The 57,671-nt window shown below is 44.7% G+C and carries 52 protein-coding genes and 1 riboswitch (2 of these 53 running past the window's edge); of the genes, 17 read left to right on the top strand and 35 right to left on the bottom strand.

Annotated elements, in window-relative coordinates:
* Positions 1-1,027 carry the 3' portion of a molecular chaperone HtpG gene (htpG, locus tag AC1DLM_RS08335; RefSeq protein ID WP_236285892.1) on the top strand. It extends 854 nt beyond the left edge of the window, so the window shows 1,027 of its 1,881 coding nt (coding positions 855-1,881); its start codon lies off the left edge, out of view; it ends in the stop codon at positions 1,025-1,027.
* Between the two features lie 53 nt (positions 1,028-1,080).
* Here htpG and AC1DLM_RS08330 read toward each other — a convergent pair whose 3' ends face one another.
* Entirely contained in the window at positions 1,081-1,254 is a 174-nt protein-coding gene (locus tag AC1DLM_RS08330) for a hypothetical protein (protein ID WP_441987992.1), read from the bottom strand.
* Between the two features lie 84 nt (positions 1,255-1,338).
* Positions 1,339-1,436, top strand: a riboswitch (cyclic di-GMP riboswitch).
* A 42-nt stretch (positions 1,437-1,478) separates the two neighbouring features.
* On the opposite strand from AC1DLM_RS08330, the gene AC1DLM_RS08325 reads away from it, so the two are divergent.
* Positions 1,479-1,667 (top strand): hypothetical protein, encoded by a 189-nt coding sequence (locus AC1DLM_RS08325; protein ID WP_441987991.1) that lies wholly within the window; start codon positions 1,479-1,481, stop codon positions 1,665-1,667.
* A gap of 365 nt (positions 1,668-2,032) precedes the next feature.
* Here the strand turns inward: AC1DLM_RS08325 and nrdR are convergent, their stop codons facing one another.
* On the bottom strand, positions 2,033-2,512 hold the full coding sequence (gene nrdR / locus AC1DLM_RS08320; protein ID WP_477569695.1) for a transcriptional regulator NrdR: 480 nt from the start codon (positions 2,510-2,512) through the stop codon (positions 2,033-2,035).
* A 111-nt stretch (positions 2,513-2,623) separates the two neighbouring features.
* On the opposite strand from nrdR, the gene AC1DLM_RS08315 reads away from it, so the two are divergent.
* The gene (locus tag AC1DLM_RS08315) at positions 2,624-2,842 is read left to right on the top strand and encodes an alpha/beta-type small acid-soluble spore protein (protein ID WP_057310565.1); all 219 of its coding nucleotides are present in this window, start codon (positions 2,624-2,626) and stop codon (positions 2,840-2,842) included.
* Here AC1DLM_RS08315 and AC1DLM_RS08310 read toward each other — a convergent pair.
* From AC1DLM_RS08310 to polA, 5 genes are all read right to left on the bottom strand, one after another.
* The gene (locus AC1DLM_RS08310; RefSeq protein ID WP_477569694.1) at positions 2,835-3,530 is read right to left on the bottom strand and encodes a lytic transglycosylase domain-containing protein; all 696 of its coding nucleotides are present in this window, start codon (positions 3,528-3,530) and stop codon (positions 2,835-2,837) included. The two genes, AC1DLM_RS08315 and AC1DLM_RS08310, sit on opposite strands and share 8 nt — an antisense overlap.
* Positions 3,527-4,123: a dephospho-CoA kinase gene (coaE, locus tag AC1DLM_RS08305; RefSeq protein WP_477569693.1), complete on the bottom strand. Its 597-nt coding sequence runs from the start codon at positions 4,121-4,123 to the stop codon at positions 3,527-3,529. Before coaE ends, AC1DLM_RS08310 begins: the two co-directional genes overlap by 4 nt.
* A 35-nt stretch (positions 4,124-4,158) precedes the next feature.
* Entirely contained in the window at positions 4,159-4,899 is a 741-nt protein-coding gene (locus AC1DLM_RS08300) for an MntP/YtaF family protein (protein ID WP_477569692.1), read from the bottom strand.
* 98 nt (positions 4,900-4,997) lie between these two features.
* Positions 4,998-5,858, bottom strand: coding sequence for a DNA-formamidopyrimidine glycosylase (mutM, locus tag AC1DLM_RS08295; RefSeq protein WP_441987987.1), 861 nt, complete (start codon positions 5,856-5,858; stop codon positions 4,998-5,000).
* A gap of 56 nt (positions 5,859-5,914) precedes the next feature.
* Positions 5,915-8,578, bottom strand: coding sequence for a DNA polymerase I (gene polA / locus AC1DLM_RS08290; protein WP_477569691.1), 2,664 nt, complete (start codon positions 8,576-8,578; stop codon positions 5,915-5,917).
* Positions 8,579-8,719: 141 nt separating this feature from the next.
* Between polA and AC1DLM_RS08285 the strand changes: the two genes are divergently transcribed.
* Complete coding sequence (locus AC1DLM_RS08285) at positions 8,720-9,469, top strand: HAD family hydrolase (protein WP_477569690.1); 750 nt, start codon at positions 8,720-8,722, stop codon at positions 9,467-9,469.
* Between the two features lie 18 nt (positions 9,470-9,487).
* On the opposite strand, the gene AC1DLM_RS08280 is transcribed toward AC1DLM_RS08285, so the two are convergent.
* Entirely contained in the window at positions 9,488-11,230 is a 1,743-nt protein-coding gene (locus AC1DLM_RS08280) for an EAL domain-containing protein (RefSeq protein ID WP_477569689.1), read from the bottom strand.
* 187 nt (positions 11,231-11,417) lie between these two features.
* On the opposite strand from AC1DLM_RS08280, the gene AC1DLM_RS08275 reads away from it, so the two are divergent.
* On the top strand, positions 11,418-12,989 hold the full coding sequence (locus AC1DLM_RS08275) for a response regulator (RefSeq protein ID WP_441987983.1): 1,572 nt from the start codon (positions 11,418-11,420) through the stop codon (positions 12,987-12,989).
* 63 nt (positions 12,990-13,052) lie between these two features.
* Here the strand turns inward: AC1DLM_RS08275 and phoU are convergent, their stop codons facing one another.
* The 5 genes from phoU to AC1DLM_RS08250 form a co-directional block, all read right to left on the bottom strand.
* Entirely contained in the window at positions 13,053-13,712 is a 660-nt protein-coding gene (gene phoU / locus AC1DLM_RS08270) for a phosphate signaling complex protein PhoU (protein WP_441987982.1), read from the bottom strand.
* Positions 13,713-13,735: 23 nt separating this feature from the next.
* Positions 13,736-14,503: a phosphate ABC transporter ATP-binding protein PstB gene (pstB, locus tag AC1DLM_RS08265; protein ID WP_441987981.1), complete on the bottom strand. Its 768-nt coding sequence runs from the start codon at positions 14,501-14,503 to the stop codon at positions 13,736-13,738.
* Positions 14,504-14,506: 3 nt separating this feature from the next.
* The gene (pstA, locus tag AC1DLM_RS08260; protein ID WP_171633932.1) at positions 14,507-15,364 is read right to left on the bottom strand and encodes a phosphate ABC transporter permease PstA; all 858 of its coding nucleotides are present in this window, start codon (positions 15,362-15,364) and stop codon (positions 14,507-14,509) included.
* On the bottom strand, positions 15,361-16,299 hold the full coding sequence (pstC, locus tag AC1DLM_RS08255) for a phosphate ABC transporter permease subunit PstC (protein ID WP_477569688.1): 939 nt from the start codon (positions 16,297-16,299) through the stop codon (positions 15,361-15,363). Before pstC ends, pstA begins: the two co-directional genes overlap by 4 nt.
* Before the next feature lie 170 nt (positions 16,300-16,469).
* Positions 16,470-17,387, bottom strand: coding sequence for a phosphate ABC transporter substrate-binding protein (locus AC1DLM_RS08250; RefSeq protein ID WP_477569687.1), 918 nt, complete (start codon positions 17,385-17,387; stop codon positions 16,470-16,472).
* 254 nt (positions 17,388-17,641) lie between these two features.
* Here AC1DLM_RS08250 and AC1DLM_RS08245 point away from each other — a divergent pair, with 254 nt between their 5' ends.
* Positions 17,642-19,564, top strand: coding sequence for a methyl-accepting chemotaxis protein (locus AC1DLM_RS08245; protein WP_477569686.1), 1,923 nt, complete (start codon positions 17,642-17,644; stop codon positions 19,562-19,564).
* Positions 19,565-19,723: 159 nt separating this feature from the next.
* Here the strand turns inward: AC1DLM_RS08245 and motB are convergent, their stop codons facing one another.
* Together motB and motA are read right to left on the bottom strand one after the other, a co-directional pair.
* Positions 19,724-20,530 (bottom strand): flagellar motor protein MotB, encoded by an 807-nt coding sequence (gene motB / locus AC1DLM_RS08240; protein WP_477569685.1) that lies wholly within the window; start codon positions 20,528-20,530, stop codon positions 19,724-19,726.
* Complete coding sequence (gene motA / locus AC1DLM_RS08235; RefSeq protein WP_477569684.1) at positions 20,527-21,324, bottom strand: flagellar motor stator protein MotA; 798 nt, start codon at positions 21,322-21,324, stop codon at positions 20,527-20,529. Before motA ends, motB begins: the two co-directional genes overlap by 4 nt.
* Positions 21,325-21,666: 342 nt before the next feature.
* Between motA and AC1DLM_RS08230 the strand changes: the two genes are divergently transcribed.
* On the top strand, positions 21,667-22,539 hold the full coding sequence (locus AC1DLM_RS08230; RefSeq protein ID WP_441987975.1) for an aldo/keto reductase: 873 nt from the start codon (positions 21,667-21,669) through the stop codon (positions 22,537-22,539).
* A gap of 425 nt (positions 22,540-22,964) precedes the next feature.
* On the opposite strand, the gene AC1DLM_RS08225 is transcribed toward AC1DLM_RS08230, so the two are convergent.
* The 7 genes from AC1DLM_RS08225 to AC1DLM_RS08195 form a co-directional block, all read right to left on the bottom strand.
* Entirely contained in the window at positions 22,965-23,462 is a 498-nt protein-coding gene (locus AC1DLM_RS08225; RefSeq protein WP_477569683.1) for a metallophosphoesterase family protein, read from the bottom strand.
* Positions 23,463-23,566: 104 nt separating this feature from the next.
* Positions 23,567-23,989 (bottom strand): 3-keto-alpha-glucoside-1,2-lyase-like domain-containing protein, encoded by a 423-nt coding sequence (locus AC1DLM_RS08220; RefSeq protein WP_477569682.1) that lies wholly within the window; start codon positions 23,987-23,989, stop codon positions 23,567-23,569.
* A gap of 4 nt (positions 23,990-23,993) precedes the next feature.
* Positions 23,994-25,460 carry a right-handed parallel beta-helix repeat-containing protein gene (locus tag AC1DLM_RS08215; RefSeq protein WP_477569681.1) on the bottom strand — a complete coding sequence of 489 codons (1,467 nt, stop codon included), beginning with the start codon at positions 25,458-25,460 and terminating at the stop codon, positions 23,994-23,996.
* Between the two features lie 182 nt (positions 25,461-25,642).
* The gene (locus AC1DLM_RS08210) at positions 25,643-26,662 is read right to left on the bottom strand and encodes an SGNH/GDSL hydrolase family protein (protein WP_477569680.1); all 1,020 of its coding nucleotides are present in this window, start codon (positions 26,660-26,662) and stop codon (positions 25,643-25,645) included.
* A 5-nt stretch (positions 26,663-26,667) separates the two neighbouring features.
* A complete protein-coding gene (locus tag AC1DLM_RS08205; protein ID WP_477569679.1) occupies positions 26,668-27,492 on the bottom strand; it encodes a carbohydrate ABC transporter permease in 825 nt (274 codons plus the stop codon).
* Positions 27,477-28,361, bottom strand: a complete 885-nt coding sequence (locus tag AC1DLM_RS08200) for a carbohydrate ABC transporter permease (protein WP_477569678.1) — start codon at positions 28,359-28,361, stop codon at positions 27,477-27,479. The genes AC1DLM_RS08205 and AC1DLM_RS08200 overlap by 16 nt, the downstream gene beginning before the upstream one ends.
* 64 nt (positions 28,362-28,425) lie before the next feature.
* Positions 28,426-29,802, bottom strand: coding sequence for an ABC transporter substrate-binding protein (locus AC1DLM_RS08195; RefSeq protein WP_441987967.1), 1,377 nt, complete (start codon positions 29,800-29,802; stop codon positions 28,426-28,428).
* Positions 29,803-30,006: 204 nt separating this feature from the next.
* Here AC1DLM_RS08195 and AC1DLM_RS08190 point away from each other — a divergent pair, with 204 nt between their 5' ends.
* Both AC1DLM_RS08190 and AC1DLM_RS08185 read left to right on the top strand, forming a co-directional pair.
* Complete coding sequence (locus AC1DLM_RS08190; protein WP_477569677.1) at positions 30,007-31,647, top strand: response regulator; 1,641 nt, start codon at positions 30,007-30,009, stop codon at positions 31,645-31,647.
* A gap of 13 nt (positions 31,648-31,660) precedes the next feature.
* Complete coding sequence (locus AC1DLM_RS08185) at positions 31,661-34,552, top strand: sensor histidine kinase (protein ID WP_477569676.1); 2,892 nt, start codon at positions 31,661-31,663, stop codon at positions 34,550-34,552.
* 69 nt (positions 34,553-34,621) lie between these two features.
* On the opposite strand, the gene AC1DLM_RS08180 is transcribed toward AC1DLM_RS08185, so the two are convergent.
* The 5 genes from AC1DLM_RS08180 to AC1DLM_RS08160 form a co-directional block, all read right to left on the bottom strand.
* A complete protein-coding gene (locus tag AC1DLM_RS08180) occupies positions 34,622-35,383 on the bottom strand; it encodes a DeoR/GlpR family DNA-binding transcription regulator (RefSeq protein ID WP_477569675.1) in 762 nt (253 codons plus the stop codon).
* 9 nt (positions 35,384-35,392) lie between these two features.
* Complete coding sequence (rhaB, locus tag AC1DLM_RS08175) at positions 35,393-36,895, bottom strand: rhamnulokinase (RefSeq protein ID WP_477569735.1); 1,503 nt, start codon at positions 36,893-36,895, stop codon at positions 35,393-35,395.
* On the bottom strand, positions 36,889-38,109 hold the full coding sequence (rhaI, locus tag AC1DLM_RS08170; protein WP_477569674.1) for an L-rhamnose isomerase: 1,221 nt from the start codon (positions 38,107-38,109) through the stop codon (positions 36,889-36,891). The genes rhaB and rhaI overlap by 7 nt, the downstream gene beginning before the upstream one ends.
* 26 nt (positions 38,110-38,135) lie before the next feature.
* Positions 38,136-40,205: a bifunctional aldolase/short-chain dehydrogenase gene (locus tag AC1DLM_RS08165; protein WP_477569673.1), complete on the bottom strand. Its 2,070-nt coding sequence runs from the start codon at positions 40,203-40,205 to the stop codon at positions 38,136-38,138.
* An 821-nt stretch (positions 40,206-41,026) separates the two neighbouring features.
* Entirely contained in the window at positions 41,027-41,653 is a 627-nt protein-coding gene (locus AC1DLM_RS08160) for an SLOG family protein (RefSeq protein WP_477569672.1), read from the bottom strand.
* 248 nt (positions 41,654-41,901) lie between these two features.
* On the opposite strand from AC1DLM_RS08160, the gene AC1DLM_RS08155 reads away from it, so the two are divergent.
* Complete coding sequence (locus tag AC1DLM_RS08155; protein ID WP_171633912.1) at positions 41,902-42,336, top strand: methylglyoxal synthase; 435 nt, start codon at positions 41,902-41,904, stop codon at positions 42,334-42,336.
* 148 nt (positions 42,337-42,484) lie between these two features.
* Positions 42,485-42,634, top strand: coding sequence for a hypothetical protein (locus AC1DLM_RS08150; protein WP_477569671.1), 150 nt, complete (start codon positions 42,485-42,487; stop codon positions 42,632-42,634).
* Positions 42,635-42,683: 49 nt separating this feature from the next.
* Here the strand turns inward: AC1DLM_RS08150 and AC1DLM_RS08145 are convergent, their stop codons facing one another.
* Together AC1DLM_RS08145 and AC1DLM_RS08140 are read right to left on the bottom strand one after the other, a co-directional pair.
* Positions 42,684-43,700 (bottom strand): dienelactone hydrolase family protein, encoded by a 1,017-nt coding sequence (locus tag AC1DLM_RS08145; protein ID WP_477569670.1) that lies wholly within the window; start codon positions 43,698-43,700, stop codon positions 42,684-42,686.
* 22 nt (positions 43,701-43,722) lie between these two features.
* Positions 43,723-45,009 (bottom strand): Gfo/Idh/MocA family oxidoreductase, encoded by a 1,287-nt coding sequence (locus AC1DLM_RS08140; RefSeq protein WP_477569734.1) that lies wholly within the window; start codon positions 45,007-45,009, stop codon positions 43,723-43,725.
* 154 nt (positions 45,010-45,163) lie between these two features.
* On the opposite strand from AC1DLM_RS08140, the gene AC1DLM_RS08135 reads away from it, so the two are divergent.
* Positions 45,164-45,988 carry a helix-turn-helix transcriptional regulator gene (locus tag AC1DLM_RS08135; RefSeq protein WP_477569669.1) on the top strand — a complete coding sequence of 275 codons (825 nt, stop codon included), beginning with the start codon at positions 45,164-45,166 and terminating at the stop codon, positions 45,986-45,988.
* Positions 45,989-46,442: 454 nt separating this feature from the next.
* Here the strand turns inward: AC1DLM_RS08135 and uxaC are convergent, their stop codons facing one another.
* Positions 46,443-47,843, bottom strand: coding sequence for a glucuronate isomerase (gene uxaC / locus AC1DLM_RS08130; protein ID WP_477569668.1), 1,401 nt, complete (start codon positions 47,841-47,843; stop codon positions 46,443-46,445).
* 135 nt (positions 47,844-47,978) lie between these two features.
* On the bottom strand, positions 47,979-48,911 hold the full coding sequence (locus tag AC1DLM_RS08125; RefSeq protein ID WP_477569667.1) for a VanW family protein: 933 nt from the start codon (positions 48,909-48,911) through the stop codon (positions 47,979-47,981).
* Between the two features lie 283 nt (positions 48,912-49,194).
* Here AC1DLM_RS08125 and AC1DLM_RS08120 point away from each other — a divergent pair, with 283 nt between their 5' ends.
* On the top strand, positions 49,195-50,427 hold the full coding sequence (locus AC1DLM_RS08120; protein ID WP_477569666.1) for an aminopeptidase: 1,233 nt from the start codon (positions 49,195-49,197) through the stop codon (positions 50,425-50,427).
* A 54-nt stretch (positions 50,428-50,481) separates the two neighbouring features.
* Here AC1DLM_RS08120 and AC1DLM_RS08115 read toward each other — a convergent pair whose 3' ends face one another.
* The 3 genes from AC1DLM_RS08115 to AC1DLM_RS08105 all read right to left on the bottom strand — a co-directional run bounded on the left by AC1DLM_RS08115 (position 50,482) and on the right by AC1DLM_RS08105 (position 52,849).
* Complete coding sequence (locus AC1DLM_RS08115; protein ID WP_477569665.1) at positions 50,482-51,777, bottom strand: hemolysin family protein; 1,296 nt, start codon at positions 51,775-51,777, stop codon at positions 50,482-50,484.
* 152 nt (positions 51,778-51,929) lie between these two features.
* Positions 51,930-52,271, bottom strand: a complete 342-nt coding sequence (locus AC1DLM_RS08110) for an Asp23/Gls24 family envelope stress response protein (protein ID WP_441987954.1) — start codon at positions 52,269-52,271, stop codon at positions 51,930-51,932.
* A gap of 5 nt (positions 52,272-52,276) precedes the next feature.
* The gene (locus AC1DLM_RS08105; protein WP_477569664.1) at positions 52,277-52,849 is read right to left on the bottom strand and encodes a hypothetical protein; all 573 of its coding nucleotides are present in this window, start codon (positions 52,847-52,849) and stop codon (positions 52,277-52,279) included.
* 182 nt (positions 52,850-53,031) lie between these two features.
* Between AC1DLM_RS08105 and AC1DLM_RS08100 the strand changes: the two genes are divergently transcribed.
* The 4 genes from AC1DLM_RS08100 to AC1DLM_RS08085 all read left to right on the top strand — a co-directional run bounded on the left by AC1DLM_RS08100 (position 53,032) and on the right by AC1DLM_RS08085 (position 56,804).
* The gene (locus AC1DLM_RS08100; protein ID WP_056616766.1) at positions 53,032-53,358 is read left to right on the top strand and encodes an ArsR/SmtB family transcription factor; all 327 of its coding nucleotides are present in this window, start codon (positions 53,032-53,034) and stop codon (positions 53,356-53,358) included.
* Positions 53,359-53,527: 169 nt separating this feature from the next.
* The gene (locus AC1DLM_RS08095) at positions 53,528-55,273 is read left to right on the top strand and encodes a SulP family inorganic anion transporter (protein ID WP_477569663.1); all 1,746 of its coding nucleotides are present in this window, start codon (positions 53,528-53,530) and stop codon (positions 55,271-55,273) included.
* Positions 55,274-55,495: 222 nt separating this feature from the next.
* Positions 55,496-56,413: an arginase gene (gene rocF / locus AC1DLM_RS08090; protein ID WP_477569662.1), complete on the top strand. Its 918-nt coding sequence runs from the start codon at positions 55,496-55,498 to the stop codon at positions 56,411-56,413.
* A gap of 13 nt (positions 56,414-56,426) precedes the next feature.
* On the top strand, positions 56,427-56,804 hold the full coding sequence (locus AC1DLM_RS08085; RefSeq protein ID WP_441987951.1) for a glyoxalase superfamily protein: 378 nt from the start codon (positions 56,427-56,429) through the stop codon (positions 56,802-56,804).
* 51 nt (positions 56,805-56,855) lie between these two features.
* Here AC1DLM_RS08085 and AC1DLM_RS08080 read toward each other — a convergent pair whose 3' ends face one another.
* Positions 56,856-57,671, bottom strand: the 3' portion of a protein-coding gene (locus AC1DLM_RS08080; protein WP_477569661.1) for an aspartate ammonia-lyase. Its footprint extends 603 nt past the window's final position; 816 of the gene's 1,419 nt are visible here — the last part of the coding sequence; the start codon falls outside the window, past its right edge — the gene reads right to left on this strand; the stop codon is at positions 56,856-56,858.

Here is a 57,671-nt window from a genome sequence, read left to right as displayed (position 1 = left end):
CCCTGAAAACATGCCTTATGACTACTATTCCAAAGAATACGAGAAAGGCCTTGAGCTTTACGCAAACGGCGTTCTCATTATGAATAAATGTGCAGACCTGCTTCCTGACTATTTCAGCTTCGTCAAAGGAATGGTCGATTCCGAAAGTTTGTCGCTGAACATCTCCCGTGAGATGCTGCAGCACGATCGTCAGCTTAAATTAATTGCGAAGAATATTTCCAGTAAAATCAAAGGCTCACTTCAAAGCCTCCTGAAGGACGAGAGAGAGAAATACGAGCAATTCTACAAGTCCTTCGGCAGACAGCTTAAATTCGGCGTTTACAGCGACTACGGCACGCATAAAGAGCTTCTGCAGGATCTTTTGATGTTCTCCTCCTCCAAGGAGAAACAGCTTGTCACGTTGGACGAGTATGTTGCGAGAATGCCAGAAGATCAGAAGTACATTTACTATGCTTCCGGTGAGTCGATGGAAAGAATCGATAAGCTTCCACAAACGGAGCTTGTAACCGATAAAGGCTACGAGATTCTATATTTCACAGATGATATTGATGAGTTCGCAATCAAAATGATTATGACCTACAAAGAGAAGGAATTCAGATCGGTGTCAAGCGGGGATCTTGGTATTGATGTTGAGGATAACGCCAACGATTCTGAGTCTGATAAAAAAGAAAATCAAGATTTATTCGACTACATGAATGGCTTATTGGCTGGTAAAGTAACGAGCGTTAAAGCTTCCAAGCGCCTGAGAAAGCATCCGGTATGCTTGTCTACAGATGGTGATGTTACCATCGAAATGGAAAAAATCTTGAACGCTATGCCGAACAACCCGAATGTTAAGGCAGAGAAAGTTTTAGAAATCAACGTCAATCATGACGTGTTCGCTTCCTTGAAGGATGCTTTTGAGAAAGATAAAGAGAAATTGAACCTGTACACAGCGCTCTTGTACAATCAAGCTCTTCTTATCGAAGGTCTGCCGCTGCAGGATCCAGTTGAATTCACGAACGATATTTGTAAAATAATGGTATAACCCCATGCTATGTATTAGGCACTGCAACTTCCATGTTGCGGTGCTTTTTACATTTAAGAAGGATCCGAAGGAGATGCTGGCTCATCTAGCACATAGACATGAATAACTTCTGGACGATTAAAGACATAAGCGAGTAAACGAGCCTGATCAAGACCAAGCGCCTCCGCTACCTTAACAATATCCAATTCGTGAATAATTTTACTTAATTTTGCGCTATTGACGGACATATGTTTCAACCATCCTTCGAATTAATGTAATTAATAGCATGCTAAACCTAACCTGTGATATAGTTTTCATATAAGACGTTATCGGTATGATAAGGGCAAAACCGCTGAAAAGTGGTGACGCAAAGCTAAAGGGACTAAATTGGCCTTCTTGTTAGTGTCCAATATGTCAGCCAGCTACCGCCTCCATCCGATAATGGCAGTTCGACAAAGGAGGAATCAGCTTCATGAATAAAATGGTAATTGACGGCAACATGAGCATAGACATAAAGCATTTAATCGAAAACTTGCATCTCCCCGATGATGATATTTTGGACATGTACTCCTTTTCATTCAGCGGCAACCTATTAACATCTGATGAAGCCATTCGATTTATTCAATTTCTTCGAAGTGAATTGGACAAACGCACTCAATAACCGAATTATGCCTTATCGCTATCAAAAATACAGTCGGTTGATGTCATTAGAATAATTTTTTTTCAAAAGCTCATGAAGGCGCGTCGTTATTGACTTTTCTCTGATGAATCAACAAAAGACAGCGCACCTCGCGCTGTCTTTTGTTGATTTTTTGTCACATTTCGAAAAAAAACGAATCAATTCGTGTCACCCTCTGATTTTCCCAATCAAACAGCTTCTTCTTCCTCTACTACTACAACGAACAATCTGGTTGTCACAACAACTATTCATACGAATTAGCTCAAAAGGAAACATAAAGCCGCGTCACCTCATGAAATCATTCATAGGGCGATGCGGCTTTTACTTAGAAGCATTGCATGTGCTGCTTATTTGTCTCGGAGCAGCCMGACATCATGCTTTCCCAATATTTGCGTTAACTCCTTCAAAAACATGTTAATGTCTTTGAACTGCCTATATACAGAGGCGAAGCGAATGTAGGCCACTTCATCGACGGGGTACAATTGCTCCATCACAATTTCACCAATGCCAAGGCTATCGACTTCAGCATGTGCCGTCGTACGAAGCTGCATTTCGACTTCGGAGACAAGCATCTCCAGCCGCTCCATGGAAACCGGTCTTTTTTCACAAGCACGAATTAAGCCCCGTAAAATTTTCTCTCTACTAAATTCTTCCCGACTTCCATCTTTTTTAATCACAATTAAAGGTGTTTCTTCTACCATTTCGAAAGTTGTAAATCTTCGCGCGCATTTCTCGCATTCACGGCGCCGACGGATGGATTTATTCTCATTGGCAGACCTGGAATCAAGCACTTTCGTACCAGAATGGTCACAGAACGGGCATTTCATTCGCTTTCATCTCCTTTCTCATTTGGAAATATCATTACCATATGTTACATGTCTTGAAGTTTGGAGTTCTGCACACAATAGATTTACCAACCGACAAGGAGGTGAACAGACATGAGTTCAAACAGAAGCAGCAATACTTTAGTCGTTCCACAAGCTAATGCAGCCTTGGATCAGTTGAAGTATGAGGTAGCTCAGGAGCTAGGTATCGCTATCCCACAAGATGGCTACTATGGCAACATGACTTCTCGTGACACTGGCTCTATTGGTGGTAGCATCACTCGTCGCCTGGTACAAATCGCAGAACAATCTCTAGCAGGTCAATTCAAGTAATCTTGAATAACACACGCTTTTGACTCTGCAAAACAGGAAGTATTGGACTTTGCGCTCCATTCGGAGCTAGTCCAATGCTTCTTTGTTTTGTGGGGCTAACATATGCATCTGCACCCTGCCATTGTTCCGTGCCCGTGTATAGCTTCGTATACTTCTCATAGTAGTAAAGAACGCGCTGCACATAATGACGGGTTTCACCAAATGGAATATCTCGAATATTGTCTTCAGAACCGTCCCACACGTTTCCATTTTTCCATTTATTCACATTACCTTGACCTGCATTATACGCTGCAATGGCATAGACTAAATTCCCATTATAATGCTTAATTAACCAATTTAGATACCATGACCCTAAATAAATATTAATATCGACTCGAAGCAAATCTTCTTGTGTATGAGGCCCTAGATTCGAGGATTCAACAATCCAATCAGCGGTATCAGGCATAAGCTGCATGAGCCCTAATGCCCCTTTGCTTGATTCTAAATGATATTTATAATTCGTTTCGACGCGAATAATGGCTGCAATTAGAAACGGGTCTATCTTGTGTTTCGCCGCGCTTTGCTTAATCTCCTGCTGAAAGTAGATGGGATATAGCTTTCTACCTATAATTCCGCTATTCATGAAGAGAACCATGACAAATACGATAAGCAGAAGAGCAAACATTCGCTTTTTCCGAAAGAACGTCATGCCAATCCCTTCCCTACCCAGAACAGCTCCACCCTCATGTTGGTTTCTTCCCAAGTTCCGCTATTATCAATCACGATATCGGCTAGCTTTCGTTTCTCCTCAATCGACATCTGTGCATCGAGTCGAAGCTGAGCATTTTCGGCTGACAAGCCATCTCGCTGCATCAGACGCTCCAATTGCAAGTGACGCGGAATATAAACAACCATGATCTCCTCAAACATCGAGATCAGATTCGATTCTATAAGTAAAGGAACATCGACCACCACCAGCTTGGTGGGGTAGTCCCGTTCATACAAAGTCATTTGTTCACGCATCTTTGCCCGAATAGGGGGATGCAACAAGCCATCTAGCTGCTTTCGCGCTTCAGGTGATCCAAAGATAATTTCACCAAGCTTCTTACGTTGCAGAGATCCATCGGATCCGATCACAGCTTGTCCAAAATGCGCAGCAACCTGTTCGAGAACAGGGCTGCCAGGCTCTACGACATCACGAGCGATCTGATCGGCGTCGATTAAAAGTGCGCCACGGCTAACAAGCATGCGGCTAACCGTACTTTTTCCACAAGCAATACCTCCAGTTAAGCCGATATTCATAAGCGATTCTCTCCTAAAGGTTCATTGTTAGTGAACTATAGCATTTTCAAAAGTCCCATGACAATCAGTACACAGCCTGGGAGAATAGAAAGCTTCTTCATCCAGTTCATTTCTGCATATCGGAAACCAATCCGCAAGCCGACTGCAAGTAAGGATCCGCTCGAAATCGAAATGACGGAAGCCGTTAATAACGGCACGAAGCCAATAAGCGCAGCCCCGATTCCCGCTCCGAAGGCATCCAAAGAGAGCGCTAAACCGAGCAAAGTAGCCTCAGAGGCAGAAATATTGCCTGATTTATCTACGTCCGCTATGGAAGGCGTCCGTAAAATTTGAATCACAAGCCCAAAACGTTTCAGCTCAATACTGAGAATCTCTTTGGTCCGCTGTAACGTATCGAAGGTCACCGGCTCCACGTAACCCGAGTTGCGAATCTCTCCATAGGGCATGCTGCTAATCATCGCTTGATCTGTCGCAGCAGCTGTTTGCTCTTGTTGCGTTTGGTTTTTCTGCCCTTGTCTCATTTGAATAAGAGCCCAAACGCCAATACCGATCAAAATGAGCGCCMCAATCCGTTTGGCAAACCCAGGGGACATGAAGGAAGACATCAAAACGCCGATCTGCATCGAAGTAAAAATAATGATACCAGACMAAAGCGATATAATTCCAATTGAGATAAGGGGTATTCGTATTTTACGTAACCCATACATCACACCAACACCGAAACCGTCCAAAGAAACTGCAAATGCCAAAATGAGCAGAGATATGACAGGAAGCATACAAACCCTCCTAAGCGTTTTACCCAACTAACAGGCCTCATGGGCTGTTACCTAGGTTAAGTACTCCATATCATATGGGGAGGGTACGCTTCTCGTGCCTATTTCTCAGACTTCTTTCGCGACCGCTTGGGCTTTAATGGTTGACAAGTGAGACATATGTGTGTTCCTCTGCCTCCCACGACGGTTTTCACAATCTCCTGGCCGCACGTTTTGCATGGCTGTGATTGTCTGCCATAAATGTTTAATTGGTGCTGGAAAAGGCCGATTTCGCCTTGCCCATTCACATAAGATTTAATGGATGATCCGCCTACCTCAACGGAATCTTGTAGGGTACGAATAATCGCCTCATGCAGCAAGGCTAACTCCTTCTTACTCAGTGAGGAAGCTTCCCGTTCGGGATGGATTCCCGCTAAGAAGAGGGACTCGTCTACATAAATATTCCCGATGCCCACGATATATGCTTGATTGAGCAGCAACGGCTTGATCTTCGTAGCTCGATGGCCTATCACCCCTCGAAATGCTTCAAAGGTGAACGCCTCGTCAAGCGGCTCCATACCGAGCTTCATGAGCGGCGGCTGCGTTAGCTCATCGCCCTTCGGAAACAGGTGCATCGTGCCGAATTGCCGCACATCTTTGTACCGCAGCTCACTTTCATCTGTAAAACGGAACAGAACATGCGTATGCGGCTCTAGCGGATCGTCGCCTGCGTACAAGCCATAGCGGCCTTCCATACGCAAATGGGAGACCATCACATAATCCGTGAGCACGAAGCGAAGAAACTTCCCTCTTCGTTCAATCGTTTCAACGGTTTGTCCTTGCAGCAATGTTTCAAACTGCTGAATATCATCCGGCTTCTGGATAATACGAGGCAGCCTCACCTCCACATGGGCGATCGTTTTCCCTGTAATTAGCTCATTTAGTGTTCGTTTGACGGTTTCGACCTCAGGCAACTCAGGCAAGGTGTTCACCTCCTTCTAGGTGTTGGGAGCGGCAGTTTATGCCGCTAGCCCCCTTGTTACTTCGCATCATACCAAGTTAAACCGAAATCAACATCTGCACGTAAAGGAACGTCCAGCTTCAGTGCAGCTGCCATGACTTCAGGCACAAGCCCCTTCATCGTTTCCAGCTCATCGGCTGGCACTTCGAAGACAAGCTCATCGTGTACTTGAAGCAGCATGCGGCTCTTCAGCCCTTCTTTCACCAAGCGATCAGCCATTTGAACCATGGCAAGCTTGATGATGTCTGCCGCTGTCCCTTGGATCGGCGTGTTCATGGCAGTACGCTCTGCGAATGAACGTATATTGAAGTTCGAATGCGTAATTTCAGGCAATAAGCGTCGACGCTGAAGCAACGTAGTTACGTAGCCGTCACGACGAGCATCCTTGACGATTTCATCCATATATCGGCGAACCCCTTGGAACACCGCGAAATATTGTTCAATGAACTGAGCGGCTTCCCGACGGGTAATATCTAAGTTCTGAGACAGGCCGTAGTCGCTGATGCCGTATACGATACCGAAGTTAACGGCTTTCGCTTGACGGCGCATATTGCTGTCGACGGCGCTTTCTTCCACGCCGAAGACGTCCATCGCTGTCTTCGTGTGAATGTCCATATTCTGAAGGAATGCTTCCTTCAGCTTCTCATCCTGCGAAATGTGCGCTAGCACGCGCAGCTCGATCTGGGAGTAATCCGCAGCGAGAATGTACCATCCAGGCTCGGATGGAACGAAGACTTTGCGGATCTTACGGCCCTCCTCCAGACGAATCGGAATGTTCTGGAGGTTCGGGAACTGGCTGCTGAGACGTCCCGTCGCGGCAATCGTCTGCCGGTAATAGGTGTGCACCTTACCGGTCTCTGGCCGCACCTCTTTGAGCAGCCCTTCGACGTACGTCGACTGCAGCTTCGCTAGCGAGCGGTAGTGCAAGATCTGCCCGACAACTTCGTTATAGGGCGCAAGACGTTCCAGCACCTCGGCATCCGTCGAGTAGCCGGTCTTGGTCTTCTTCGAAGCTGGCAGCCCCAGCTTCTCGAACAGAATCTCACCGAGCTGCTTCGGTGAGTTGATGTTGAACTCGACGCCGGCGAGCTTGTAGATGCTGGACATGATCGTGTCCAGCTGCTTGCCAAGCTCCACACCGAGCGATTTGAGCCCCTCGGCATCCACGGCGATGCCGCGCATCTCCATCTCCGCTAGAACGCCGGAGAGAGGCAGCTCAAGCTCGTAGAAGAGTTGATGCATCTCACTCTTCTCTAATTCATCGCGCAGCACGGGAACCATGCGCGCCATCGCCATCGCTTTGCGACCCACGTGGTCGCTAAGCGCAGCGAGTTCCGGCAGGCGAAACTTCGCGCCCTTGCCGAACACATCCTCGTCTGCCTTCACAGATGGCAGACCGTACTTCACCGACAGGCCGCTCAAGCTGAGATTCGACTCCGTCGGATCGAGGAGGTAAGCGGCCAGCAGCACGTCGAAATCCACCCCTGCCAGGTGGATGCCCTGCCAGGCCAGCGCCAGCTGTGCGCGGTGCAGGTCGAAAAGCTGCTTCTTCTTGGAAGCGTCGCTGAGCCAATCGCGCAGCGGCTTACCTGCATCACTTTGCAGAAGGGCAAACGGCACATAATACGAAGTGTTGTCAGCACCATCATCGATAAACCATACAACCCCGACCATCACAGCCTGATGTGGATTCTCACCAACTGCTTCCACATGGATAGCGGCATGGTCATCCAACTTGGCAACAAGCTCACCCATATTAGCTTCTGTAACCGCAACGGCTTCCAGACTCTCGACGACGAGATCTTCAGCTTCTACACTGACAGAACCGAAATCCATCTTCTCCAGCAGCGACTTGAACTCCAGCTTGCGAAACATACTCGACAACGCTTGTCCATCGAAGCCATCATAACGGAACGAATCCCAAGCTGTTTCCATCGGAACTTCACGGAAAATTGTGGCCAGCTCTTTGCTCATGAGTGCACTCTTGGCATGCTCTTCCACTTTCTCTTTCATTTTACCTTTCAGACTTGCTGTGTTCGCCAACACTTCTTCGACCGTGCCAAAGTCATGCAGCATTTTAAGCGCTGTCTTCTCACCTACGCCGGGAATACCCGGAATATTATCGGACGTATCGCCCATAAGACCTTTCAAATCAATGATTTGATTCGGCGTCAGCCCGTATTTCTCTTTAATGGCTTCAGGATCGAAGCGATCCATCTCGCTGATACCCTTGCGGGTAATCGCAACCGTCACTTGCTCCGAGGCAAGTTGGAGCATATCTTTATCACCAGATACGAGGAGAACTTTCTCCCCTCTCGCATCCGCTTCTTTCGTCAACGTTCCGATAATATCATCTGCTTCATAGCCAGACAGCTCGAATTGCGGGATTTTGAAAGCCTTCAGCAGTTCTTTAATTAAAGGAAATTGTTCAGAAAGCTCTGTCGGCGTTTTCGCACGACCACCTTTATACTCGGTATATTCTTTATGTCGGAACGTAATTTTCCCCGCATCAAATGCAACAAGAAAATGGGTTGGCTTTTCTTCTTCAATCAATTTCAGCAGCATGGTCGTAAAGCCATAAACCGCATTGGTATGTAAACCGCTTGAATTGCTCAGCAAAGGTAACGCATAGAAAGCACGAAACGCGATTGAGTTCCCATCAATTATTATAAGCTTATCCATAAGTTCCACCCCAATTTTAAACATACTTCCTTCATCATAGCATACGAAATTAAAATAAAAAAACGGTTCCCTACATAAACATGTAAGGAGCCGAAATTTTACAAGGTAGGACGGTCAGGTCTTCAGAAGGAGGTTCTCCGTATGAGTCCTTTTTTCTCACCCACACGTAAAAAGGTTATATTTTTTGATATGAATAACACGATCCTTGATCGCAGGCAATGYTTCGACTCCGCTTTTCTTGAAGTTATGCAGGATTTCACCGCACGGTGGGAAACAGAGGATTCGAAACTGACCGCGCAAGAGGCACTCCTTAGCTATAAGTCCGAGTGGAGCCGCCATCGCAAATCGCCTATCCGAAGCCCTATCTCGCCAGATGAGTTGCGACATATTTGTCTGATCAAAGCACTCCATCCTTTACCGATGCAAGTGAGTACAGCGTTTACGCGATCCTTTTTCAATCAAATCGAAGAGAAAGAAGACCATTTCGTTGCTTTATTCCCAGGGGTAGAAGACACACTAGAGGTGTTGGCACGTCAGTATAAACTGGCGATTATCAGCAATGGAAATCGAAATCGACTACAACGTAATTTGGAGAAAATGAAGCTGACCTCATGGTTCGACCAAGAACGTTTATTTACAACGGAGAATGATGGACCACGAAAGCCGCATCCCGCGATTTTTGAGCAAGCCCTGAAATCGATGAACACGGCTTCCGGACAGAGTGTGATGGTGGGAAATTCGTGGCGTAACGATGTGGTAGGCGCGGCTTCTACCGGGATGGATGCAGTCTGGATTCACCCAGCCAATATTAAGAAAATCTCTGAGCGGCRGATTGGGAAGCAGAAAGTTATCATCGTTCGTTCATTTAAACAATTAATCTATACGTTCTGAAACACCTTCCAGCATTCGTTAGCCAATCGTTTGAAAACAATAAATACTGCCTTGATGCGCCTTTGCTTTCTTTTTGAGCTGAGCCGCTGTTTGAGAAATATAGTCTAGTGAAATAGGGGATTCACAGCTGCAGATGACTAAGGACAAGGACACCGTGACCCCTTCGCTTTTCACTTGTTGGCCCCCCCGATCCACCACATACTCCCAATCTTCACCTTCGTAGAACATCCGGACACCGGTTTCGAACCGATTGATGATTTCCTGACACAAGAGTTTCGGTGATAATGAGCTGGAAATTGCAATAAAATCGTCACCGCCGACATGACCGACAAAATCGTTTGGTGTTCCATAGAAAGCGATAGCTTGCTGCATTAAGTCCGCCATATATTGAATTAATTGATCCCCTTTTTGAAAACCAAAACGATCATTGTACCATTTAAAATAATCCAAATCAGCATAGATCACGTGAAAAGGCACTCTCGCCGTAATTCGTTTGTTCAATTCTCGATTAATTTGCAAATTCCCAGGAAGACCTGTTAGTGGATTCGCAACGCGTGCTGATTCCATTTTCACATTCGTTATACTCTCTAAAATTGTTCGTATCGACGCTGATCCCGCCATTTTCCCCTGGCTTGTAATGATGACAAGATCGTATAAATGATGAATCGCCCGTGAAGTTGCCAACTGGGACACTTGCTCCACAGGGGTTAACTCGTCTACGATCAAAGGTGAAGCATCCATCACGCTATCAATCGTACGATTCCAGTACAGTGAGTAGGCATATTGGCCAGCCAAATGTTGGAATAAGCGATCTCGCATCATAAGTCCGCGCGGCTCATCATCATGAACAATAACAACCCCGACAGCCTCTTGATTCTTTTTGAAAAACTCCGCGATTTCAGAAATTTGCGCTTTCGTTTGGAATACACCAACAGGTGTTTTCAGCTCGCCAATATGCCAAGTCATAGTGCCTCCTTGTACGTTGCGATGCTGCCAGATGGTCATTTTATGTATGTCTTGAACAGTCGCAATGGATGTAGAAGGTCTCCCKAGTAAAAAACCTTGCGCATAATGCACACCCATTTGAGTTAATTTGGCTAGTTCCTCTACCTGTTCAATGCCCTCAGCGATCAACGAAATGTTCATTTTCTGAGCAAATGTAACGAAGGTTTCGAGAATATAGGCTTTCACTTTATTCAAATGAATATTTTCTATCAGTGAACGATCGATTTTAATAAAATCAGGCTGAAGCTCGGCAATCGCTTGGAGTGAAGAATACCCTGCCCCCGCGTCATCAATCGCAATGCGATACCCCTGTGTCCGATAATGGGCTAGAATTTTCTTAGCCAAAGTAAAGTCCTCAATCGAGCTTCTTTCCGTAATTTCGAACACGACATTGCTCGGACGAAGTCCATACTGCTGCAGAATCTCAAGCGTCTTACCTGGAATAAAGCCAGGGTCCTCTAAAACGTGTGACGAGATATTAATAAATAACAATTGCTGGCCATGTTCCAAAATGGATCCTTGTATCGCCTTCTCACGTGCTAGCCTCTCTAGACGATATAGCTCGCCTTGCTGCTCCGCATACTGAAACATCGCGAGTGGTGAATGAAAAGGGCCGTCCACCGGACCGCGAGTTAAAGCTTCATACCCCATCACTTGCCCATCTTGCAAGGATACAATGGGTTGATAGACGGAAGAAATACGCTGTTCTTCTATTAATTTATGAAACTCTATCGCGACTTCTGACTGAGTAAGCATGTGCATCATCCCCATCTATTTCTGCATGTATCCCAAGTCTATCAAACCAAATGATAGGTAAGATTAACCATATGTAAAATGTATGTAAAGACTTTAAGAAAAAAAGAGGGAATTACACTTTTTCCGCGAAAAGGTGTGATATGGATTGTAGGTGCGTATAGCAGATCTTGTGCGGAAAGGACGACCGATGGAACAACAAGTAAAAATCTTGGCGGTAGATGATCGCTATGAAAACTTGCTGGCTCTGAATAGCATTCTGGCCTCTTCTTCTTATGACGTGATTTCATTGCAATCTGGGGAAGAAGCACTTCGCTATTTATTAAAAGAACCTGCAGACCATATTGCAGTTATTTTGATGGATGTGCAGATGCCAGGTCTTAGCGGTTTTGAAACCGTAGAATTAATAAAGCAACGGAAAGCCTGTCAAGATATCCCGATTATTTTCCTAACAGCTTTAAGCACCTCGATTGAGCATGTATTACGTGGCTATCATGTGGGTTCCATTGATTATTTATTTAAACCGGTACATCCCAAAATGCTGCGCATGAAGGTGGATGGCTTCGTTAACATGCATCTGAACCATCAGAAGCTGAAGGCTCAAAGTGAGCTTTTACATAAACGCACATTGGATCTAGAAGAAACGAATCGCAAGCTTGCAGAGGCTGAGGAGAAATTAATAGAGCAAAACTTACTTCTCGAGAATTGGGTTGAAGAACGTACGTCTGAGCTGGTCGATGCTCATGAGAAGCTAATGAACTCCCAAGAGCATTTCAAAAAAATGTTCATCCTCTCACCTTCCTTAATGGCCATCCGCCGTCTTCCTGATCTTACCTATCTGGATGTTAATGAAAGTTGGAAGCAGCATACAGGCTATGGAGACGAGGTTATCGGCACATCCTTGAATCTATTGCGTGATGATCTTAATAATATTGCTAAATATGGCGATATTGTCCGTAATGAGAAAGTTCGTTATGTGACCAAAACTGGGGACATTCGGACTGCGCTCTTATCCACAGAGATCATCGATATCGAGGATGAAAAATGCATGCTGCATGTCGCAGTTGATATTACGGAAAGTCTTCGATTTGAAACTGAAATGGCACGTCTTGCTCAATTAAACCTAGTCGGCGAAATGGCCGCAGGTATCGCGCATGAGATACGGAATCCGATGACGACGATCCGTGGCTTCCTTCAACTATTTCAAGAAAATGATCGCCATATGCAAAAAGAATATATCCCCATCATGTTGGAAGAGTTGGATAGGGCCAACGATATTATTACGGAGTATCTTTCTCTCGCCAAAAACAAGCAATCCTATCAACGTCCTGAGAGTATCAATCGGATCATTGAGAGCTTGCTGCCTCTGATTCAAGCAGAAGCCGTCATGTCAGGCAAGCATGTTAATGGTCAATTCGGTTATTGTCCGGAGATACAACTTGACGACAAAGAAATGCGACAGCTTATTCTGAATATGTGTATGAATGGTCTTGAAGCTATGAGCATAGGCGGAACGCTATCGATCGAAACCTACCAGGAGCCTGAACACGTTGTCCTCTTAATTGCTGACCAGGGCAGTGGCATTAAAGCCGAGCATCTCGAGAAGCTAGGCCGACCCTTCTTCACAACGAAGGATGAAGGCACTGGACTCGGTTTAGCCATTTGCTATAGTATTGCTGCCAGGCATCACGCTACGATTGAAGTGAGTACCAGTTCGAATGGGACAACCTTCATCATCCGCTTTCCGCTTCATTCTAAATGAGAAAAGGGCCATCTCCAGAAGTAGATTTGATCTACTTTTGGAGATGGCCCTTCTCTATATCGCTTACACGTTCAGATCTTTCCGTTTCCCCGTAACCATGTAGATGACACCTTCACCGATATTCGTGGTATGATCAGCCACACGCTCCAAGAAGTGAGCAACAAACAACAGATGGGTCAATTGACGGTTCCGGTGATAATCGGTTCCCATCATCCCCATAAGTTCCTGCATCACCGTACTGTATAGCTTATCTACACGGTCATCTTTCTCAGCCAGCGATGCCGCCCTATGTACATCGCGTTCCGTATAGGATAGAAGGCTCTCGTGCAACATTTCGATAGCGATTTCAGCCATTTGCGGAATGACTTCTAGCGGCTTCACCAATTCTTCACCTGCAAATCGAATCGTGATCTTCGCGATATCGACAGCATGATCGGCAATACGTTCCAAGTCTGTCGCAATCTTCAACGCCGTTCCAATAATTCGCAGATCACTAGCCATGGGTTGTTGAAGAGCAATTAATCGTAAACATAGTTCATCAATGGTCATTAAATAATCATCAATGATATCGTCCTTCTGGATGACTTGCTGTGCGGCTTTCTCATCCAGCTTGGCAAGCGACTCTACGGACTTGTAAATTAAATCCTCGACACTTTCTCCCATTTGCTGTAATTCCTTCTGCAGTAGTGCCAACGACTGATGAAACCCAGGTCTTGCATCCATGTGTATCTCTCCCTTTATGTGTTTTAACCGAAACGTCCGGTAATGTAATCTTCTGTACGTTGATCATTCGGATTCGTGAAGATCTTATCGGTTTGGTCGGTTTCAACTAAATAACCGTTCAGGAAGAAAGAGGTTTTATCTGAAATTCTCGCTGCCTGCTGCATGTTGTGGGTCACGATAATGATCGTATATTTCTCTTTTAACGTTTGTGTTAGTTCTTCTACCTTCAATGTTGAAATAGGATCCAACGCCGATGTTGGCTCATCCATTAGCAATACATCTGGCTCTACGGCGAGTAGTCGTGCGATACATAAACGTTGCTGTTGTCCACCGGATAAACCCATTGCAGACTTATTCAGTCGGTCCTTGACTTCGTCCCAAAGCGCAGCTTGTTTGAGACTGCGTTCTACTATTTCATCTAAAACTGATTTCTTCTTGATCCCGTGAATTCGTGGTCCATAAGCGATGTTATCATAGATACTCATTGGGAATGGATTGGGACGTTGAAATACCATACCCACACGTTTGCGCAGCGAAACGACATCGGAATCCGAACCATAAATATTGTGTCCGTCCACGGCTACATTTCCTGTGATCCGCACATTGTCAATGAGATCATTCATTCGATTCAATGTACGAAGGAACGTGGATTTCCCACAACCTGATGGTCCGATCAACGCGGCAATGGTTCCTGTTTCAATACTTAAATCTACGTCGTGAAGCGCCTGATTATCTCCATAAAATAAATTTAATTTCTCTGCTTTAATTTTATACTTCGTCGCGATAGCCATATGTTATTTCCCCCCGGAAAGTCTTTTTTGTAAGATTCGACTTGGTATCGAAACTAGCAGATTAAAGATTAAGACAACGATGAGTAGTAGCGCAGCACTACCTTTAGCGATTTCTTTCGCATCTGGAACAAGTGATTCTGCACCGATGTACCAAAGATGAACGGAGAGCGTCTCTCCCATTTTGAGCGGATTGAAATCAGGGAAAAAGCGTGAAACAGATAGCCCGGCTGTGTAAATAAGAATCGCTGATTCACCAAGTGCACGGCCAGCAATTAGGGTGATTCCTGTGATTAAGTTAGGTAAAGCGGCAGGAATGAGCACCTTACGGATCGCTTGCCATTTCGTCGAACCCAGCGCTAAGCTGGCTTCCCAATAGGAGTCAGGCACAGTGCGAATAGCTTCCTCCGTAACCCGCACCATGACGGGTAGATTCAAGAGTGCCACGGTGGCCGCGCCACCAATGATTGAAAATTTAAGCCCTAGCAAATTAGCGAACAATAAAAATCCGAATAGACCAAAAACGATAGATGGTACAGAAGAAAGTGCCTCAACCGATATTCTTACAAGGTCAGTGAACCAGTTCTTTTGTGCATAAATAGCTAAGTAGATGCCTGAAAATAAACCGATCGGAATCGAAATCACGAGAGATAAGAACAGGACATAGAATGAGTTGAACAGCTGTGGTCCAACCCCGCCGCCAGCTTTGATTTCTTCCGGCTTACCAAAGATGAAATGCCAAGATAGGTGAGGTATGCCATCCCCTAGTATGCGAACGAGAAACCATGCGAGAATCCCGATAATAATAATACCTGATGCCCAGAAGTATATGGTCGCGATGCGATCCGTTGTTTTACTTGTCATTTGAGTTCACTCCTCTTAGCTACAATTCGAATGATGAGAATGAGAGATAAGGAGATAACAAGTAGAAGCAGCGCCATCAAATAGAGTGCATTGTTCCAAGTTGACCCGTAATTCGTATTCCCCATATCTTTCACGATCGCTGTTGTTAACACTGTGGTGGAGTCAAGAAGCGATTTCGGCATTTGAGGCGAGTTCCCAATAACCATGAATACCGCCATCGTTTCGCCAATCGCACGGCCCATCCCAAGGATGATGGCTGTCAGAATACCAGGTCTCGCCGCTGGCAAGAGTACACGCCACATGGTCTGCCATCTTGTTGCTCCCAACGCAAGCGAAGCCTCTTCCAATCGACCAGGAAGTGAACGAATCGCATCTTCGGAAATAGACAGAATAGTAGGAAGGATCATAATCGCTAAGATGATAGCCGCTGGTAAAATTCCGTAGCCCACCCCGCCTGTAAATTTACCAAGCGCAGGTACAATGACCGTCATCCCGATCAATCCATATACAACAGATGGAATTCCAACAAATAAATCTGTCGCAGGACGCATGATCTCACGCATCCATTTAGGTGCAATTTTCGCCATAAACAAGGCACCTGATAAAGCTAGTGGAACCGAGATAACGACAGCCACAAGTGTCATGAGCAGCGTGCTGTATAGAAAAGGAAACGCTCCGAATTTATTTTGACCAGGTGTCCAATCTGTTGAAAAGAAAAACTCGAGAGGACTAACACCTTGAAAGGTCTTGATGCCTTGCATACCCACGAAAACAATGATAGAGAAAATAATGGCAGAAACTAATGCAGCACTGCCAACAAATATCCATCTCATTATTTTATCTTGTCTATGCTGTCCTTGGGTCCATTTGGTGATGATTGGACGATTCTTCTCGTCCGATTTGGCGCTAGTTAGTTKATCTACTATGGAATTCACTGCGTGATTCCCCTTTCTATTCAGTACACAAGACTTAGTATTATCATAGAATATGAATGTCATTGGATCGTAAATGAATTGTTAAGGGAATGTAAAAGTTTTTCTCTTTTGAACAAAACAAAAGAGCGCTCCATAGTATGCGAGCGCTCTTAGTATGTTCTATTTGATTATTATTTTTTCAACAAATCAGCTGGTAAGAATTTCAACTCACGTACTTGTTTGCCTTGGAAATCCTTACTGGAGATGTAGTCGATGAAAGCTTTAGCAGCGCCAGTCGCTTCACCTTTTGTATACATGTGTTCTACACCAAACAATTTGTACGTACCATTTTTGATATTCTCTTCAGAGAAAGCTACGCCATCAATTTTCAAAGCTTTTACAGTGTCATCAATATACGGTGTATCTACGTAACCGATGGAACCGGATTGGCCTACAACTGCAGTTTTCATCKCACCACTGTTTTCTTGTGTGATTCCGTCTTTCGTGAACTCTTTGCCATCCAAAATAATTTGTTTAACTAGTGTACGGGAACCTGAACTATCCGGACGGTGAACAAGAACGATTTTCGCGTCATTGCCGCCTACTTCTTTCCAGTTCGTGATTTTACCTGTGTAGATGTCTGCTGCTTGTTGTTTCGTTACGTTATCCACTTTTACATCTTTGTTCACGATCAAAGCAAAAGGTGCGATAGCAACTTGGTGATCAACAAGGCCTTTATCTTTATATTCAGCAGCAGGTTCTACGTCGGAGTTACCAATGTCTGAAGTTCCGTCTGCTACGTTTTTAATCCCTGTACCTGAACCACCAGCAGTTACGTTAACAGTTACCTTTGGATTCTTTTCCATAAACTCAGTTGCTGCTTGTTTAACTAATGGAAGAAGTGCGCTGGACCCGGAAGCTGTAACCGTTCCGCTCAATTCTGTTTTTGGCGTTTCACTTGGCTTTACTGAAGCAGCTGCAGTTGCAGCAGGTGTTGCGGAAGCAGCATCTTTAGTTTCTGTTTTAGCGCCGCATCCAACTAAGGACCCCATCATTAGTACCGCTGAAAGTGTGAATGTAATTCCTTTTTTCGACATGAACTTAAACATAGTTAGCATGTCCTCCTTTGAGTTTATGTTTCTGGATTGTTCGATCCCCATCTGCTTGTGTGTCGAACGACCTTACTTCCATATGGTAACAAGCGAATGTTAAATACAAACCCACGAAACGTAAACGTAATGTAAAACTTTTAATTTACAAATCATTTACATAGTTCGACGCTTAAGTTAATAGAAACCCCCTATATTAATAAGTAGTTAGGCGGAAAAATGTCTAAGCTTGTCTATTTATAGGAGGTATACATATGCGTATTATGTCATTATCCAACTTTTCTATGCGTGCAAAATTAATCGCAAGCTTCAGCGGCGTATTGCTCATTTTCTTGGCCGTGGCCCTGTTCAATCTGAATCAGGTGACACAAATTAAGCATCATATGACCGATCAGAATGATAAAGTAGATCTGAAAGTGATGGCGCTTGAGCTGAAAAATTTGGTTCAGGAGATGAACATCATCGCATCCGGTCTTGAAATTTCGAAGAAACCTGAATTTATCGAGAAATACAACAGTAAACGAAAGCCTTACAATGATTTCATTCAGAAGATAGGGGATACCGCCAGCACCCCAGATCAGCAAAAATGGCGAAGCCAGTTAATCCAAGCCTCGGTTGATTACATAAACAATTTCGATTCAGCAGCTAAAATGGTTCAGGATACCAGCATCAAGCCATCCGATCTTCAGATTAATCTTTTGTACTTATATAGTGAATCGCAAGAGTTGAAGGATAACATCTTTGGATTGGTTGATAAGTTTTATGTAACCTACGCGGACGGCGCCGCAGCTGCAATTGCTGACTCCTCCAAAGCACTTAATGACAGCCGTACGATCATGATTGTGGCTTCTGCTTTCGTCTTTTTCCTAACCTTGGTCATCGCTTTTCTCATTATTACATCATTCACACGTCCGATTTCCGTTCTGCAAAAAGCCGTCGCTCGCATTGCTTCCGGAGATTTAACCCACACCATTAATTCCTCTGCCAAAGACGAGCTTGGACAATTAAGTAATAACTTCGACCAAATGATTAAACAGGTTAGGCTCATGCTCGGCGCAACCAAGGGCATCGCTTCTTCCTTATCTGCCCATTCGAATGAATTCCATCGCTTCTCACAGCTAACGGCTTCGGCTAACTCAGATATCCTCAAAGCGATCCACGAGATATCAACAGGTGCAGATGAACAAGCGATGAAAACAGAGAGCAGCTCGCTGCTCATTGCTGAGCTTGAGGATGAGATCCGCGGTATCAGCGCGTATACCAATGAAATGAAACGCAGCAGCGACGAGGCTGCTGCCAATACGCAGCAAGGTACTGCGTACGTGCAAGCGCTCAAAGCATCGACTGCGCAGTCGCAGCTCCTGCTGCAAAAGGTAGATGCAGCGATGCAGACGCTGAGCGCCAGCTCGAAGCAGATCGGCGCCATCGTGCGCTCGATCATGGAAATTTCAACGCAGACGAATGTCCTAGCGTTGAATGCCGCGATCGAAGCGGCAAGAGCCGGTGCGCRCGGCCGCGGCTTCTCGGTGATCGCGGACGAAGTGCGCGAGCTGTCCCTGCAAACGAACGGATCGTCGAGGACGATCAGCGGTATCATCGGGACGCTGCAGGGACAGATTCAGGAGCTGCAGCTTTCACTGGGAGATGCGCGTGAATCTGCGCTAACGCAAAGTAACCATGTGGAGGAAACCTTCGGCTCCTTCAGTAGAATTGAGCAATCGACGTTAGTCATCCGTGAGCAGATTGTGCAGATTCACCAGAAAATCGAACAAGCCCAATCGAAAAACGATCACCTTGTCGATTCCGTCCAATTCGTTGCCGCTATTGCGCAAGAAACAGCTGCAGGTGTTGAAGAGGTGAACTCGACCAGTATTCAACAGGACGCATCGATCCGCCGTATTGCCGAAGAGTCAGATGATATTCTTGAGCTGGCTGAGCAACTTTTTGCAGAAATTAGCAAGTTTCAAATTGCGGAGATTCTTAGTGTGGACGAGCCAATAGAAATCCGTGCGGGTGGAGAGCTCATCGTGGAACAAATTGTGGAACAAATCGGAGCGATTGAACAGGAATTGAATGCAGAGCCCGTATTTGAACAGCGTCGTGAAGTAACTCAACAGAAGGCACACAAGGACGAGGAGTTACGACAAGAAAAGAAAGAATTAGTCGGGGTCAAGTAAGGATTATATAAGAAGAAGCTGTTTCAACGGTAGAACAGCTGCCCTCTTCTTGACCCGAGTTAGTCGGTTTCTCCGACTAACTCGGGCTTGCACACAAGCAAAAGAGCTAAGCGCTTTTAAGCCGCTTAGCTCCTTTGCTTTTCAATCATTTTTAACATTTTATTTCGCAATCTCATCCGTTGCCTTGATGTTTCGGAGGATGCTCACTTCTACTCGGCGATTCTTGGCCCGGCCATCGGTTGTCGTATTCTCAGCAATAGGACGATACTCGCCATAGCCAACGGAGGAATAAGATGCTGGCTGAATCTTGGTGTTAACAAGCAGTAATTTCATAAAGTTCACCGCGCGCTTGGCACTTAAATCCCAATTCGTCTCAAAATCCGCCCGATGAATCGGTATATTATCCGTATGTCCAGCTACCTCGACCTGATAGCCAGGGTATTGCCCCAATAAATTTGACATCGATGTGGCTAGGATTTGGGATTCCTGCTTAATTATCGCAGATCCAGAATCGAAGAGTGCTCGATCGCTTATGGTAATCGTCAACTTTTCATTATCCAACTTGGTTGTCAACTGTTCACTCATGTTATTCTCTTTAATGAACGCATCCATACTTTTCTTTAGTTCTTCCAGATCCTTCTCTTCCTTCTGAAGCTTAGCAGCTAGCTGACTCTCGATTTTATTCTCTTCTTTGGAAGGAGGATTCTGGTTCTTAAAATTATTTTTCGTCGAATTCGCAGCATCATTAATTGGAATTAAATTTGACATGGCGAATGGCGCTTCGCCACCTGTGAAAGCATTATTTAACGATCGCATAATGGAGTCGTATTTTTTAGAGTCAAGTTGACTTGATGCAAACAGAATAATAAAAAGGGCCAGTAGTAATGTCAATAAATCCGCATAGGGAATCAACCAGGTTTCATCGACATGTTCTTCATGATCCTCGTGCTTCTTTTTTTTACTCACTGTCCGGATGCCCCTCCCTCCATGCTTTCTTCATAGGACTCACGATCCTTGTTAGCAACAAAAATCATCATCTTCTGCTTCACGGAATTGGCAGACACACCAGATTGGATGGAAAGTAAACCTTCTACGACCATCAACTTGATTTCAACCTCTTTCTTGGACTTCTGCTTAAGTTTATTTGCAAAAGGGTGAAAAATAACATAGCCCAAGAAAATACCGAACATGGTAGCAACGAAAGCTGCTGAAATCAAATGACCCAACTTCTCAACTTCACTCAAATTACCGAGTGCTGCGATAAGCCCTACAACGGCTCCAAGTACCCCTAATGTAGGCGCATACGTACCTGCTTGTGTAAAAATACTTGCAAATTTCTTATGTCTAGTTTCCATCTCAGCAATATCTTCAAGTAGAACATCCMGCACAAAGTCAGGGTCATTCCCATCGATAATCAGACGCATTCCGCTTTTCATAAAAGGATCCGAAAGTTCCTCAGCTTGCTTTTCCAAAGAAAGCAACCCCTCACGACGCGTAATGCTCACCCAGTTAATGAACGTTTCGATCAATTCTTTTTTGGGCATTAGTTTCTGTTCCGTAAAAATAATTTTTAATAAGACCGGAATTTTCTTGATTTCATCTAGCGAGAAGGCTATGAGCAGCGCTGAAGCTGTTCCACCGAAAATGATTAATGCAGCCGCAGGATTTAATAAGGCCGCTAGACTTGCTCCCTTTAGTACCATACCAAAGCCAATGGATACTGCAGCCAGCACAATACCAATAATTGATGATTTCTCCATGCTTCATGCACCTCTTCAAGTAATCGATTTATGTATTTCAACTTGTTAGACCAAGCTTTCGACATTAACTGAGTCCTATATTCATAATAAGTTTAATTTCGAATTACTACAATCCTTTTCCGTAAAAATATTAGGCCAAAAGACCCATTTGTTCATCATTTCGAACCAATTGGGTCGAATCCTGACGAAAACCTCTACCGTTTAAATTATATAAGGTTCAATCGGATTCCTCCTTATTTCGCTCTCTTTCAAAATTCAACCCTTGTGGTAAAATTGGTATGTCTTGGTATCCATTGTGGGAACGATAGGACATAATAACTTCAGCTTGCCATTGTAGGAGGAATGATTGGATTGGAGAAAAGACCTTTTGGACAGACAGGGGCACATTTCCCACTATTAAGTTTTGGCGCCCAACGTATTGTAGATGAACATAACTGCACGGAGGAACAGGCGATTCAGATTGTGAATCGTGCCCTCGATGAGGGAATTACTTACTTCGACACAGCGCCTAGCTATTCTAAAGGGCAATCGGAAGAGCGTTTAGGTAAAGCACTAGCTCTGCATAATCGCAGGGACGAGGTATGGATTGCAACCAAGACCAATGACCGTACGCGGGACGGTTCCTTGCGACTTCTCGAAGACAGCTTGAAGCGTCTGCAGACGGATCACGTCGAAGAGTGGCGTCTACATAATATTATGAAAATGGAAGAGCTCGATCAGTGTTTGGCCAAAGGAGGCGCACTCGAAGCTTTAATTGAAGCGAAGGAACAAGGGATGATCAAGCATATCTCGATCAGTGGTCATACGAATCCTCAGGTGCAGCTCGAAGCGATTGACCGCTATCCGTTCGATAGCGCACTTGTCGCACTGTCCGCAGCGGATCACCTTGTTTATAGCTTCGCCCATGAGTTCCTGCCCAAAGCCAATGAAAAGGGTATCGCGGTGATCGGCATGAAAGTCATGGCGTTGGGCAAATTGGCGCCGTGGTATGAGAAAGCTTTGCGCTACACATTGTCGTTGCCGATTTCTACGGCTATCGTTGGCATGGAGTCTATGGAGCAGCTAGAGCAGAATCTTGCGATAGCGAAAAACTTCAAGCCGATGACCGATCTCGAGCAGCTTGATTTCTTGAAGGAGATTATGCATCTGGCGAATCCGGATGTGCTGAAGTGGAAATCGACGGATTGGGTATCCGGCGAGTGGTATGAGCGGTAGCAACAGCAAAAGCAACAGCAAAAGCAACAGCAAAAGAGGCCTTCTCAAAAGTCAATTTGACTTTTTGAAATAGCCTCTTTTTTCGCTAATGACCGATGAATACTAAACCTGCTTCCCTCGTATAACTGGATTTTCTCCATCTATTTGAAGTGGAATTCTCGAATTTGAAAGATTAACTGTATTTCCTGTAGTTAAATCCCTTCGATTTACTCGTTTCTTCAAATTTCAGACAAATTAAATGTACTTTTTCCATCTAATGCTCAAAATACGTCAGATTCGATCAAATTAGCTGTAGTTTATACATCTAAACACGAATTGGCAGTCACCATGCGTTCACAAGCCTCCAACCAACCTCAATCCAACCTCAATACTACGCCCAAGCTCAGTATGCGCCGAACATTTGATAAGCATCGCTTCACAGTAGACTACTCTTTAGAATCGTAGAAGAAATGCTCCGCCTTCCATTGCTCCCCTAATTTAAGAATGCCATACGAGTAGCGAGGCTGTCTTCTTTTATCCGTAGGTGAACCTGGATTGAACATGATCGTCCCTTGAACATTTTGGAGAAACGGGATGTGTGAATGTCCAAAAATCACCATCTCTGGCCGATCAGCCTCGAACGCTTCACGTGCTCTTTCTTCGGTCGTTTTCCGGAAACCGTCCCCATGGATAAGACCTATTCGGAAATTACCGAAGGTTAATAGTTTCTTTTTCCCAAACCTCTCCACAATGTCATCACCGTCATTATTGCCAGCAACTGACTCACACGGTGCAATCTGCTCGACAAGCTCGATGACATGCTCACTCACCCAATCACCTGCATGAATAATCAGATCGACACCTTGTAAGCCTGCTATAAGCGCATCAGGCAACTTCGTGGCACGGTAGGATAAATGCGTATCTGCTATCACACCTATTCGCATCACCTTTCACTCCTTCCAATATCAACTAGTCGTTAAGAATATACTAGTCAGGAAAAAGTAGGAATGCAAATACGTGTTTTAGCGCGTGACTCTAACCAGCAAGATTACTGTGTAACCACAGCATCATCAAAGCTTGCTGTCGACGAAGCCATGCGGTAACCGATTTTGCCTGTACTCAGCTCCGTTGTTCCATTTGTCCAAGTAATAAGCTGCGTATTATTGACCGTTCCATCAATCGTATTGCCCGTTACCTTCACCTTGAGGTCGTACCATGTGTTGATACTTGAACTAAAGGAAGTGCTTGTTAGCATGGTCATAGTCCCGCTTACCTTTTTATACAAATCAAGAGAATTCGTACTGTTGTTGATACGCAGCATATAGTAATTGTTTGCATCTGTGACACGGAAAAGCAGTCCTGCGTTGGCATAAGCGTTATTTAACTTCACTTTCGTGGAATACGTGTAATTCGTCCAAGCACTACCCGCAAAGGCAAGAGCCTCACCTGTTATCAAAGATTGATTGAACACTTTGCTACCATCTGTGATTACGCCCCATGGCTGGCGAACCAGTCTGCAGTTTGTAACCATTCACTCCTGTTAAACCCGTGCCTGTTCCAGGGCTAACTAGTAATGGGTTGGACGTAAGCTTATGTGCATCACTTGGCTCCGAACCGGGATGATTGCCGTAGAAAACGTTATAATCAAACACAGTATTCGTACCACTGCCATAAGAATATCCGCCGCTGCCTAGGTTATAGAAGATGTTATTTTTAAAAGAAGTATTACTCGCGTACCCTCCCCAATCGTTGATTAATAAAATTTTAGTGCCCGCTCCCGCGCCAACATAGATCGTATTGTTATAGATGCTCGTATTCGTAACTGGACCAGCCAATTGAAAAATACGTGTGCCATCGTTCTGACTGATGTTATAACGGACAATGGTGCCATTATTGAAATTACTTGTACCGTTATTACAAATCAGCACGAAGCCGCCTTCATTGTCATGGCTATAGTTATACTGAATAATCGTTCGATTAGAGACATAGTCCGAGTCAAATCCTTGACCATCCAAGCTTCCATGCGTGCTATACGCTTCGTTGTATTGTACGAGCGCATCGTCCGTATTGAACGGCCAGATGGCAACTCCCTCAGCGCCGGAACGCATATTGGCATGATGAACGACATTGTATTGAATGACAGGAGCCGAGCTTACCCGAACCAGAATGCCATCACGCCCGATATCGTATACCGTATTATACTGAATAAGCACGTTGGTGAAACCCGACCACGGTCCGGAATCGACCATGCCGCCCCGATTCATCCAGCGGGAATGCGTCTGAATACCCGTTGAATCCACCGTGTACACGGTATTTCCTTCGATTTTAACATCGTTCCATTTGGTAGATACGGAAGTTCCTAATGCCTGTACAGCGATGCCGCCGTTTTTCTTATCGGTATTAATTCCGTTTACATCGTGAACGGTGAGATTAGAAATATGGATGTAGTTGGCTGTTCCATAATCCGAGGCTACCACGTTGACGCCTAAACGTTTGGCAGTAGTTGTCCCTTTATTCGTCACTTCCAGGTTCATAATTTCCCAGTACTCTTGATTGTACAAATAGACGGCCGATCCACCGCTGCCATCCGCATTCATCGTAAGCCCATTACCGTTAATGAGAGGTTTACTCCCGCTGCCGTAGCTTGAGAGGGTAATTGGGCTGCCAGACACGCCAGAACCCTTCGGATAAAGCTGTCCGGTCCATGTACCTCCGGATTTAAATAAGATCTGATCGCCAGCCACGAACGTTGTCGCATTAACCTTGGTCAAGCTTTTCCAAGCAGTTGCCGTGCTTTTCCCATCTCCGCTGTCATCAGGTCTCGAAGAATCTACATAATAAATTGTACCCGCAGCCATAGCGGCTTTAGGCAAGGTTCCTAGGAAGGAAAGCAACATAAGTATGGCAGCGAAGATGGTAAATATTTTTTTGGCAGAATACATGAATCATTCCCCTTTACGTGTTTGATTTTAAATTTTGTTAACGCTTTCACCTTAAAATAACTCCTCTTAGCATGAAAAAACAAAACCAGAGGCCGTTCACCTAATGAGGCTATGTCTATCATCAGGCAGGTTCACTTTTTTACGCGAATGCTGCTTCCTCACCTCCCTTCAATTCAGACGTTTTACAAATGGACAGAGATCGCCGAGTATAGCCGCTGAGCTATTTGCTCCATTCCAGCCTGAGAGGGATGCACCAAATCATGTGTTTGGTTCTCGKGATCCAACAGATCCCTGCCAGGAATACCAATAATCCCTGGATGATTAAGCTTCAGGACCGCCTGTTGAACAATGTCACGAAACAGATCAGACTTGGGATCCCCTGCAGCATCCATGGCAAACCAGAACATATCCGTGACAAACAGTTTACGCTCGCCAAGCCCAGCAGCTAATCTTTCCAGAAAGATATTAACAGCTTGACGAAACACTTCAGCCGTCCAGTCGTAGACCACATTAATCCCAAGCTCAATGGTGGCGATATCCCAGCCTTCCAGTTCTATCAAATAATCAGCCAATTGCGGCTCGAGCTTTGCTCCACCAGCAAGACCAAAGTTACGCAACTCTGAACCAAGTAGTTGCGCCAGACGAAAGGCATACGTACCTGTAGGCGACCATGCTGAAGCTCCGTGAGTAATCGAAGAGCCGTAGGCTAGGTAGCCTTTACCAGGGACCGACAAGCTATAGGGCGGCTCTACTTCACCTTCGACAGAAGAGAGATACACCTTCCCTTGATAGGGAAGCACGAGACTGTACAGTTCCCTATCGTAGGAGTTTTGCGGATGAATCCCCTCGATCTCTGGTCGCCGTTCATATTTCTTGATGACAATCTTGTTATATCCTGTATGCAAATAAAAAATCTCAGCCTGCAAACTACCGATGACAAGTGCTGCCATTGTTGTAATTKGGGTTTCAAGATGCGGCTCCCACCATAGCCCGACCTCTACCCTTTCGCCGATCATGCGGAATCGAATTTCGGAGCCCGCAGCACTCTGGGCGTTTCGCTGAGCAATTTCATTCAACGTTAGCCGCAGTTTCTCTGGAATCCGGCATAATCGCAGCCCTTTGATTTCGTCTTCCACCCATTCCGTTACATGGTGAAGTTCAACCTTTGCTTCCTTAAGCGGAAATAGCATCGTTGTCATCATATCGATCAACCCTTAACCCCAGACATCGTAACACCTTGAACAAAATATTTTTGTGCGAAAATAAACAGAACAATCGTTGGCAGTACGGCTACAGCAGCTCCGGCCATTTGCAGCGCATAGTCAGCGCCCGCTTCGGTCTGGAAGTAGGATAAGCCTACCGTAAGCAGTTGCTTCTTCATGTCCGTTATGAATACAAAAGGTGAAGCGAAATCGTTCCACGTCCACAAAAAGGTAAACAACACCATCGTGACAAGCGCTGGTTTGGCCAGCGGTAAAATAATCCGATAATACACTTTATAATGCGAACAACCATCTACAATGGCCGCTTCCGATATTTCTTTGGGAATACTAATGAAAAATTGTCTGAGCAAGAACAGGAAGAAGACATCAAAAGCTGCCGGTAAAATAATCGCCCAATGCGTATTGTTTAAATGAAGGTACTTATATAACAAGAACCTCGCTACAATGGTCGTATCGGATGGAATCATCATCTTGGCGATCAAGATCATGAAAATAACATTTTTGAAGCGGAATTCCAGCCTTGCGAAGGCATAAGCCGCCATGGTCACGAGCAGCCCCCTTAACAGAAGAACGCCAAGCACGACTTTAATGGAGTTCAAATACCAGATGAAATAGGTTTTATGCTTGAAGATGGTTGCGAAATTGCCCATAAAGGGATCGCTGATCAGAAGAGAGGCCGGATGCTGCGTCATCTCAAGCGGTGTTTTCAGTGAAAAGGAAATCATAAACAGGAACGGGATGATCATCACAATGCCGATGAGAAGCATCACGTAGGTTAACACTAATTTCGGTTTTAATAATGTACCCATTTTTTTTGCCCCCTCCATTGGATGATCGTAATAACGAGAATAATGGCAAACAACAGAATCGCTTGAGCGGAAGCAAAGCTGTATTTGTTGTAAGCAAAGGCTTCTTCGTAAATATTCAATGAAATAACACGCGACGAAGTACCTGGACCGCCATTCGTCAAGTTACGGAAAATCGCATAGTTCTGAAATGATCCAATAATATTCGTAATCACTAGGAAGAAAGTCGTTGGTGAAATCAAAGGCAATGTCACACTCATAAACTTCTTAAATCGACCTGCCCCATCAAGTTCCGCAGATTCGTACAAATCTTTAGGCACCCCTTGTAACGCCGCTAAATACACGATGGTTGGAAAAGCTAGTGAATGCCAAACTTCAACGCCAGCAATCGTTGGCAGCGAGGTGTGAATGCCTCCCAACCAAAGTGGGGGATGTTCCACGCCTACAGCTACGAGCAGTTTGTTCACAACCCCATCATACGGATTAAGCAAGATGGAAAACACAATCGCGATCGCCACTACGTTCGTAACATACGGCAGCATAATCAACGTCCGTGCTAATGTTCTTAAGTGAAAAGTCGCATTAAATAGCATTGAGAGCAGCAACGCTGCAATAATAACGCCTGGCACATAACAAATCATGAATAGAAAGCTTCTTCCAAATGAACTTAATGCAATGGGATCCTTCAAAACAGCGATGTAGTTCGAAAGTCCGGCAAAGTGCAAGTCCGATAAGCTTTTAAAGCTGTTGTAATCTAATACGCTGATGACAAATGCGTAGAGGGTTGGCAGTAAATAAAAAAGTGCAAATCCTGCCACAAAAGGCGTGACAAACCAGAAAGCAACCTTTTCTTCGTTCGTAATCCGCAGCATGCTCCATTCTCCTCTTTGTAGGAAGGAGGACACCACCATGATGTCCTCCTCCGTCACTTCTCAATTATTGTTTGCTGGCCGCTTGAATCGCTTGGTCTTCTCTTTGTTTAATTGATTTAACGGCATCATCCACTGATTTCTGTCCGGCAAAGTACAACTCAGATTCCTGCATAATAATATTGCTATACTCACTCATCGCACTACCTAGCAATTTCTCTTGCGTGAAGCCTAGTCCATTATCAAGCAATGCTTTGCGAAGGTCATCTGCTGTCACACTGCCTTGTGATTTATCAGCGATATTTTTCAGTACCGCATTCATTTCGTCCTTGCTCAAATTTTTCTGTGCAGGGAATTCGCCTCTTTCTTTATAGCTATTCTCAGCAAAGAACGATAAGAAATCGAACGATTCTTTCGGATGTGCGGATTTTTTATTAATCGCAAGCGCAGAGGTAACCCCGATATTGTTATTGCCTTTGCCATCATCTGGTGTAGGAGGTTGAACGACTCCCCATTTCCAGTCACGCGGATATTTCTCGAAATTGTTTAATGAACCCAAGTACCACGTTCCGATGAAATGCATCGCATACTTGCCTTCTAAGAATCCAAGATTAGACAGCTTCTTCGTCTTAAACTCAATCCAGGACGGCTGAATTTTGTGAACAGCACTCAGATCGTTGTACCATTTAAGCGCATCTTTAAATGCAGGATCATCATAGTTGGAAGTTCCGTCCGCTTTATAACCTGACACATTTTTTTGTCTGGACTGCAAGTACAAGTAGTTATCAAACGTAAGCATGTAGGAGCCGTAGACACCTTTTTCCGGTTTCGTTAATTTTTTAGCCGTCTCAATGTACTGGCTCCACGTCCAGTTTCCAGTAGGGTACGGAACACCTGCTTCATCAAACAGCTTTTTGTTATAAAAGACAGCCCACATCGATAAATTCATTGGCAAGTAGTACACTTCATCCTTGTATTTCGTGAGTGAGTCCCCATATATTTTATCAATATCGTAATTAGCCTGTTTCGCTAAATCTTTCATCGGATACAAGAAATCTCTGGATGCATACTTATTCTGATCGATTGGATTCGAAAGGCCAATAATATCTGTCTTGTCACCAGAGAGCATGGCAATATCGATTTTCTTCATGGCTTCATCTAGTGTACCTGGCAAAATATTAAGTTCCAGCTTGTTCCCCGTTTTGGTTTCCCATTGTTTTTTTAACTTATCGTTAGGCGTGCCATCTTCCCACTCCTTCTGACCCGCTGAAGTAATGAACATGGACAATGTTACAGGATCAGCCTTCTTCGGTGCAGTACTAGCAGAAGCTACCGCTCCTGTTTCTTTCTTCGTTGTGGTAGCGCTACCACATCCGCTCAAAAGGCTTAACCCGACAACCGACGACAAACTTATTAATGCCCAACTTCTCTTGAACCCCTGCATAAAAGCGCCTCCATTTTTCTGTATGCCACATGTTTTGTCTTGCTACGAGTTTCATTCTAGGGGGAATACGGATTAAAAAATAGGGGATGGTTTTTGGATTAGGTTTGATCTTTTTGACAGTTGCCGATTTCGATCGGAAGTTCTTCGAAGTTCCTTTACATGAAAAGAATGCGTGATTATTATAGAGTCAAAGGAGTGAGTCCGATGAACGATACCTATAAAATGATGATTGTTGACGATGAATTCGAGATTCGGGAAGGCCTAAACTCCTTTTATTGGGAACGCTTTCAATTCCAGGTAATTGGCCTAGCCGCCAACGGCAAGCAAGCGCTCGACTTGATGCAGCGAAATGATGTGGATATTGTTCTTACGGATATCAAGATGCCCGTTATGGATGGCATCGAGCTCAGTAGAGCCATTTCCGTGCATTATCCGCATGTCAAAATTGTTATTTTGTCTGGATATAAAGAATTTACATACGCGCGAGATGCCCTTCAAGCAGGCGTATCCGAATATTTGTTGAAACCCGTGGATTTGAAGCACCTCAGTGAAAGTATGATGAAGTTAAAGCTTCTATTGGATACCGAACGGCAATCGTCGTTAAAGCTGCAATCCTATGAGAACCAGTTGGCGAACAGCCTGCCTGCTGCCAGAGATCACTTTTTCCAGTCATTCATCCAAGACCTCTTACCTGAATATCATGAGGCCAAAGAAAAAATGAGCTTATTGGAAATTGAAATGAACGCTACGTATTATTGTTGCGCAGCTGTGAAGTTCGAATCCAATGAGCATCCTGACGCTAGTCTACCTGATGCCAATAAGTTTACGAAGGCTATTACAATTATTGAACGCCATCTCGATGCAGGTCAATGTCATAGTTATACGCTTAAGAAAAAAGCTGGTGAACTAGCCGTCTTTCTGAATCTGAACGCGACATCCGTTCCGCCACGTCGATCCCTTTCCTTGCTTTTTGAGCAAATTATCTCCTCCATTGAACAGGAGACTGGTTGTCGATCCATTATAGGCCTAGGTGAAGTTTATCCGAGTTTGCTCTCTTTCCCGGATTCCTACAAGCAGGCGAGAAGCGTCATGGAACGAAACATTTACTGGGAACGCAGCGGATTGTTTCTATGGGATCCTGCTGAAGGGCTTCAAGTTGAACGCAAAGAATATTCGTATCCCTATCCTTATGAAACCAAATTTCTCGATGCGGTACTGGAAGGCAATCGCGAAAATAGCTCTCTGCATTTCCAACAATTTTGGGACACCTGCGGCCTAGACTCTGAACGTGCTGAGCTCCCCCTCGTCCTCAGATACTTGACTCCGCTCTTCACGATGTTAGAACGAAGGTTGGATCTGCACGGCGCTTCCTTTAAAGCGATGGCAAATCTCCACATGCCTTTCAGCGAGTTTATAGAACAATTTCAGACCTTATCGCAATTGAAAATCGCGTTGGACCGCTTAATTTCAGACATTACAATGCAAATCAAAAAATTAAATGACGTTGTGCAAACGACTTCGCATTCGGCAGTCCAGCAAGTAAAAAAATATATCGAAGAGCATTGCAGCGAAAAAATCACTTTAAATCAAATGGCTGAGCTCGTTTATCTCAATCCCAGCTATTTCAGCATTCAATTTAAAAAAGAAACAGGCATTAACTTTATCGACTATTTAAAAAATTGCCGAATGGAAAAAGCCAAAGAATTGCTGCGCCGCATCGATCTCAAAGTGTATGAAATCGGTGAATTAGTCGGCTATCAAGACCGTAAGTATTTCGCCACTACGTTCAAAAGTTACACGAAACTAACACCGCTCGAGTACCGTCAATCCTTCATCACATATTGAAAGCGGTGTCTACATGGAAAGTTTGAAGTTGTTTCTCAAAAGCTTTCTCTATAATCATTCGATTCGTAGGAAGCTTCTGTTCTGTTCGGTACTGCTCACGCTGACGCTAGCCACGACCTTTTATTGGTTATCCGAAGCCTTCGTGAGTCGACTTATCGTGCAAGAAAAAGCGGAATACCAKGTGAATGAATTTAAACAAACAGCCAATTACTTCAAATCCCTCTTTGCAGATCTGGATGCGAATACGAACAAGTTGGTAAACACAGCCTTGGTACAAACAGCCGTCAATGAGCCGTTCCAGCAAAACGATTTCATCCAAATCGGACAACGGGTTCAGCGATTGACGAGCGAAATAAATGATACGTTACTTTATCATGATTATATCGACAAAATTATGATTTTGGGTAAAAACAATCTAGTCTATCTCTATGAATATGATAATGGCGGCAAATACGCGGGAACCGATTTCAAGTTTACACATTGGCTGAATGAAAGTGCGGCTTATCTTTATAAACAACAAGAAGGTGTTCCGTTTTATTACAATGCCTTGGGTGCATCTCTCACCAATGGCTTCGACGAACGGGCGTTAGCTAATATGCTTGATCATCGCATTGCCTATTACCGTCCCATCCGGCTAGAAAATGAAACGATTGGCACGATGGTAGTGACGTTTAATATTCCTGAGTTTGCGAAGGAAGTATTTTATAGTTCTGATGCTGATGAGACACTTCAATTGCTGACCAATCAACACTTGCCGATTTGGAGCAACAAGCCTATCAGCTTAGATAGAGAAGACTTCTCTTCTTCCCTGCAATCCGATGATACTTCTTATAAAATCATTCAAAAAAACGGAAGTAACGTGCTGGTTACCCACTTTCAGCTGCCCTCCTATCCGTTTGAACTCATGAGTGAATTTCCTATCGCATCGATCTTAACAAGCAAGGATGGAACGCACTCTTACCTATTCTTTTTCGGTCTGGGATCGCTAGTATTTGTTATGATCTTGTCATTCTGGTTTGCCGGGACGTTATCTAAACCGTTGTTTGAATTAACACAAGGATTATCCGCTGGATTTGCTGCAATGAACGAACGCGCGCCACTAGAACCACGCATCATTTTTCCTAATTATCGTGTGCGTTCCAAGTTAATTGCTTATTTTGTCCTAACAACCTTTGTGCCCAACTTGCTGTTTGTCCTGTTGCTGACTTACGTTCACTATGACAACTATCAAAATAAGGTGATGCAGCTGACGGAAAGCACGATACAACAAGTTAAACGGAATATCAATTACAGTCTGAAGAACTACGACAGATTAACGCAACAGTTAATCTATCATCCTGAAGTCCAACAAACGATGCGAAAATCAGAAACGACTTCTTTACAACCAACTGATAACATGATGCTAGAGCTTCAATTTGGTAACATCAAGCAGCGGAAAAGGGAGTTTCTATCCATGGAACTCTACAATCAAACCCGCGAGCGAATCTATACAGGCATGTATGCAGGCACCGTTCCGATATCGAAGACCGATCCGCGGGTTTTTGAGAAGCTGGATCATAGCTCAGGTGAGTTGCTGCTCATCGGTACCTATCGCAATTTGTATATGACTCCGGTACTCACATTTGCCAGAAAAATTAGCTCTTCCAGCGAATCCAATCTCGGATCTAAGCTCGGGTATATGATTGTCAATGTGGAACAGGACATGCTGAACAATATCTTCCGAACGATCCGTATCGGAGACTCTGGTTATTTCTTTCTGATGGATGCGAACGGCACTATATTATCGCATGATAACGACGAGCTCACCTCACATGTGCTTACGAAGGAAGATCCTCTCGTAACTGAGATGATGCAGCAGATGAGTGGTTCCTATTTCAAAAACGACGGAAATAAAAAGTATATGGTCTTCTACGACACCGCTTCCTACTTTGGCGTAAAGATGGTTGGCATTGTCCCTTCAGACGAATTGAAGAAAAAGGTGTTGACCCTGGTCTGGTACAGCGCAGCTTTCTTCGCTTTATTCGGAATTCTGATTATGCTTATCGCAACACTGATCTCTAGTCTTATTAGCAAACCGCTGCGGAAGCTGCAGAACTTGATGCATGAAGTGAATGAGGGCAACTTTGAAGCAAGGATGAATCACAAAGGCCGAGACGAAATTGCCAGTCTTGCCCGCCATTTTAACAATATGATCAAGCGCTTGAACGAGTTAATTACCGAAAATTATCAATCGAAAATTCGCGAGAAGGAGCTCATGTTCCTGGAGAAAGAAGCCCAGCTCCATGCCTTGCAGCAGCAAATTAATCCGCACTTCTTATACAACACGCTGGAGTCGATTAAATGGATGGCCTTCCGACAGGGTGCAGGCGAAATCGTTGAAATGACAACTGCACTGGGGCAATTTTTCCGAGGAAGCATTAGCAAAAAGAGTGGCTTAGTTCGCATGTCTGAAGAGCTGGACCACCTAGAGCAATACTTGCGGATTCAAAAAATTAGAGCAAAAAATCGTTTCATTGTGATTTGGGATGTCTCCGACGCGCTGCAATCTTCCTTAACGGTCAAATTGATTTTGCAGCCGATTGTAGAAAACGCCATTGTACATGGCCTGGATACGATAGAATCAGACGGTTTGCTGATGATCAAGGGGTATCTCGATGGAAGCCACTTGCATATCGAAATTCTCGATAATGGCGCGGGGATGAGCGCGGAACAATTACAACATTTACGATTGATTGAAGAGGAAGAACGGGAGACTAACGATTCTGGCATTGGATTGATCAATGTGTTCCAGCGATTGCATTTGTATTTCAATGACAGCTTTACCTGGGACATCGACAGTCAGCTAGGCAGAGGAACACTCGTGCGTCTCCACTTGCCCTTGCTTTCTGAAGATGATGAAGGGTAACTAACCGTTATACCAAGCAAGCAAACAGCCGCCCCACGATACGTGGGACGGCTGTTTGTTTATGCGCTGCTATTCCAATTGACGTACTTGCACGCCTTTATCACGAATGCGCTCCAGCGCATCCTTGCTCGTCATGCGATCCGTAATGACATGTTGAATCTCCGACCAATCCGCAACTTGTGTTAAAGCCTGCATGCCGAATTTACTATGGTCAGCGAGCAGATAGGTTTCGTCTGCAATGCTGATCATTTTGCGCTTAATCAACGCTTGCAGCTCATTCGATTCGCTGATGCCGCGCTGCACGTGAACCCCTTTGCATGAAAGGAACAGCTTGTGCGCATGGTACATATCCAAGGATCGCTCCGATAAGGGGCCTACGTAGGATAAAGACTTCGGAGAAAGCAAGCCGCCCGTTGAAATGACTTGAATTTTCTCTTTGCCGCTTACCTCCAAGGCAACTTTCATCGAGTTAGTGATGATGGTAATCGCCATATCGGGAATCATTTTCGCCATATACCAAGCCGTGGTACTCGCATCGAGAATGATGCGGTCCCCTTCCTGAATATGTGAAACAGCTTCCTTCGCAATACTATTCTTAAAATCCGCATGAGCCGTCTCCCGCTCCATGAAAGGAACTTCGGTCTGCGCTTCCTTCACACTCACCGCACCGCCATGGCTGCGCATAAGCTTGCCTTCGGCTTCTAAGCGATCCAAGTCACGTCGAATTGTTTCTTCCGTGACCTGACACAGCTCACTTAACTCGGTCACCCGGATGCTTCCTCTTTCATTAACTAATTGAACGATTCTCTGCCATCTTTCTGCTACCAGCATCGTTACCCCTCATTTCACCGTCGATCGGGAGGCCACCTGACAGAACACTGCATACGCCGCCTGCCAACCCGCCTCATCCTGGGGATGATACGTCTTGACTGGGAACGAATTCCGAATCAGCTTTCTGGCTTCACGCAAGTTCGCGATATACCCTAGTGCTATCCATTGTACTACAAGGTTTCCTAAGGCACTACCCTCTACCGGCCCCGCCCACACTTCACGCTGTGTAGCGCTCGCTGTGAACTGACACAACAGCTCGTTCTGGATGCCCCCACCTACGATGTGAAGTCCGCGGTATGTCTTGCCTGAAAGCTGCTCTGTACGCTCCAAGATAAAACGATATTTCAGCGCGAGGCTTTCCATAATACAACGTACGATTTCACCATCCGTTTGTGGAACAGCTTGTTCGGTGTCACGACAATATTGCTGGATTTGCCTCGGCATATGTGCAGGGTTAAGGAACATATCGTCATCCGGATCGATGAAGAATTGGAATGGCTTCACGGTTTCTGCTTGCTTCACAAGTTCCGCGAAGCTGGTTGTTTTGCCTTCTTTTTCCCACGTCCGCTTGCATTCCTGAATAAGCCATAGCCCCATGATGTTCTTCAATAAGCGATTCGTGCCGTATACGCCGCCTTCATTCGTGAAGTTCCACGCTAAGGCTTGTTCCGTGAGCACCGGCGCCTCCGTTTCCGTACCTAGCAATGACCATGTTCCACAGCTGAGGAAGGCAAAGTCATCATCAAGCGCAGGAACAGCAACAACAGCAGACGCTGTATCGTGCTCACCAACAGCAATGACAGGGATGGAAGGAACATCCAGTTCCTCACAAACAGCCGGGCTCAATGCACCTACTTGTTTACCTGAAGCAACTGGCGGCAAAAAGATTTGTGCTGGAAGTCTTAATTGTTCGATGAGTGCCGTGTCCCACGTGAAGCTCGTTGCATTAAACAACTGCGTCGTCGTGGCATTCGTGAATTCGCTATGTTTTTCACCTGTTAGGAAATAGCGAAGCAAGTCTGGAATCATGAGAAACGTCGCCGCGCGGTCAAGTAGCTCAGGATTGTTTTTTTGAAGGGTATAGAGCTGGAAAATGGAGTTGAATTGCAAAAACTGCAGCCCTGTTAGCGCATACAGCTTTTCGCGTCCGACGATATCCATGACTTCGCTCATGATGCCGTCCGTATGGTGATCCCGATAATGGTAGGGATTTCCCAACAGCTCACCATTCGCAGCCAACAGTCCGAAATCTACTGCCCAAGAATCAATCGCTAAGCTCTCGATATTCGCGTAGCCTAGATGCTTAGTTTGTAAAATACCTTGCTTCAACTCATGAAGCAACCGCAAAATATCCCAGTGAAGGTGGTTGCCCACCTGCACTGGATCATTGGAGAAGCGGTGAATTTCCTCGATCGTGATCCGGCCCGCTTCAGAATCAAGACGTCCGACGATCGCTCTGCCGCTRCTTGCTCCCAAATCAAAAGCTAGAACCGTCGAAGGGGTACTCACCAGCTTGCACCGCCTTTGCCGCGCGCATTAATTTTCTCGTCATAACCGCTTGCCAAGTAAGCCTTCATTGGGTCAACTGGCACACCGATTTCCTCACGTACTGCTTGAAGCAGAGGCGTTACATCAAATTCAAATGCTTTACGAACCGCATCCTCAGCACCAAGAACATCTTGATTGTCTTGTGCAGCACGTACTTCTTCAAGGTTAATCAGAAGCGCTTTCGCGTATTGCGTTTGTACGTTAAGTACAGAACGAAGCATCGCTGGGATTTTACGCTCAATGTTATGACTTTGGTCGATCATGTAGGCAATATTGTCAGATGCTTTACGAATTAGTGGATTCTTGTCGTTCGCTGCATCAATGATTTGATAGAAAATCAGGAACAATTCATACGGATTCACTGAACCTACGATCAGATCGTCATCGCCGTATTTACGGGAGTTGAAGTGGAATCCACCTAATTTATTTTCATCCAACAAGTACGTTACGATGTGCTCAATGTTCGTTCCTTGCGGGTGATGTCCTGTATCGACAAGTACTTCTGCTTGCGGACCCAATTTGTTCGCCAAATTGAACGCCATACCCCAATCAGCTAGATCTGTATGATAGAACGCAGGCTCATAGAACTTGTATTCGATCAACATACGCATGCTTGGTGACATCGCATTGTACATTTCTTTCAGTGACTCATACATCCATGCTTTACGAGCGCGGATATCTACTTGTCCTGGGTAGTTGGAGCCGTCAGCAAACCACAAGCTCAACACGTCGGAACCTACTGTTTTGGCGATGTCTACGCACTCCAACAGGTGGTCCGTTGCTTTGCGACGAATCGCAGCGTTCGAGTTCGTTACACTTCCGAAGATGTAATCATCTTCTTGGAAAAGGTTCGGGTTCACTGCACCGATGGAAACGCCTAGATCAGAAGCATGTTGCTTCAGCTTTGCGTAGTCGTCCACTTTGTCCCATGGGATATGGATGGCAACTGACGGGCAAGCACCCGTCAGCTTGTGCACTTGCGCCGCATCTTCGAATTTCTCGAAGGGATTACGCGGTACGCCTGTTTGTTTGTAGACTTTGAAACGTGTTCCTGAGTCTCCGTAACCCCATGAAGGTGTCTCAACTTTCAATGCTTTCAGCTTCGCTTTTACTGCAGCAATATCAATGCCTCTCAGGGCTTGTTGTTCTTCGAATAATGCGTAGGCTTTGTCGCTCATCGGTTTATTGCCTCCTATTAGATGAATTAGCGCGTGAAGGCAGCAGGTACGCCACCATCAACAGTGATCATGCAACCAGTTGTTTTAGCTGCTTTGGATGATGCGAAGTACACGATAGCTTCTGCAACGTCTTTCGGGAAAATGTTTACAAGCAACGTCGTTCTCTTACGGTAGTGCTCTTCCAACTGATCCGGTTCGATTCCGTAGGCAGCCGCACGCTCATTGCGCCAGCCGGAGTTCCAAATCGCGGAACCTTGAAGAATGGCATCTGGCAATACGGAGTTTACGCGGATACCGAATTCGCCGCCTTCTGCTGCGATACAACGTGCCAAGTGAATTTCTGCTGCTTTTGCAGTCGAGTATGCGGAAGCATTTTTCCCAGCAAATACGGAGTTTTTGGAGCCGACGAATACCATGCTGCCGCCAACTTTTTGTGTTTTCATGATTTTAAACGCTTCTCTAGCTACAAGGAAATACCCTGTGCTAAGGACGTTCATGTTCAAGTTCCACTCTTTAAGCGATGTTTCGTCAAAAGGACTGGAAGTCGCAAGACCTGCGTTGTTCACGATAATATCGATTCCGCCGTAGCTAAGAATAGACTCGCGGAACGCTGCAATTACTTCTTCTTCTTTCGTTACGTCCATGCGAACAGCAATCGCTCTGTTTTCGCCATATTGGTCGTTAAGTTCTGCTGCCAGTTTCTGTGCACCTTCAAGGTTCAAGTCAGCAAGCACAACGTGTGCGCCATCTTTGAGGAATTGACGAGCTGTTACGCTTCCGATTCCGCCCGCGCCGCCAGTGATGAAGGCGATTTGACGGGAGAACTCAGCTTCTGCAGGAGCAAGTGTTAATTTATAAAGTTCAAGAGGCCAGTACTCAACATTGTAGGATTCGTTTTCGCTTAAGGATACGAACGTTCCAAGCGCTGTAGCGCCTCTCATAACGGAGATTGCACGGTGGTAAAGCGCACCGCTAATTTGTGCCATAGCCCAGCTTTTGCCTGTGTTGATCATCCCGATTCCTGGAATAAGGATAACACGTGGAGCCGCTTCATTGATAACGTCGCCTTCATTTTTGTTACGGTCAAAATAAGCTTTGTACTCTTCTTTGTATGCTTCGATTCCGGCTTTAAGTGCTTCAGCCAAGGAAGCTGCATCACCTGTTGTCGGATTCCAGTCGATATATAAAGGCTTCATTTTCGTATGAACAAGGTGATCCGGGCAAGCTGCTCCAACTTGGGAAAGAACAGCAGCATCGCGGCTATTTACAAATTGAAGTACATCGTCTGCACTGTCAATGGTGAGGATCATTTTCTTCTCATTGCTTACCGCACCGCGTACGACTGGAAGAACTTGAGCCAATAGTTCGCTGCGAGCTTCTACGCTAAGAGATTCATATTTAGATCCGCCATATAGGTTCGCTTCGTTCACGCGAGCTTCGATGAAGCTTGCTGCTTCATTAATGATAGCGATTGTTTTCAAGTAGCTCTCTTCAGACGTTTCACCCCAAGTTACTAGACCATGTTTCTCCATAAGGACAAGCTCAGCTTTTGGATTGTTGCGAACGCCATCTGCGATCATTTTGGAAAGTGTAAAGCCAGGACGTACATAAGGTACCCATACGAAACGATCGCCATAAATTTCTTTCGCAAGCTCACGTCCATTATGTGCGCAGCAGAGTGAGATAATCGCATCTGGATGTGTGTGGTCAACGTTTTTGAATGGTAAGAACGCATGTAGAAGTGTCTCGATGGAAGCACGCGGGTGCTTGCTGTCGATCATACAATTCGCAAGATAAGCAACCATTTCTTCATCAGACATTTCGTCACGCTCGATCAAAGGACGAATATCTTCCATACGAAGACCTGTGAAATTCTTTGCTTTCATCGTTCCAAGGTCAGAACCGCTGCCTTTAACCCACATCACTTCAACATCGCGACCACGGAAATCTTTATCGATCGTTTTGTAAGAAGTATTGCCGCCGCCCCAGTTACATACAGCGCGATCCGTGCCTAATAAATTAGAACGATAAACAATTTCTTCTACACCTTTCGATACTGCATTCGCTTTTGAAGCTTCCCATAAATTCGCAACCATTTAAGTACCCTCCTAAGTTTTACATCCCATGTGTATGTTTTTGTTTTTGATGGTTTCATCTTAACACATCTTTGTTTATTTTTGAATAATTATTTTTATGTTTGTTTTGTTGAGAAGAAAACACAGATTTATCCGTCTTTTGTGTATAAAATGAAGGGATTGGCTAGTTTAGAAGGAGGATATCGGGAATAACTGAGGGCATTGGACAAACATTACCTGTGCTAATCTGCGAATGTGTGGTTTTTCTTCTGAATTTGATAACGATGCTCCTGCTGAGTAATAACTGGAAAAACTACAGCTAATACCGGGGAAATCACCTTTTGTTTCACATTAACTGGATAACCTACAGCTATTTTCAACTGAAATCGCTGATTCAGGTAAAAAGCTAACTATTAACTACATTTTTTCCATTTAATTTAATTTTTTCGACTAAAATGCTGAATTTAACTGTATGTTTTCCATTTATTAGGGAGGGGAACGCTGGGAGCGCTCTTCGGTATCTGTTGAGTAACAAAAAGGTGAATTGAGGGGAAAGTTCGATATTTGTTGACTAGCTAGATGTATGGAGGCAAGTATGATGTTTGTTGAGTAGCTATGTGTAAGGGGAAAGTTTGATATTTGTTGAGTAGCTATGTGTAAGGGGAAAGTTTGATATTTGTTGAGTAGCTATGGTGTAAGGAGGCAAGTTTGAGGTTTATTGAGTAACTAGGGTTTAAGGGACATGTTTGATGGATTGTAGAATAGCTACTATTGGGCATAGAGACAAGTTGCTGCTCTTTGAATAGCTATGGTGTCGKGGGATGCCCGGCGAATAGCTATTTCTATATATCATCATCGAACTGCCACTTATCTCCGCCACTGACTGAATCTCCAGTCATGTCACCCTGCATGTCGCCGCCGTAATCTCTGTGCTCGTCCTCGGCCACATTTTGCAAATCGAAAGCGTTGATCGTTATGATCGGATAGGTATGATGCGCGGCGATTTGAGCCGCCTGCAATTTCATAAACTTCGGCGAGCCTTCTGTCTCTTCATCATAAACAAGCAAAATGCCGTCAGAGTTTCGTAGGAGGAACTTGTCCCTCTCCTTGAACTGCCAAGGCCCCTCATATTTGGTCTTCGTTACACTGTTCACGTAATTCGCACGCTGCATGACACTTGCATAGCAGCCTTTCTTGTCATCACTCCACTTCTCTTCCTGCTCTAGAAAAGGAGTAATCACTGCAAGCTTAATTTCTGGATGCGTGCTCTCTCTCAGTTCAAGCACTGCCTCCGCCGCCCATAGCTCCACGCCCCATTGACCACTGACGACAACCCATTCAAGCCCGTCATCTAACAAGGCGATAAGTCGCTTTTGAATTGCTTTTTTGATAATCGGAATGCCTGGATGCTTCAATGAGAAAATACCGAGTTCATTCGCTTTGTACCCAGTAATCAGCACTCGTTTCATATGAACTCACCTCCTTGTTGATCATCCTAACAGGTTAGCATAGTTAGATCGAATTAGGAAGAAGTGCAGACTTGAATCATTTTCATGTTATATTATATGACATATTCGTTAATTTTCACACAATAGGACAATTTATTGAMTGATTTTATCAAAATAATGATTGAAATTTCAAACTAATTAAGTTATTCTGTTCTCAACACACAAATGTACGTTAACTAACCTAACACAAATAGAGGAGCGGAGAGAAAATGAATATTGCACTCGTTGCGCATGATGTTTACAAAAACTTGCTCGTAGACTTTGTCATAGCTTATAAGCATATTTTCCAAAAGCACCAACTCTATGCTACAGGTACGACAGGAAGAAGAATTAGTGAAGCCGCAAAGCTCGATGTCATTCGCTTGCGCTCAGGCCCCTTTGGCGGAGATCAGCAGATCGGTGCGATGATTGCGATGGATGATATTGATTTACTTATCTTTTTCCGCGATCCCATCTCTGCTTTAGGACATGAACCCGATATTGCAGCGCTCCTTCGCCTCTGTGATGTGCAACAGATCCCTCTCGCTACCAATCTTGGAACAGCAGAAATGCTGATTAGAGCCATGGAAAACGGCTTCCTCTCTTGGCGCGAAGAAATACGCAAATATGATTCTCCTCGATTGAATGGTACGGATAACAAATAAGACTACCTGAAATTATAGTAGAATCTACTGCCATCTACCTTTCCCTTTCAAAATAAGATAATATTCCAACAAACTAGCCTGTCGACCAAGCCAATCCTCTATGATTTGCATATCTTACTATCATCTCTCTTGAAAGGATGATAGACATATGGCAAAGATCAAGCAAGGATCCGGCGGCCCCGTTCAATTCAGACATCGTCACATCATTTCTGGAAGAACAACAGGTGTCATTCGTCTTGGCGTCGTAGTTGGACACAAATTGATAATTGAGAGCATCGTCCGTCAAAGTGTAAAATAAATGACAAAAAAGACTACTGAACCCTGTTCAGTAGTCTTTCTATTAATACTTACAGATTTTTAACCAGCCATGGGTACGCCTGACTCCCATTAACCTCGTGAACACCTTCATAAAGATGAACGCCCAATCGCTCAGATGCTCCCGCCAACGCATACTCCCGCTCCAAGTAGGAAACGGCTGCTTCCACACCATCAACAGGAAAAATCGGATCTTGTTTACCTGATGCAATGAACAATGGACGCGGTGCAAGCAAACCGATTAATTCAGGAAGTTCCGCGAAGTCGAGCGCGCCAGGCAGATAGTTATCGATACAATGCCGCACGCCTATAATACTGCGCTTAAATGTATTGGTGAACGCGCACAGGACCGAGGCCTGGATGCGCTCATCTATTACTGCCGTGTAAGCGGCAAGTAAACCGCCACCCGAGAACCCAAAACAACCGATTCGACTCGCATCTACCTCTTCGCGTGACACGAGGTAATCTAACACTCGTCTCGCTTCTTGCACACGAACGCCAGCTAGAGAGATCCCATATAGCATAAGATGAGAAGCAAGCGTCTGACAGGAAGAATTCCCCACTTGTCCATCCTTCTGATCATCTTCCAATCGCCGATCACCGAACCCTAGAATTTCAGGGACAACGACGACGAAGCCGCGCCTCACCAACTCTAGCGCATAGTTGCCATGAAGATCCCATTCCCCCGTATGCTCAGTACCATCAGCGTTCAAGCCTACGATCTGCCTGCTCCCATAGCCATGACCATGAAGTGCAAGCACGGCAGCACGTTTACGAGAATCGCCTTTTGGCAACAACACATACACAGGGACACGAAAGCCCCAGAAAGTACTGATTTCAATTCGTTCTCGGATATGATCCCCTAGCTCGACACGATCAAGAAGAACAGGACGAAGTTCGTCCTGTTCTTCCATGGTCACCGCTAAGGAGTCCGCAAAGCGCTTTTTCATATGAGCTTTCGCATGTTCAGCCCATTCCGTACGACTCTGCTCGCGTTTCAACTCGAAAGTGYGATAGAGATGTTCCATACTCGCGTCAGGACTCCACATCTAGCTCAACCTCCGTCATAGGTTAAAATTTCACAAGTTTATCTACAGCAACTGGTTGCCCCGTACGCAATGAAATATTGCCGGCAATACCTGTAAGAATGGACATCGCTCCGTCAACATGGGATGCCGCGCGGTTGAATCGATCATCGGATGGCTTGTCGAAAATATCTTTCAACAGAACTGGATCGCCACCACCGTGGCCGCCAACACCTTCTTCAATTTCAACTTCATAAGGTGCCGCAAACATCGGGAATACCGTAATCGTTTTCGCTTTCAACGCACCCTCATCCGCTTTATCGCCACCGGAATTCACGTATGATTTCTCAACAACTTTCATTTCAATACGGCCTTTGCTGCCGTTAATGTTCACATTAAAGCCTTCCCACGGCAAGTACGCATTCAAKGAGTACGTTAGAATCGCTTTATTTTTGTAGCGAACCATCACACCCATCGTGTCTTCAATGGAGATCCCATCACCAAACACGCTCTGATCACGCTGATAACCATCCTCATGCTCCGCATCCAAATATAGACCTTTCAGATGTGCATTCTTATCCAATTGAAGTCCAAATGGGTCTTCTTTCGCGTATTCATTTCCAGTTGCACGTTGGTAGAACTTCGTTTCGCCGCGTTTCTCTGCGTTGGCCTTACCATAGAACATCAGATCCCCCATAGCAAAAACCGTCTCAGGCTGCGTCCCTAACCAGAAGTTAACCAAGTCAAAGTGATGCGTTGACTTATGCACAAGCAACCCGCCGCCATTGCGTTTATCCCGGTGCCATCTGCGGAAATAGTCAGCTCCATGCTCTGTATTGAGCAACCATTCGAAATGAACGGAGTGGACATCACCAATCGTTCCATCCATAATTAACTCACGAATTTTCGTATTGTGCGGTGCATAACGATAGTTAAACGTAACACGAAGCTGGCGGCCCGTACATTTAATCGCATCCAAAATTTCTTGGCATTTCTCTTCATCAACCGTCATCGGTTTCTCCGAAATGACATCACAGCCTAGTTCCATCGCTTTAATGATGTACGTATGGTGGGTACGATCCACTGTTGTTACGATGATCGCATCCGGCTTCTCATTACGGATCATTTCTTCGAATTGATCGGCTTTATACGTAGGAACAGCATGATACTCATACTTGTTGGCAAGTAAGTCATTCGTAAAGTTCATGCGCGTTTGGTTAATATCACAAATGGCAACAAGCTCGGATGTATCTCGGAAATCCTTCACCATGGAGCCATAGAAGAATTCAGCTCGTCCACCAGTTCCTACAATCGCATAACGTGTTTTCATCAGTTAATGCCCCTCTCGATTACAAAGTATTTCATCTCTTATAGCAAGATTAATACAATATTTGTTGTGTTTCTATTCAAATATTACCCGATGCCTTTATTTCCTTGCATATATTGCTGTAAAATAGAGAGGCACAACCTAACTTAGAGAGGTGTCTATGTTGTTTCATTACGAGATTGAAAGAATTCGCAGAGAGCAGCCCTACACAATGCTAGTGAATCATTTCCATGACCATTACGAGATCTATTATTTACTCAGCGGTAAACGCAATTATTTCATTCAAGACCGCGTCTATGCTATGCAAGAAGGTGATCTTGTATTTATAGATAAACATACGCTCCACAAAACGCTTGATGCCAATGATCGTCCGCACGAGCGCATCTTAATCAATTTCGAAGAACGCTGGCTCGCTATGAAAGATGATGAAACTTATGCGATTGCGCTATCTCCTTTTCGTCCAAAGCATTATATCGTCTCCCTTTCCGGCGCAAATCGCACACTCATTGAGAATCTGCTATTCAGTTTATTGCGAGAAAAGCAGCAAGAGCAGCTCGGTTGGGAGTTGAATAGCAAAGCCTTACTTACACAGTTGCTCATATTCTGCTCGCGACTCATGGACCAGCCCGGGACGCTAGATGAGCATCCCCAGGCTTATAATCCGAAGATTTTCGAAATCGTCACCTATATCAATGAACACTTCAATGAACGACTGACACTGGCGCTCATCTCCGAAAAGTTCCATATTAGTCCGAGTTACTTTTGCCGCTCCTTCAAGGATACGATTGGATTCTCGTTCGTCGAGTATTTGAACAACCTGCGCATCCGTGAGGCGCAACGATTATTAAGGGAAACGAAACTCAAAGTGATCCACATTGCCGAGCAAGCAGGCTTTGACAGTGTCGCTCACTTCGGGCGTGTATTCAAGCAGGTTACGTCGCAGACCCCATTGGAATGCCGGAAGATGATGCATCTGAGTCTGTGAGGACTTCCATTTCACTTCTTCATTGTTGTGAAGGGGAAGTTTCGCTTTTCAATCCGTTACCAGGAATTTGAAATTAGCTGGAAAATGTATATCTATTTCGGAGGAATTATCACGATTTTAGGATTTAAATGGAAAACATGTAGTTAAATTCTAGGAAATTAGGTCATTTTGGCTAAACTCGCTAAATTAACTACATGAAATCCATCTAATCGAAGTTTTCGCGAAATTGAGGTGAAATTAGCTGTAGAAAATCCATTTATTCGCACCGTGGAGCGCAGATTCGGGCATGAAGCCTCGCTCCGGCCTATTTCTCGCTTCCAGCCCACCCATCCTCACGCTAAACTCCACTAACTCTCTCACCGAACTAAGCCTGCCTCCACCAACTGCCCGCCGCGAAACCTCCATAAAACAAAAACCCTTCGTGCAAGCTCACGCTCACACAAAGGGTTGTCATTTAGAAACTGAAATATTGCTTAGCATTATTGTAGGAAATACCTTGAACCAACTGTTTCAACAGCTGCTCGTCGTTCGGGAACTCGCCCGCTTCAACCCACTCACCGATCATGTTGCATAGAATGCGACGGAAGTAGTCATGACGCGTGTAGGACAAGAAGCTGCGGGAATCCGTTAGCATCCCAACGAAACGTCCTAGTAAACCGAAGTTGCCGAGGGATTTCATTTGGGAGATCATGCCGTCGCGCGTATCATTGAACCACCATGCGGCGCCCAATTGGATTTTGCCAGCGATACCATCGCCTTGGAAGCTGCCCATCAAGGAAGCAAGAATCTCGTTATCCCGTGCGTTCAAGGAATAGAGAATGGTACGCGGCAAGGAATCCGCTACAGCTAGTGCGGACAATAGTCCCGTTAATGCTCCCGCAACAGGGCTATCACCAATGGAGTCGAATCCTGTATCAGGACCTAGCTTAGCGAAAGCCTGTCCATTGTTGTTACGGGAAGCGTTGATATGATACTGCATCGCCCAATCCAATTTCTTGTAGATGCCGCCAAGGAAGATCAGCGTGAAGGCTTTGTACTTCTTCTCGTCTTCCAGACTTACCGCTTGACCAGCAAGTCCTGCCGCGAAGATCGCGTCAACTTCTTCTTTGGTCGCTGTTGCAAAAGGCACATAATCCAACGCATGGTCAGACACTTTACAGCCGACAGAGTCAAAGAAGACAGCACGGCTTTCTAAACCAGCCAATAAATCATCATATGTGCGGATCGGCGTTCCTACCGCTTTTTCAAGTTGGGCAATCCATGGAAGGAAGGTAGCACGGTTGATTTCCAACGCCTTATCGGGACGGTAGGAAGGCAATACTTGCGTATCGAATCCTTCAATCTCTTTAATTTTGATGTGGTATTCCAAGGAATCCACAGGATCGTCTGTCGTACAAATGACCGTTACTTTGGAGTTTGTGATTAGGTCTCTAGCGCGGGATCCACCCTCAGCCAGCTTCGCATTCACTTTTTCCCAAATTGCTGGTGCATTCTGCTCATTAATGATATCGTACACACCGAAATAGGTTTGAAGCTCCATGTGGGACCAGTGGTACAACGGATTGCCGATCGCCATAGGAAGCGTGGAAGCCCATGCTACAAAGCGATCATAATCACTAGCTTCACCAGTAATCTTGGACTCATCAATACCGTTAGCACGCATCATCCGCCATTTGTAGTGGTCACCGTATAACCAAGCTTCGGTTATGTTGTTAAATTGTTTATTTTCATAAATTTCCTTCGGACTTAAGTGGCAGTGATAGTCAATAATCGGCAGTTCTTTGGCATATTCATGAAAAAGATGTACGGCAGTTTCATTGTTAAGTAAGAAATTTTCGTCTAAAAACGTTTTCATAAAGCGATTTCCACCCTTCTCAAGCTGAATGATCTGCTATCTATATTAGCAAAAGATCAGCTCAGAAATCTTGCGATTTCGTGCTTTTATTTCATAAAATATGCATATCTTGACCTCTAGAAGGGTTCATAGCGGCTAAGGGAGTGTATTTCTTACATTTGAATTTGTTTCAATTTCTTCTGGTATCGCTTCTGTAGCACCAGGAACATGACGGGATTTCACATTAATCCCATCCGAAGAAGAAATGCTGATGTGGACAGAACCAGGCAATACATGCGCGCGAATTAAGATTGGCTGATTATAGTCGTTTCTAAAACTAAAGTCAGGCCCGCCCCAATTCACGGTAGCATCTCTGCCATGTGGCACATAAGGCACCGATCGACTGTGGGAGTACCTTTCAATAATCGTGAGTCCTGCACGGTCAACCGCATTAAATAACGTTGAGGATATTTGACAAATACCGCCGCCGATTCCCTCGGAGAATTCACCCCTTACAATCACCTTTGCCGACATATACCCCCTGCTCGGTGTTCGAACGCCTACAACGCGATTGAAAGAAAACGTCTCATTCGGCTGCACAACATAATTGTTGATCGCCTGTGTAGCTAGTTTGAGATTCGTTACACGGTGATTATTGCGGGAATTAAAATAGGTAACATAATAGCCTATTGGTCGGACTCGAATGCTGGCAAGCAGTTCACTATCCACTTTGGGATACAGGGATTGCAGGGGTAACGCCACATTCATGGGACCTTCTGCATAAAATTGCCCATAGAATTGATTGATAAAAGCACGTCGATTCAATCGAACGCCTGCACTCTCTTTCACGATGCCCCCACTGTCACTAATTGTAGCGTTAATCGGCTTTCGGTAAATCGATTTGTCGATTTGTTCAGCAAGCCGGTTTAATTTCTGTGTATCTACCAGTGGAATATCCAAGAGGTCTGTCGCAATAGACTCTCGCCTAATCTGAGCCATCTTTTCACCATTCGAGCTATCCGATAGTTGAAAAGGTAATTCTTTGGGCTGGGCAAGCAGCAACAAGCCCAATAGCCATTCATAGCGCATGAACGCAATTCACCTCCTGCCCATAGTGTAAACAAATGTCAAAATTCCATGCAATGACAACTCAGATACATTTTGAAAATGGAATTCAACAGACGGTAAAATTTATTTGACAGTCGGCGAGCAGAGCGATAAACTTCAAACAAGACGAAGTGAGAAAACCTCTATCGAGGCCATTCAAAGATGAGCGACCGCGTTTAGAGGTAAGTTTTATCGCCAATTAGAAAGACGTTTTCGGGAGCCGAAAACTTTAACTTTCTAATGTGGAAAAAGGAGGATTTTTCTAATGACGTTTGAACACAATCTTGAGAAATATGCGGAGCTGACTGTTCGAGTAGCACTCAACATTCAAGCTGGTCAATCGCTTTGGATTAATGCGCCAATTGGGCACCCCGAATTCGTAAGACTCATCACTCGTAAAGCGTACGAAGTTGGCGCTAAGCATGTACATATTGAATGGCAGGATGAAATCTGCACCCAAATTCGCTATACACACGCGCCCGACGAATCATTCAATGAGTACCCAGCTTGGCGTGCGCAAGCACTAACCGAGTTAGCTGAAAGCAATGGCGCCTACTTATGGATTGACGCGGACAACCCCGAGCTGCTGAAGGATGTGGATCCTGCTCGAATCTCAGCGAATGCGAAGGCGGCAGGTCCCCTGCTGGTCAAATGGCGCGAATACATGTCCTCTTACAAAATGACTTGGTCTATCATCGCTGCCCCTTCCCTGGCCTGGGCACAAAAGGTATTCCCTGATCTCGAAGATCAGGCTGCCGTCACTGCTTTATGGGATGCGATCTTCGAAGCTACCCGCGTAGATCAAGAAAATCCTGTACAAACATGGCAGGATCACAACGCGACTCTTCGTAGCAAACGGGAACAATTGAATGAGAAACAATTTCATAAAATCCATTACCGCGCTCCTGGAACGGAGCTTACGGTGGGACTTCCACCTCAGCACATTTGGCGAGGCGGTTCCGCGACGAACGAAACAGGCGGCTTCGATTTCAACCCGAACATCCCGACAGAGGAAGTGTTCATTTCCCCGAATCGCCTAGGAACGTATGGAACGGTTCGAAGTACGAAGCCGCTTAGCTACCAAGGCAGCTTGATCGACAATTTCTCGATCACCTTCGAGCAAGGCCGCGTCACACATTACACAGCGGAACATGGCTTTGAATCACTGCAAGCGATGATTGAGATGGATGAAGGCGCGCACTACTTGGGCGAAATCGCACTCGTGCCGCATGTCTCTCCCATTTCGAACACGAACTTAATCTTCTTCAGTACGCTCTATGATGAAAATGCTTCAAATCATCTGGCCCTCGGTCGTGCCTTCCCGACTTGTATTGAAGGCGGCACAAAGATGAGCAAAGAAGAACAGCTGCAAGCAGGACTGAACGACAGCCTCATTCACGTCGACTTTATGATCGGCTCTGCCGAGATGGATATTGACGGTGAACACGCGGATGGCACGTTAGAACCGATCTTCCGTAAGGGGAATTGGGCGTTTTAAATAGAAAGAGGGTATCCCTGAAAGCCATGTAAGTGGCGAGGGATCCCTCTTTTTCTACTTATGTATGATTTGATTTTTAATAAGCTCAATTTGACGAATTCGATTCGTGTCTCTAGCACGCACAATGAAAGTCCAATCCTGATACTGCCAGAGTTCACCAATTTTCAATTCCGACTGCTTACTATATAACCAGCCACCGATAGAATCCACATTCTCGTCCTGAATGTCAAGTCCCAATCTAGCGTTTAACTCGATGATCAAGGCGTTACCTTCGACGACATAGTGTCCTTCGGCTAACTTGTCAATTTCTTTCAGTTCATCTTTATCAAATTCATCACGAATTTCACCGACAATTTCCTCCAGAATATCTTCAATCGTAATCAATCCGGACGTTCCGCCGTACTCATCCATCAGCAAAGCGATATGTACATTTTCACGCTGCATCTTTTTGAGCAGGGACTTCACGGGCATTCCTTCCGGTATCGTCATGATCGGTTGAAGTAAACCTTTGAAATTAAAATCCGGATTCGAAATGTAACTTAAGAAAAATTGCTTCGTATTGACGAATCCAATAATATGATCTTTGCTCTCTTTGGCTACGGGAAAACGTGTGTATTGTTCTTTGATTATAATATTCATGTTCTCTTCAAGTGATTTATCCGCATAGAGACAGATCATATCCGTACGTGGGACCATGATTTCACGCGCCAACAATTCATCGAATGAGAAGATGCGATTCACATATCCGTATTCGGTCTTATTTATTTTTCCACTCTCAAGGCTGTCTGATAAAATAATGCGTATTTCTTCTTCGGAATGAGCTTCTTCGTGTTCGCTTGCTGGCTTAACGCCAAATAGCTTGACGAGTTGAGTCGCTGAGCCATTTAAAATCCAAATGAATGGGTACATAATTTTATAAAAGAAAATAATAAACGGAGCTGTTAGAATTGAAATTGCTTCAGCTTTCTGAATCGCTAACGTTTTGGGAGCTAGTTCACCAAGAACAACATGAATATAAGTAATGGATAAAAAGGCGATACCAAAAGATAGGATGTGCGACAGTGTTTCCCCTACACCAAGCCCATGGAACAAAGGACCGAGGATCTTCTCGACCGTTGGCTCACCTAACCAACCGAGGCCTAGCGCGGTAATCGTGATGCCGAGTTGACATGCGGATAAGTAGCCATCCAAATTCGAAGTAACGGTTTGAACAGCTAGTGCATTTTTCTTACCTTCCAATACCATTTGATCTACACGGCTTGGACGAATCCGAATAACGGCAAATTCTGTCGCAACAAAAAAAGCAGTAAGTACAATCAGTAATAAGATTAAAACCAAATTGATTAGCATGGTAACCTTCTTTCAGATATTAGTTTACATCCATAAGTTTATCTCTCTTGACCAAACTTATCAATGTTAGCAACCCCCATCAGTCATGGAAATGTAATAAGGCTCGGATTGTAGTTATTCAACTACGATCCGAGCCTATTCATTTCTACTTTCTATACTGCCAGGTTCTCTACCCTTACGTTTACTTCCAGAACGCGAAGCCCTGTCAAATTCTCCACATCTGCCCTAACGTTTTCTTGAAGCTCATGACATACGTTATGAATCATCATGCCGTAATTGACGATGACACGTAAATGGATGACGACATCCGACTCCATGACCTCGACTACTACGCCTTTTTTGGCATTTTTACCACTCAAGCGCTTCGTAAGCTCCTCGGAGAGGCCACCCGACATGGAATCAATACCGGGTGTATGTAGAGCAGCGAACACAGCTATGATAGAAATAACATCGTCTGATATACGTATGACACCAGATGGCGATTTCACAGACACAAGGATCACCTCCTATTATCGATGCTTTTGAGAATTTGTTTAAACGCATGAAAGTCTTTAATTAAGTAATTAAGCCTCTTTATTAATTGATTAGCAATATCCGAAGTATAAGCAAAACCAATCTCATCAATTAGCTCATCTAATTCACCCGCCAATACGATGAAATCAATATTATCCTTCTCATTACTTATCTTCATTTTAATGTCATTCGCCAGTGCTTCGCCGAGCTCTCTCATGTGTTTCACTTCAAGATGTTTTGTCATTTTCACCATTGGAGGGGTATAATCMTTCCGAAAATCGATGCCAGGAACTTCCTTCCAAAAGGTATTCCACTCTTTTATTAGTCCCGCTTTGTAAAATAATAATTTAAGGTAGCCGCATAACCAAGATGTGCAACTAGTATTTCTATTCAGACAGCCCACACCGTCTACTAAGTAAGAACAAGCGCGGCAACAAGAACCACCATTTTGAATACACACCTTACAAATATGATCTGCCCCTAAACCATTTAACTGTCTCATGCCATAGTCGATCAGATACTTTCTTGAAGCAATATAGAATTCATCGTCAATTAACACGCTTACCAGTTCCTTACTTTCAAATAACTGTATATTTGATTTTTTGAATATTACACTTATACTATAACTGAAAAGTATTCAATAACGCAAAGGATTTTAAAACTTGCTTCCATACATTCCGGTTTATGTTATGATATTCTATATATTCAAATGTTCGAATATTGATAGTAGAGGAGAACGGTATGTATCAAGAAATACAGCATTTTAAAGCCGATTTTTTCAAGGCATTAGCACACCCTTTGCGTATAAGAATCCTTGAAGTTTTAGTGGATGGCGATAAAAACGTAAATGAGATACAAACGATATTGGGCAGTGAAGGTTCTGCCGTATCACAACAGTTAGCCGTATTAAGAAATAAAAACGTTGTCCGTGGGATCAAAGACGGAACCTCTGTGATCTACTCCCTGACAGATCCTTTAATTAAAGACCTACTTATTGTTGCCAAGCAAATATTTGATAACCACCTTGTGAATGCGATTTCCATGTTAGAAAACATAAAGAATCAATAAGTACTTCTATTTTCACAATAAGGAGTGAATCGGGTCCATTGTTCTCGATTTATATCCTTTTTTTTATGGTGATTTCCTAGCAGAAATATCAAATTGACACCCCTTTGTTTTAGATATATGATTTTATATATATTCAAATAATCAAATATTTAAATTGGTGGGATTCAATATGAAACTTTCTTTTAGAGGCAGATTCCAAGGCTACAATCGAAAAAAATTTCAAAAAGACTTGGTTTCAGGTCTGATTGTCGGAATTGTCGCCATCCCATTAGGAATGGCGTTTGCAATTGCTTCAGGCGTAAAGCCTGAATACGGGTTATACACGACTTTTGTAGCGGGCATCCTCATTTCATTATTCGGTGGTTCCAAGTTTCAAATTGGCGGTCCTACAGGCGCATTTATCCCCATCCTCTTCGCGATCGTCATGCAATATGGGTACGAAAACTTGCTTATCGCAGGTTTTATGGCGGGCGTTATTTTGCTATTCATGGGGATTTTCAAATTAGGCGGGGTCATCAAATTTATTCCACGTCCTGTCACGATCGGCTTTACCACAGGAATTGCCGTTACCATCTTCACTGGACAAATCGCCAATTTTCTTGGCTTGCATGATCTGCAAAAACACCAAGAATTTCTTTTCAATATGAAGGAATTAATCATTCACATTTCAACAATCAATATGTACAGCGTCCTAACTGCTGTGATTTGTCTGGTGCTTATTCTTCTCACACCACGTGTGTCGTCTAAAATACCTGGCTCCTTAGTGGGATTGTTGATTTCAGCGGTTATCGCATCCCTCTTCTATCCTGACAAGGTTGCAACCATCGGGTCAACTTACGGCGCAATTCCGAATAGCTTGCCAAGTATTCACTTCCCTGAACTCAGTATGGAACGTATGCAATTTCTAATAAAACCTGCTCTTGTCATCGCGATGTTAGGCGGCATCGAATCCTTGCTCTCTGCTGTCGTTGCTGACGGGATGTCAAGAACAAGGCATAACAGCAACCGGGAATTGATTGGTCAAGGTATCGCCAATATGATAACGCCGTTGTTTGGCGGCATCCCTGCAACCGGGGCTATTGCCCGAACAGCAACCAATATAAAGAGCGGTGCGGAATCTCCTTTCTCCGGCATCTTCCACGGCATTGTGGTGCTGCTGGTTTTGCTCATATTCGCTCCCTATGCTTCAAGCATTCCGCTTGCAAGTATGGCGCCGATCTTAATGGTCGTTGCTTGGAATATGAGTGAACGCAAAGAGTTCGCTCACGTCTTAAAAACTAAAACTGCGGAGTCCGTCGTTTTACTTATTACCTTTCTTCTTACTGTGTTTACCGATCTGACAACCGCAGTCGAAGTTGGATTGCTTCTGTCTGGCATCATTTTTGTGAAACATATGAGCGACTTACTCCGTACTGCCAAGGTTTTGCCTAACCCTTCTGATAAGCATGAACACGTAACCGCACATATTGTTACTGAGCAGCATAATTGTCCTCAAATTAGTATCTACACCGTGGAAGGCGCTTTATTCTTTGKGGTTGCCAGCGCGTTTGAGCAATCCATTATGGCAGAAATCCATACCAACCCCAAAGTATTACTGCTGAAAATGGGGAATGTCCCCTATATGGACACAACAGGAACAGCCCATTTATCACGTATTATCAGACACTTTGACCATCACGGTTGCACCGTAATCATTTCTGAAGTTCAAATCCAACCACGCCGCATGTTGCGAAAAACAAGATTGGACGACTGGATTGGGCAGGAGAACCTTTACGATAAGACAGGGGATGCTCTTAACTTCGCCTTAACGAAACTGAACCACGCGCAATGTCTGGGGTGCAAGCACTTTGCCTTCCGCGAATGCAAACATCTGTCTGACCCGCGAGTGATTAACGTTCGAACGCCATTCGATTGACGAAGTGGCTTCACAATTAAAAACAAGCTGGGCGCTATTTAATGTGTCCCGGCTTGTTTTGTTTTTTATTACCTCACACAAAAAGGAAATCACGAGCGAACAAAGAAAATATAGCTTCATATAGTAAAGAAGGATGGTTACATGTAGATTGGGAATGTTAGTCAAAGGAGCATGGGCCCGAGAATTTATCGTCTAGTCAGCCAATCAAAAGGAGTTGATCCGATGAGTATCAAACCGAACATCGCGGCAATCAGTGTCAACTTTGATCTTGGAGCAGGTCGCCGAGGCGCAAGCCATGGACCTAAAGCTATTTTTGAAGCCGGGCTACTTCAAGAGCTACAGCAATTAACCTATACAGTAGATCATGTTGCTGATCTTCGTCTTGTGAATGACACAGCAACTCACTTAGATGCGCAAGTKGGTTCAACCAATCTTAATTACTTCGCAGAGGTTATAGCGATAAATACTCAGCTTGCCGAGCAGGTATCTCAGGTTGTCAGCCAAGGTCATTTCCCACTCATTATTGGTGGCGATCATAGCATAGCGATTGGCACAATTGCAGGATTATCCGCTCATTATTCGAATCTAGGGGTCATCTGGATTGATGCCCACTCCGACCTAAATTCACCGGACACAAGCCCATCTGGTAATATCCATGGCATGTCCCTTGCCGTCAGCTTKGGTATCGGGCATCCATTATTAACAGGTATACATGGGACTAACCCCAAGGTGAAGCCGGAGAATATCGTACTCATCGGGGCTCGGTCTCTGGATGAAGGTGAGAAAAAGCTGATTCGATCACTAGGTATCAAATGTTTTACCATGTACGATATTGATCGCAAAGGTATGGCTCATGTGATGCAAGAAGCCATTGATTATATTAAAATAAAAACAGATGGCGTTCATCTTAGTTATGATGTTGATTCCGTGGACCCCATCGAGGCACCAGGAACGGGGACTGCAGTCAAAGGAGGACTTCATTTCCGCGAAGCTCATCTCGCTGTGGAAATGCTGCATGAAGCTGGCATCGTGACTTCTGCCGAATTTGTTGAAGTGAATCCGCTGCTCGATGACAGCAACAAAACCTCCCTGTTGGCTGTAAGCCTTATCAGTTCCTTGTTCGGTGAGCAGATTTTATGAGTTTGGGCAGGAGGTGAATCTCATACCAACGATCAACGGGGTAACTCCCATATTTCGCATTTTCGATGAAACGAAAGCCAGGGAATTTTATATCGATTATTTAGGCTTCGCTCTAGGCTTTGAGCACCGTTTCGAGCCCGATTTACCTCTCTACATGGAAGTTACCTTAGGATCACTTGTTATTCATTTAACGGAGCATTACGGTGACTGCAGTCCAGGAGCGGCAATACGTGTAGAAATGGAAGACCTTACTGCTTTCCATACTCGCTTACTCGAACAAAAATTCAAATTCTCCCGACCAGGCATTGAAAAAACACCATGGCATACCCGCGAAGTGACTGTGACTGATCCGTTCGGAAACCGGATTATGTTTTATGAGAAAACGGCATAATGAGGCACAAATAACCCCCGCTCCTTTTTTTGGAGTCGGGGGTATTTACGTCTAGTCTGCTGGACGAAGCAATCTGTCACCTGCGATACCAGGAGTAGTCATTTGAATCGGATTCAGAATTTCTTCGATCTCCTCTTGTGTGAGAAGACCTCGTTCTAAGATGAGTTCCTTCAATGTGAGGCCTGTACGTACCGCCTCTTTCACAAGCTGTGCGGCAACCTCGTAGCCTAGATGAGGATTTAAGGCTGTCACGATACCGAAGCTTTGCTCCACATAATTCTTACACCGTTCACGATCCGCTTCCAAGCCTTCAATTGCGAAGCGTTCGAATACACTTGCCGCATTGCGTAATATTTTTAGGGACTGCAAGAGATTAAAAGCAAGAACTGGCCCCATCACATTAAGCTCAAACTGCCCTGCTTCACAGGCTAAACAAATCGTATGATCGTTGCCTATAACCTGGAAAGCCACTTGATTCACGACCTCCGGCATGACCGGATTTACTTTCCCCGGCATGATCGACGAACCTGGCTGTCTTGGTGGCAGCTTTAGTTCCCCTAATCCTGCGCGAGGCCCTGAAGCCATCATGCGGATATCATTGCATATTTTCGAGAGGTTCACCGCACATACTTTAAGCGATGCAGAAAGCTCAGTGTACGCATCCATATTCTGTGTGCCGTCGACTAAATGCTCCGAAATTTCAACTGGAATACCAACTGCTGATTTCAAATGAAACATAACTCGCTCGACGTACTCCGGCTTGGCATTAAGCCCTGTTCCTACGGCTGTAGCTCCCATATTGACGATCAGAAGTCCGCGCATCGCTTGCTTGATTCGTTGGATATCACGCAACAGTACACGTGCATA

It is taken from the genome of Paenibacillus sp. 01T442 (assembly GCF_056398345.1).
This window is presented reverse-complemented; position numbering and strand designations above follow the sequence as displayed.

Coding starts and splice junctions, on each gene's coding strand:
- AC1DLM_RS08330 (WP_441987992.1), bottom strand. CDS start 1,254: ATGTCCGTCAATAGCGCAAAATTAAGTAAAATTATTCACGAATTGGAT.
- AC1DLM_RS08325 (WP_441987991.1), top strand. CDS start 1,479: ATGAATAAAATGGTAATTGACGGCAACATGAGCATAGACATAAAGCAT.
- AC1DLM_RS08315 (WP_057310565.1), top strand. CDS start 2,624: ATGAGTTCAAACAGAAGCAGCAATACTTTAGTCGTTCCACAAGCTAAT.
- AC1DLM_RS08310 (WP_477569694.1), bottom strand. CDS start 3,530: ATGACGTTCTTTCGGAAAAAGCGAATGTTTGCTCTTCTGCTTATCGTA.
- coaE (WP_477569693.1), bottom strand. CDS start 4,123: ATGAATATCGGCTTAACTGGAGGTATTGCTTGTGGAAAAAGTACGGTT.
- polA (WP_477569691.1), bottom strand. CDS start 8,578: ATGGATAAGCTTATAATAATTGATGGGAACTCAATCGCGTTTCGTGCT.
- AC1DLM_RS08275 (WP_441987983.1), top strand. CDS start 11,418: ATGGAACAACAAGTAAAAATCTTGGCGGTAGATGATCGCTATGAAAAC.
- phoU (WP_441987982.1), bottom strand. CDS start 13,712: ATGGATGCAAGACCTGGGTTTCATCAGTCGTTGGCACTACTGCAGAAG.
- pstB (WP_441987981.1), bottom strand. CDS start 14,503: ATGGCTATCGCGACGAAGTATAAAATTAAAGCAGAGAAATTAAATTTA.
- pstA (WP_171633932.1), bottom strand. CDS start 15,364: ATGACAAGTAAAACAACGGATCGCATCGCGACCATATACTTCTGGGCA.
- AC1DLM_RS08230 (WP_441987975.1), top strand. CDS start 21,667: ATGATTGGATTGGAGAAAAGACCTTTTGGACAGACAGGGGCACATTTC.
- AC1DLM_RS08225 (WP_477569683.1), bottom strand. CDS start 23,462: ATGCGAATAGGTGTGATAGCAGATACGCATTTATCCTACCGTGCCACG.
- AC1DLM_RS08215 (WP_477569681.1), bottom strand. CDS start 25,460: ATGTATTCTGCCAAAAAAATATTTACCATCTTCGCTGCCATACTTATG.
- AC1DLM_RS08205 (WP_477569679.1), bottom strand. CDS start 27,492: ATGGGTACATTATTAAAACCGAAATTAGTGTTAACCTACGTGATGCTT.
- AC1DLM_RS08200 (WP_477569678.1), bottom strand. CDS start 28,361: ATGCTGCGGATTACGAACGAAGAAAAGGTTGCTTTCTGGTTTGTCACG.
- AC1DLM_RS08195 (WP_441987967.1), bottom strand. CDS start 29,802: ATGCAGGGGTTCAAGAGAAGTTGGGCATTAATAAGTTTGTCGTCGGTT.
- AC1DLM_RS08190 (WP_477569677.1), top strand. CDS start 30,007: ATGAACGATACCTATAAAATGATGATTGTTGACGATGAATTCGAGATT.
- AC1DLM_RS08180 (WP_477569675.1), bottom strand. CDS start 35,383: ATGCTGGTAGCAGAAAGATGGCAGAGAATCGTTCAATTAGTTAATGAA.
- rhaI (WP_477569674.1), bottom strand. CDS start 38,109: ATGAGCGACAAAGCCTACGCATTATTCGAAGAACAACAAGCCCTGAGA.
- AC1DLM_RS08165 (WP_477569673.1), bottom strand. CDS start 40,205: ATGGTTGCGAATTTATGGGAAGCTTCAAAAGCGAATGCAGTATCGAAA.
- AC1DLM_RS08160 (WP_477569672.1), bottom strand. CDS start 41,653: ATGAAACGAGTGCTGATTACTGGGTACAAAGCGAATGAACTCGGTATT.
- AC1DLM_RS08155 (WP_171633912.1), top strand. CDS start 41,902: ATGAATATTGCACTCGTTGCGCATGATGTTTACAAAAACTTGCTCGTA.
- AC1DLM_RS08150 (WP_477569671.1), top strand. CDS start 42,485: ATGGCAAAGATCAAGCAAGGATCCGGCGGCCCCGTTCAATTCAGACAT.
- AC1DLM_RS08135 (WP_477569669.1), top strand. CDS start 45,164: ATGTTGTTTCATTACGAGATTGAAAGAATTCGCAGAGAGCAGCCCTAC.
- uxaC (WP_477569668.1), bottom strand. CDS start 47,843: ATGAAAACGTTTTTAGACGAAAATTTCTTACTTAACAATGAAACTGCC.
- AC1DLM_RS08125 (WP_477569667.1), bottom strand. CDS start 48,911: ATGCGCTATGAATGGCTATTGGGCTTGTTGCTGCTTGCCCAGCCCAAA.
- AC1DLM_RS08120 (WP_477569666.1), top strand. CDS start 49,195: ATGACGTTTGAACACAATCTTGAGAAATATGCGGAGCTGACTGTTCGA.
- AC1DLM_RS08115 (WP_477569665.1), bottom strand. CDS start 51,777: ATGCTAATCAATTTGGTTTTAATCTTATTACTGATTGTACTTACTGCT.
- AC1DLM_RS08100 (WP_056616766.1), top strand. CDS start 53,032: ATGTATCAAGAAATACAGCATTTTAAAGCCGATTTTTTCAAGGCATTA.